The organism is Kitasatospora sp. NPDC088742 (genome assembly GCF_055584905.1).
Map to the genome: position 1 here is coordinate 69,355 of NZ_JBVJLD010000005.1, position 42,002 is coordinate 111,356.

35 protein-coding genes are annotated in these 42,002 nt (G+C 72.5%); 21 read left to right on the forward strand and 14 right to left on the reverse strand.

Annotation, left to right across the window (positions count from 1 at the left end; translation table 11 throughout):
- Positions 1–51: 51 nt before the first annotated feature.
- The 3 genes from ACZ6ZR_RS07070 to ACZ6ZR_RS07080 all read left to right on the forward strand — a co-directional run bounded on the left by ACZ6ZR_RS07070 (position 52) and on the right by ACZ6ZR_RS07080 (position 1,950).
- Entirely contained in the window at positions 52–846 is a 795-nt protein-coding gene (locus ACZ6ZR_RS07070; protein ID WP_465640204.1) for a TIGR03084 family metal-binding protein, read from the forward strand.
- 84 nt (positions 847–930) lie between these two features.
- The gene (locus ACZ6ZR_RS07075) at positions 931–1,383 is read left to right on the forward strand and encodes a hypothetical protein (RefSeq protein WP_465640206.1); all 453 of its coding nucleotides are present in this window, start codon (positions 931–933) and stop codon (positions 1,381–1,383) included.
- 150 nt (positions 1,384–1,533) lie between these two features.
- Positions 1,534–1,950 carry a subtilase-type protease inhibitor gene (locus tag ACZ6ZR_RS07080; RefSeq protein ID WP_465640207.1) on the forward strand — a complete coding sequence of 139 codons (417 nt, stop codon included), beginning with the start codon at positions 1,534–1,536 and terminating at the stop codon, positions 1,948–1,950.
- A gap of 43 nt (positions 1,951–1,993) precedes the next feature.
- On the opposite strand, the gene ACZ6ZR_RS07085 is transcribed toward ACZ6ZR_RS07080, so the two are convergent.
- Entirely contained in the window at positions 1,994–2,494 is a 501-nt protein-coding gene (locus ACZ6ZR_RS07085; RefSeq protein ID WP_465640209.1) for an anthrone oxygenase family protein, read from the reverse strand.
- 124 nt (positions 2,495–2,618) lie between these two features.
- Here ACZ6ZR_RS07085 and ACZ6ZR_RS07090 point away from each other — a divergent pair, with 124 nt between their 5' ends.
- The 9 genes from ACZ6ZR_RS07090 to ACZ6ZR_RS07130 all read left to right on the forward strand — a co-directional run bounded on the left by ACZ6ZR_RS07090 (position 2,619) and on the right by ACZ6ZR_RS07130 (position 17,082).
- Positions 2,619–3,548 carry an AraC family transcriptional regulator gene (locus ACZ6ZR_RS07090; protein ID WP_465640211.1) on the forward strand — a complete coding sequence of 310 codons (930 nt, stop codon included), beginning with the start codon at positions 2,619–2,621 and terminating at the stop codon, positions 3,546–3,548.
- A 95-nt stretch (positions 3,549–3,643) separates the two neighbouring features.
- Positions 3,644–4,351, forward strand: coding sequence for a hypothetical protein (locus ACZ6ZR_RS07095; protein WP_465640213.1), 708 nt, complete (start codon positions 3,644–3,646; stop codon positions 4,349–4,351).
- Position 4,352: 1 nt separating this feature from the next.
- Complete coding sequence (locus ACZ6ZR_RS07100; RefSeq protein ID WP_465640214.1) at positions 4,353–5,996, forward strand: DNA polymerase Y family protein; 1,644 nt, start codon at positions 4,353–4,355, stop codon at positions 5,994–5,996.
- 63 nt (positions 5,997–6,059) lie between these two features.
- Positions 6,060–9,326 (forward strand): error-prone DNA polymerase, encoded by a 3,267-nt coding sequence (locus ACZ6ZR_RS07105; RefSeq protein WP_465640216.1) that lies wholly within the window; start codon positions 6,060–6,062, stop codon positions 9,324–9,326.
- Between the two features lie 335 nt (positions 9,327–9,661).
- Positions 9,662–11,206, forward strand: coding sequence for an arabinofuranosidase catalytic domain-containing protein (locus ACZ6ZR_RS07110; RefSeq protein WP_465640218.1), 1,545 nt, complete (start codon positions 9,662–9,664; stop codon positions 11,204–11,206).
- A gap of 154 nt (positions 11,207–11,360) precedes the next feature.
- Positions 11,361–13,088 (forward strand): RICIN domain-containing protein, encoded by a 1,728-nt coding sequence (locus ACZ6ZR_RS07115; RefSeq protein WP_465640220.1) that lies wholly within the window; start codon positions 11,361–11,363, stop codon positions 13,086–13,088.
- 179 nt (positions 13,089–13,267) lie between these two features.
- Entirely contained in the window at positions 13,268–15,061 is a 1,794-nt protein-coding gene (locus ACZ6ZR_RS07120) for an LPXTG cell wall anchor domain-containing protein (RefSeq protein WP_465640222.1), read from the forward strand.
- 317 nt (positions 15,062–15,378) lie between these two features.
- Positions 15,379–16,830, forward strand: coding sequence for a non-reducing end alpha-L-arabinofuranosidase family hydrolase (locus tag ACZ6ZR_RS07125; RefSeq protein WP_465640224.1), 1,452 nt, complete (start codon positions 15,379–15,381; stop codon positions 16,828–16,830).
- 69 nt (positions 16,831–16,899) lie between these two features.
- A complete protein-coding gene (locus tag ACZ6ZR_RS07130; RefSeq protein WP_465640226.1) occupies positions 16,900–17,082 on the forward strand; it encodes a hypothetical protein in 183 nt (60 codons plus the stop codon).
- 25 nt (positions 17,083–17,107) lie between these two features.
- On the opposite strand, the gene ACZ6ZR_RS07135 is transcribed toward ACZ6ZR_RS07130, so the two are convergent.
- Both ACZ6ZR_RS07135 and ACZ6ZR_RS07140 read right to left on the reverse strand, forming a co-directional pair.
- On the reverse strand, positions 17,108–17,782 hold the full coding sequence (locus tag ACZ6ZR_RS07135; RefSeq protein WP_465640228.1) for a hypothetical protein: 675 nt from the start codon (positions 17,780–17,782) through the stop codon (positions 17,108–17,110).
- Positions 17,783–17,901: 119 nt separating this feature from the next.
- A complete protein-coding gene (locus tag ACZ6ZR_RS07140) occupies positions 17,902–18,279 on the reverse strand; it encodes a hypothetical protein (RefSeq protein ID WP_465640230.1) in 378 nt (125 codons plus the stop codon).
- 190 nt (positions 18,280–18,469) lie between these two features.
- On the opposite strand from ACZ6ZR_RS07140, the gene ACZ6ZR_RS07145 reads away from it, so the two are divergent.
- The gene (locus ACZ6ZR_RS07145; protein ID WP_465640232.1) at positions 18,470–18,988 is read left to right on the forward strand and encodes a DinB family protein; all 519 of its coding nucleotides are present in this window, start codon (positions 18,470–18,472) and stop codon (positions 18,986–18,988) included.
- 10 nt (positions 18,989–18,998) lie between these two features.
- Here the strand turns inward: ACZ6ZR_RS07145 and ACZ6ZR_RS07150 are convergent, their stop codons facing one another.
- On the reverse strand, positions 18,999–19,400 hold the full coding sequence (locus tag ACZ6ZR_RS07150) for an arsenate reductase ArsC (RefSeq protein ID WP_465640234.1): 402 nt from the start codon (positions 19,398–19,400) through the stop codon (positions 18,999–19,001).
- A gap of 18 nt (positions 19,401–19,418) precedes the next feature.
- Here ACZ6ZR_RS07150 and ACZ6ZR_RS07155 point away from each other — a divergent pair, with 18 nt between their 5' ends.
- The 4 genes from ACZ6ZR_RS07155 to ACZ6ZR_RS07170 all read left to right on the forward strand — a co-directional run bounded on the left by ACZ6ZR_RS07155 (position 19,419) and on the right by ACZ6ZR_RS07170 (position 22,627).
- Positions 19,419–19,727, forward strand: a complete 309-nt coding sequence (locus ACZ6ZR_RS07155; RefSeq protein ID WP_465640236.1) for an ArsR/SmtB family transcription factor — start codon at positions 19,419–19,421, stop codon at positions 19,725–19,727.
- A 25-nt stretch (positions 19,728–19,752) separates the two neighbouring features.
- Positions 19,753–20,289 carry a hypothetical protein gene (locus ACZ6ZR_RS07160; protein WP_465640237.1) on the forward strand — a complete coding sequence of 179 codons (537 nt, stop codon included), beginning with the start codon at positions 19,753–19,755 and terminating at the stop codon, positions 20,287–20,289.
- A 66-nt stretch (positions 20,290–20,355) separates the two neighbouring features.
- A complete protein-coding gene (locus tag ACZ6ZR_RS07165; RefSeq protein ID WP_465640239.1) occupies positions 20,356–22,047 on the forward strand; it encodes a DUF885 domain-containing protein in 1,692 nt (563 codons plus the stop codon).
- A gap of 148 nt (positions 22,048–22,195) precedes the next feature.
- Entirely contained in the window at positions 22,196–22,627 is a 432-nt protein-coding gene (locus ACZ6ZR_RS07170; RefSeq protein ID WP_465640241.1) for a hypothetical protein, read from the forward strand.
- On the opposite strand, the gene ACZ6ZR_RS07175 is transcribed toward ACZ6ZR_RS07170, so the two are convergent.
- The 9 genes from ACZ6ZR_RS07175 to ACZ6ZR_RS07215 are packed head-to-tail and all read right to left on the reverse strand — an operon-like array spanning position 22,617 to position 34,139.
- Complete coding sequence (locus ACZ6ZR_RS07175) at positions 22,617–24,263, reverse strand: amylo-alpha-1,6-glucosidase (protein WP_465640243.1); 1,647 nt, start codon at positions 24,261–24,263, stop codon at positions 22,617–22,619. The two genes, ACZ6ZR_RS07170 and ACZ6ZR_RS07175, sit on opposite strands and share 11 nt — an antisense overlap.
- On the reverse strand, positions 24,263–25,090 hold the full coding sequence (locus ACZ6ZR_RS07180) for a carbohydrate ABC transporter permease (RefSeq protein WP_465640245.1): 828 nt from the start codon (positions 25,088–25,090) through the stop codon (positions 24,263–24,265). The genes ACZ6ZR_RS07175 and ACZ6ZR_RS07180 overlap by 1 nt, the downstream gene beginning before the upstream one ends.
- 7 nt (positions 25,091–25,097) lie before the next feature.
- Positions 25,098–26,060, reverse strand: coding sequence for a carbohydrate ABC transporter permease (locus ACZ6ZR_RS07185; RefSeq protein ID WP_465640247.1), 963 nt, complete (start codon positions 26,058–26,060; stop codon positions 25,098–25,100).
- Positions 26,060–27,367 (reverse strand): ABC transporter substrate-binding protein, encoded by a 1,308-nt coding sequence (locus ACZ6ZR_RS07190; protein WP_465640249.1) that lies wholly within the window; start codon positions 27,365–27,367, stop codon positions 26,060–26,062. Before ACZ6ZR_RS07190 ends, ACZ6ZR_RS07185 begins: the two co-directional genes overlap by 1 nt.
- A 47-nt stretch (positions 27,368–27,414) precedes the next feature.
- Entirely contained in the window at positions 27,415–28,164 is a 750-nt protein-coding gene (locus ACZ6ZR_RS07195) for an SDR family NAD(P)-dependent oxidoreductase (RefSeq protein WP_465640251.1), read from the reverse strand.
- On the reverse strand, positions 28,161–29,261 hold the full coding sequence (locus ACZ6ZR_RS07200; RefSeq protein WP_465640253.1) for an ATP-NAD kinase family protein: 1,101 nt from the start codon (positions 29,259–29,261) through the stop codon (positions 28,161–28,163). Before ACZ6ZR_RS07200 ends, ACZ6ZR_RS07195 begins: the two co-directional genes overlap by 4 nt.
- Positions 29,258–30,814, reverse strand: a complete 1,557-nt coding sequence (gcvPB, locus tag ACZ6ZR_RS07205; protein WP_465640255.1) for an aminomethyl-transferring glycine dehydrogenase subunit GcvPB — start codon at positions 30,812–30,814, stop codon at positions 29,258–29,260. Before gcvPB ends, ACZ6ZR_RS07200 begins: the two co-directional genes overlap by 4 nt.
- Positions 30,811–32,172, reverse strand: coding sequence for an aminomethyl-transferring glycine dehydrogenase subunit GcvPA (gene gcvPA / locus ACZ6ZR_RS07210; protein ID WP_465640256.1), 1,362 nt, complete (start codon positions 32,170–32,172; stop codon positions 30,811–30,813). The genes gcvPB and gcvPA overlap by 4 nt, the downstream gene beginning before the upstream one ends.
- An 8-nt stretch (positions 32,173–32,180) precedes the next feature.
- Entirely contained in the window at positions 32,181–34,139 is a 1,959-nt protein-coding gene (locus ACZ6ZR_RS07215; protein WP_465640258.1) for a beta-galactosidase, read from the reverse strand.
- Positions 34,140–34,247: 108 nt separating this feature from the next.
- On the opposite strand from ACZ6ZR_RS07215, the gene ACZ6ZR_RS07220 reads away from it, so the two are divergent.
- The 3 genes from ACZ6ZR_RS07220 to ACZ6ZR_RS07230 all read left to right on the forward strand — a co-directional run bounded on the left by ACZ6ZR_RS07220 (position 34,248) and on the right by ACZ6ZR_RS07230 (position 39,447).
- Positions 34,248–34,892, forward strand: a complete 645-nt coding sequence (locus ACZ6ZR_RS07220; protein WP_465640260.1) for a GntR family transcriptional regulator — start codon at positions 34,248–34,250, stop codon at positions 34,890–34,892.
- A gap of 60 nt (positions 34,893–34,952) precedes the next feature.
- Positions 34,953–36,503, forward strand: a complete 1,551-nt coding sequence (locus ACZ6ZR_RS07225) for a hypothetical protein (RefSeq protein ID WP_465640262.1) — start codon at positions 34,953–34,955, stop codon at positions 36,501–36,503.
- A gap of 175 nt (positions 36,504–36,678) precedes the next feature.
- Positions 36,679–39,447 (forward strand): helix-turn-helix transcriptional regulator, encoded by a 2,769-nt coding sequence (locus ACZ6ZR_RS07230; RefSeq protein WP_465640264.1) that lies wholly within the window; start codon positions 36,679–36,681, stop codon positions 39,445–39,447.
- Positions 39,448–39,512: 65 nt separating this feature from the next.
- Here the strand turns inward: ACZ6ZR_RS07230 and ACZ6ZR_RS07235 are convergent, their stop codons facing one another.
- Positions 39,513–40,073, reverse strand: coding sequence for a dihydrofolate reductase family protein (locus ACZ6ZR_RS07235; protein WP_465640266.1), 561 nt, complete (start codon positions 40,071–40,073; stop codon positions 39,513–39,515).
- 219 nt (positions 40,074–40,292) lie between these two features.
- On the opposite strand from ACZ6ZR_RS07235, the gene ACZ6ZR_RS07240 reads away from it, so the two are divergent.
- Entirely contained in the window at positions 40,293–41,843 is a 1,551-nt protein-coding gene (locus ACZ6ZR_RS07240) for a S8 family peptidase (protein WP_465640268.1), read from the forward strand.
- Positions 41,844–42,002 lie beyond the last annotated feature (159 nt).

Genomic DNA, 42,002 nt, shown 5'->3' on the forward strand with positions numbered 1-42,002 from the left:
TGGCCCACCCGCGCCGCCGCTTCCGCCCGCCGTTGAACCGAGGAGCCCTCCGTGGCCGATGCCACCGCCCTGTTGGACGACCTGCGCGACGAGACCGAGTCGCTGGACGCCCTCGTCGCCCCGCTGGACGCCGCCGGGTTCGCGACCCCGACCCCCGCCGAGGGCTGGACCGTCGCGCACCAGATCTCCCACCTCGCCTGGACCGACCGGTGGTCGCTGCTGGCCTGCCGGGAGGGCGAGGAGTTCCAGGCCCGTTTCACCGACCTGCTGGCCACCGGTGACGACCCGGTGGAGGCCGGGGCCGCCGAGGGCGTCGGCGAGGCGCCCGCCGAACTGCTGTCCCGCTGGCGGGCCGGACGCGCCGACCTGGCCGAAGCCCTGGCGGAGGCCGCCGCCTCGGGGCGCCGACTCCCGTGGTTCGGACCGCCGATGAAGGCCCCCACGATGGCGACCGCCCGGCTGATGGAGACCTGGGCGCACGGCCAGGACGTGGCCGACGCGCTGGGCGTGGTCCGGGAGCCGACCGCCCGGCTGCGGCACGTGGCCCACCTCGGGGTGCGGACCATGGGGTTCGCGTTCGTCCTGCACGGCCTGCCGGCCCCGGAGGCGCCGGTCCGGGTGGAGCTGACCGCGCCGTCCGGCGAGCCGTGGACCTGGGGCCCGGACGGGGCCGCCGACTCGGTGCGCGGGCCCGCGCTGGACTTCTGTCTGCTGGTCACCCAGCGGCGCCACCCCGACGAGCTGGCCCTGCGGGTGGCGGGGCCGGTGGCCGAGGCCTGGCTGCCGATCGCCCAGGCCTTCGCCGGGAGCCCGGGGGCCGGTCGGCCCGCACCGGGCCGGGACTGACCGGGGCCGGCCTGACCTGACCCACCGTCAATTCACCCTGGCGAGCGATTTCATGTTTTACCAATTCATGGTGAAGTCTTTGCCATGAGGAAATACTTCGCACTCGCCGCCGCCACCGCCCTCCTCCTCCCGATCGCCGCCGCCACCCCGCCCGCCACGGCGGCGTCCGCGCCCCGGACGCCGCTCGGCGAGGTGGATTCGTTCTTCGCCGAGTACCGCCTCGCCGCCCTCGGCGAGATCGAGGAGTACCCGGCGGAGATCCGGGCCAAGGCGCTCCCGCCGCCGTTGAACGCGGAGTTGAGCGCCTGGTCCGCCACCCACGGCGGGGCCGACCCGGTCTTCCGGGAGCGGAACATCCCGCGCAGCTGGTCCCTGGACGAGCGCCCGTCGACGGCCGGCCCGCCGGGCGCCCGCACCGTCACGGTCACCGAGACCTGGTACGAAGGCGGCTCCCGCCGGGTCGTCTTCACCGTCCGCCTGCCCGACCTGCGGATCACCGCCATCACCGACCCGCCCACGCCCCCGCCCGGTACCTGACGTCCCGTCATCCAGCCCGGGGCCCGGAACCCGGAATCCGGAGCCCGGAATCCGGAGCCCTCCACCACGGTCGCCCGATCGAGTCCGGCCTCACCCCTGCGGGGGACAGTGGTTTGGCGCGTCCGGGCAGCCGTGGCCAGGCTGGTCGCCATGACCCTTCGCCGCCTGCTCCCCATCGCCCTCGCCCTGGCCGCCGCCTGCTGCTCCGCACCGGCCGTCGTCCCGGCCGAAGCCCGGCCGCTCGCCCCGCAACCTGCCAACTCCACCCTGGTCCTGACGGTCAGTGAGGGCGAGACCGTCTCCCCCACCCCCGACGACCGCACCACGCTGGACTGCTCGGCCCACCCCAGCGGCACCCACCCCGCCCCCGACGCCGCCTGCACGGCACTGACCGCGGCGGGCGGCGATCCGGACCGGCTGCGCGGGGCCGCCGGCACGCTCTGCACCGCGCTCTACTCCCCCGTCGCCGCCACCGCCGAAGGCGTCTGGGAGGGGTCTCCGGTCAAGTGGTCGCGGACCTTCGGCAACCGCTGCCAGCTGCACGCCGCAACCTCCCCCGTCTTCTGATCCCCCTCCTCTCCTCCCCTCCTCTCCCACTCGGCCCTCCCGCTCAGCCCGCGCTGCGGCCGCCCAGCACCAGCGCCGTCACCAGGCAGCCGAACCCGGCCGTGCCCGCCACCGTCCGCACGGTGTTCCACTTCACCCACGCCGTCTCGAACTGCTCCCGCACCGCACCCAGGTCCGGGACGTGGTCGAGCGAACCGGCCGCCGCCAGCTGGTCGTTGAGCGGCACGTTGGCCACGCCCGTGACCACCACCAGCACCGTGTACAGCACCGCCGCCGCCACCAGCCAGGGCAGCTGGCCCCGGTGGCCGGCCCCCAGGTGCAGCGCCACCGCCGCCAGCGCCAACACCAACGCCCCCATGAAGACCGTCAGGAACCACCCGTTCAGGATGGCCACGTTGATCCGTTGCATGGTCTCCACGAAGGTCCGGTCGTCCGCCTTCGCCAGCCCGGGCATCACCGAGCAGGTGTAGGCGAAGAACAGCCCCGCGCTGAGCCCCATCGTCACCGTCGCCGCCAGCAGCACCGCTGTCCTGAACCAAGCCATCGCGCTCTCCCCCGTACTTCCCGCTCCGTCGTTGCCTTCTGACCACCAGTCAACCGCCCACCACCCCGGCCGGACCATGGCCGCCCGGCTCTCCCGCATACGCGCGCGTCTACACTCGGCGCCCATGGACGCACTCGCCGGTCTGCTCTCCGGGCCCCGGGCCCGGGGCGCCTTCCTCCTCCGCTCCGTGCTCACCCCGCCCTGGTCGATCCGGATCCAGGACCGGGCCCCGCTCGCCCTGCTGATCCCCATCACCGGCACCGCCTGGGTGGTCCCCGACCCCGGGCACGGCACCCCCGTCCTCGTCGCACCCGGCGACGTAGCGGTGACGCGCGGCCCCACCCCGTACACCGTCGCCGACTCCCCCGACACCCCGCCCACCGTGCTGGTCCATCCCGACCAGACCTCCACCACCCTCGACGGCAGGCCGCTCTGCGACGAGCTCGACCAGGGCGTCCGCACCTGGGGCGAGACCCCGGACGGTCCCACCGTCCTGGTCTGCGGGACGTACCAGCTGCGCGGCGAGGTCAGCCGCAGCCTGCTCGACACCCTCCCGCCGCTGCTCTCCCTCCCCCTCGACTCACCCCTGACCACCCTGCTCGGCGAGGAGATCGGTCTCGACCGCCCCGGCCAGGACGCCGTCCTGGACCGACTGCTGGACCTGCTCCTGATCACCACCCTGCGCACCTGGTTCGACCGCCCCGACTCCGACGCCCCGCCCTGGTACCGCGCCCACACCGACCCCGTGGTCGGCCAGGCCCTCCGCCTGCTCCACTCCGACCTGGCCCGCCCCTGGACGGTCGCCGAACTGGCCACCACCGTCGGCGTCTCCCGCGCCGCCCTCGCCCGCCGCTTCACCGACCTGGTCGGCGAACCCCCGATGGCCTACCTCACCACCCGCCGCCTCGCCCTGGCCGCCGACCTCCTCCACGACCCCGCCGCCACCCTCACCGCCGTCGCCCACCAGGTCGGCTACTCCACCCCCTTCGCCCTCAGCACCGCCTTCAAGCGCGTCCACGGGATCAGCCCCACCGAACACCGAGCGGCCTCGTGACCTGCAGTGATAGCGCAGTATCGAACGAGTGACCGATTCTGGGAAAGTCGAACCCCGGCTTCCCCTTTTCGTTCGCTTGTTCGACAGTGGGTGGCATGGAGGCATCCCTGGCCGCTCTGGCACCCCGGCTCCAGCTCTCCCGTCCGGGGCAGCTGGTCCCGGTGCTGCCCGCGCTGGAGGGGCTCCTGCCGGAGCGCGGGCTGCGGCCGGGCGCGGTGGTGTCGGTGACCGGCGGCGGCACCGCGCTGCTGCTCGCGCTGGCGGCCGCCGCGTCGACCGGCGGCACCTGGTGCGCGGCGGTCGGCATCGAGGGCCTCGGCCTGCTCGCGGCGGCCGAGCTCGGCGTCGACCTGTCGCGCCTGGTGGTGGTCGAGGAGGCCGGCGACCAGTGGGCCCGGGTCGCAACGGCGCTGGCCGACGGCGTCGGGGTGCTGCTGCTGCGCCCGTCCGGCCGGGTCACGGCCCGGGTGGCGGAGCAGCTGACCACGGTGGCCAGGCGCGGCGGGTGCGCACTGGTGGTGTCCGGGGAGTGGCCGGGCGCCCGGGTCCGGCTGCGGGTGGCCGCCCGCTCCTGGGAGGGCGTCGGCCAGGGCCGCGGCCGTCTGCGGGCCCGTCGCCTGGTGGTGGAGGCCGGTGGCCGCGGGGCCGCGGCACGTGAACAGCGGCACGAACTCTGGCTGCCGGACCGGGAAGGCTCGGTCCGTACCGTCCACCCCGACGGCTCCGGCACCACGCACCACGGCGGCTCCGCCCACCACGGCGTGGCCGGCCCGCCGCCGCACGGCCCGCTGGCGGTGGTCTGAGATGGACCGGACCGCCGACGAGGCCGTTCCCCCTCGGGTGCTGGCCGTCTGGGTGCCGGACTGGCCGGTCGTCGCCGTCCTCGGCGCGGAGCCGGGGCCGGACCGGCTGGTCGTCGTGACCGAGGGCGGCCGGGTGCTGGCCGCCTCCGCCGCCGCCCGGCGCGGCGGGGTGAGGCAGGGTCAGAAGGTGCGCTCGGCCCGGTCGTTGGTGGCCGGCCTGGTGGTGCACGAGCGCCGGGCCGACGCGGAGGCCGGGCTGTTCGAGCCGGTGGCGGACGCGGTGGGGGTGCTGGCCGCCCGGCTGGAGGTGGTGCGCCCCGGGCTGCTGGCGCTGCCGGCCACCGGTGCGGCCCGGTACCACGGCGGTGAGGAGGCGCTGGCGGAGAAGGTGGTCGACGCGGTCGAGGCGGTCGGCCACGAGTGCCGGATCGGGATCGCCGACGGCCTGTTCGCGGCGCAGCTGGCGGCCCGGGCCGGGCGGGTGGTACCGCCCGGGGAGAGCGCCCGGTTCCTCGCGGGCATCCCGGTCTCGGAGTTGGCGGAGGCTTGGACCGACCGGCAATTGGGGGGTGGAGGAAGGAGCGGCAGCGAGGTGCGTGCCCCGGCGTCGCGACGCCGCCCTCCAATTGCCGGCCGGTCCAACCTGACCGATCTGCTGGGGCGGCTCGGCATCCTGACCATCGGTCAGTTCGCGGCCCTGCCGGCCGGTGGTGTCGCGGACCGCTTCGGCCGCAGCGGCCTGGCCGCGCACCGGCTGGCCCGGGGCCTGGAGGCCCGGCCGGTGGTGGCCCGCCCGCCCGGGGTGGAGTTGACGGTGGAGCAGCGCTTCGAGCAGCCGTTCACGCTGGTGGAGCCGTTGGTGTTCGCGGCCCGGACGCTGGCCGAGCGGCTGCACGCCGGGCTGGCCGGAGCGGGTCTGGCCTGCGGGCGGGTCGAGATCGAGGTCGAGTGCGCCGACGGGACGGGCGCGTCCCGGGCCTGGCGGCACGAGGGCCTGCTGTCCGTTGGCGCGGTGGCCGAGCGGGTCCGGTGGCAGTTGCTGGCGTGGCAGCAGCGGCAGTTGTTCGCCGAGGCGTCCGGTGGGGTGGTGGCGCTGCGGCTGGTCCCGGACGGTCTGGTGCGTGATCCGGGACGTCAGCTGTCCTTGGCCGACGGGGATCAGGAGGCCACCGAGCGGGTCGAGCGGGCGGTGGCCCGGGTGCAGGCCATCCTCGGCCACGCCGCGCCGGTCACCGTCGAGCTGAGCGGCGGCCGGGCCCCCGCCGACCGGGTGGTCCGCACCCCCTGGGGCGATGCCCACCAGGAGCGCCGCGCGGACGGGCCCTGGCCGGGCCGGCTGCCCGCGCCGTCCCCGACCGAGGTGCCGCCCGCCCCGGTGCCGGTGCGGCTGCTGGACGCCGAGGGCCGGGAGGTCGAGGTCACCGCCCGAGCGGAGGCCCGCAGTGCCCCGGCCCGTCTGGTGCTGCGCACCGGCGCGGTGGAGGTGACCGGCTGGGCCGGACCGTGGCCGGAGCAGGAGCGCTGGTGGACGCCGGACGAGGCCCGGCGCACCGCCCGGCTGCAGGTCACCCTCGCCGACGGGCGGGCCTTACTGCTCGCCGTCACCGGCGGCCGCTGGCGCCTCGAAGGCGACTACGACGCCTGACCACCGATCAACTCCACTCCACTCCACTCCTCTCCAATCCTCCCGCACGACCGGACACAGCTCATGGGCTTCACCAACCACCCGAAGACTCCCTGGCGCGACCTGGAACGCGCCATGGCCGGCCCCCGGCCGGACGACGACCGCACGGTCATCCCCTTCCCCGGCACGTCACCCCGCCCCGAACCCGCACCGCCACCCCGGCCGAGCGACCGCTCCGGTCCGGGCTGGGCCGAGCTGCACGTCCACACCACCTACAGCTTCCTCGACGGCGCCAGCGATCCGGCCGACCTGGTCGACGAGGCGGCGAGGTTGGGCATCGGAGCACTCGCGGTCACCGACCACGACGGTCTCTACGCCGCACCGGCCTTCGCCGTCGAGGCCCGCCGCACCGGCCTCGCCACCGTCTTCGGGGCGGAGCTGACCCTGGACGCCGCCCTGCCCCCGACCGGCGTCGCCGACCAGGACGGCGAGCACCTGCTGGTACTGGCCCGGGGCGTCGAGGGCTACCGGCGCCTGGCCAAGGTGATCGGCGACGCCCACCTGGCCGGTGGCGCCAAACGCCGCCCCCGCTACGACCGAGCGCGGCTCGCCGAGGCGCACGAGGGCCACTGGGCGGTGCTGACCGGCTGCCGCAAGGGCGCCGTCCGCCGCGCCCTGGAGACCGAGGGGGCGGGCGGCGCCGAGCGCGAACTCCGGCTGCTCGCCGAGCGGTTCGGGCCGGAGAACGTCTTCGTCGAGCTGACCGACCACCACCTGCCCGGCGACGACGAGCGCAACGACGCGCTGGCCACGCTCGCCGCCCGGACCGGCCTGGCCCTGGTGGCCACCACCGCCGCCCACCACGCCTCCCCCGCCCAGGGCCGGCTCGCCCAGGCCTTGGCCGCCCTGCGCCAAGGACGCTCGCTGACCGAAGCCGAGGCGTACCTGGCGGTAGCCGGCACCGCCCACCTGCGCTCACCGGCCGAGATGGCCCGCCGCCTGGCCCCCTGGCCCGGTGTCCAGCGGGCCACCGTGGACCTCGCCCACGAACTCGCCTTCGACTTCAAGGACCTCAAGCCGCAGATGCCCGGCTTCCCCGTCCCGGACGGCCACACCGAGAGCAGCTGGCTGCGCCACCTCACCCTCGAGGCCGCCGCCGACCGCTTCGACCCCGGCAACGCCAAGGCCCACCAGCAGGTCGCCCACGAGCTGGACGTGATCGGGAAGTTGGAGCTGGCCGGGTACTTCCTGATCGTCCACGACATCGTGGCCTTCGCCCACCGCGCCGACATCTGGTGCCAGGGCCGCGGCTCGGCCGCCAACTCCGCCGTCTGCTACGCCCTCGGGATCACCTCGGTCGACCCGATCCACTACGGCCTGCTGTTCGAACGCTTCCTCTCCCCCGAGCGGGACGGCCCGCCCGACATCGACCTGGACATCGAGCACCGCCGCCGCGAGGAGGTCATCCAGTACGTCTACGACACCTACGGCCGCGACCACGCCGCCCAGGTCGCCAACGTGATCAGCTACCAGCCCCGCCTGGCCGTCCGCGACGCCGCCCGCGCCCTCGGTTACGCCACCGGCGACCTCGACCGCTTCGCCGGTGCCACCGGCTGGTACGAGATGCCGCCGGCCGACGCCGGAGTACCGGACGACGTGCGGGAGTTGGCGGCCGGTCTGCGCGGCCTGCCGCGCCACCTCGGCATCCACTCCGGCGGCATGGTGCTCACCCATGCCCCGATCTCCGAGACCTGCCCCACCGAGTGGGCCACCATGCCCGGCCGCTCGGTGCTCCAGTGGGACAAGGACGGCTGCGCGGAGGCCGGGCTGGTCAAGATCGACCTTCTGGGCCTCGGCATGCTCTCCGCCCTGCACGACGCCTGCGACCTGATCGAACGTCACCACGGCCTCCACTACGACCTGGCCACCATCCCGCCCGACGACAAGGCCGTCTACGCGATGCTCGCCCGGGCGGACACCGTCGGCGTCTTCCAGGTCGAGTCCCGCGCCCAGGCCGGGGCGCTGCCCCGGATGCGGCCCCGCAAGTTCTACGACCTCGTCGTCCAGGTCGCCCTGATCCGGCCCGGTCCGATCCAGGGCGGCTCCGTCCACCCATACATCCGCCGCCGCAACGGCCACGAGCCGGCCACCATCCCCCACCCGTCGATGAAGAAGGCACTCACCAAGACCCTCGGCGTGCCGCTCTTCCAGGAGCAGATGATGCAACTGGCCATCGACTGCGCCGGGTTCACCCCCACCGAGGCCGACCGGCTCCGCCAGGCGATGGGCTCCAAACGCTCCCACCAACGGGTCGCCGAGCTGCGCGAGCGCCTGCTCACCGGGATGAAACAGCGCGGAATCCCACGCGAGGTCGCCGAGGACGTCTACACCAAGATCGACGCCTTCTCCGGCTACGGCTTCCCCGAGTCCCACGCCGCGTCCTTCGCCCTGCTCGTCTACGCCAGCGCCTGGCTCAAGCTCAAGTACCCCGAGGCCTTCACCTGCGCCCTGCTGGCCAACCAGCCGATGGGCTTCTACTCACCCCTGAGCCTGATCGCCGACGCCCGCCGCCACGGCGTCACCGTGCTGCCCACCGACGTCAACCACTCCCAGCCCGGCCCCACCCTGGAGACCGTCCCCGATGCCGAACGCCCCGCGATCCGACTCGGCCTGGCCACCGTCCGGGGCCTCGGCGAGGAGCACGCCGCCGCCGTCACCGCCGGGCAGCCGTACACCGATCTGGAGGACTTCGCCCGCCGCACCGCCCTGCCCGCCCCCGCCCTCGAAGCCCTCGCCACCGCCGGCGCCTTCGCAAGCCTGGGGGTGACCCGCCGTCAGGCCCTCTGGTCCGCCGGGCTGCTGGCCCGTACCACCGAGGGCATGCTCCCGGGCGCCGCCCCCGCCCTCACCGCCCCGGCCGCCGTCCCGGAGATGACCGCGGTCGAGGAGACCATCGCCGACCTCTGGGCCACCGGCACCTCCGCCACCACCCACCCCGTCCAGCACGCCCGTCCCCACCTCGACCGCTGCGGCGCCCTGACCGCCACCGCCTTCAAGGACGGTGCGGTCCACGGCACTTCGGTGAGCGTCGGCGGCCTGGTCACCCACCGCCAACGCCCACCCACCGCCGGCGGCGTCCTCTTCGTCTCCCTGGAGGACGAGACCGGCCTGGTCAACGTCGTCGTCCAACCCCACGTCTGGGAGCACCAGCGCAAGACCGCCCTCGGCTGCGCCGGCCTCCTCGTCCACGGCACCGCCGAACGCCGCGACGGCGCCGTCAACCTCGTCGCCACCCGCCTCACCCCGCTCGTCCTCTCCGTCACCGGCCTCCGCAGCCGCGACTTCCGCTGACGGGGCGGACCCCATCAGCTACTGACCGGACACGCTGTACGCCACCTTCGCAGCCTTGATCAACGGTTGGCGAAAGGCTGCGGTCGGCTTGACGACCGTCGAGTCTCGGCAAGGCCGGCGTCCCGTAAGCGACATCTTCCGAAAACCTTCGCGTTACATCTTGACGCGGCTGATGTTATCGCTCACAGTCGTGGTGCGTTCAGCCGCGCCGCCAGTTAACTGCTCAACACCTATACCCCAACATATTCCCGCACGGCTCACTCTCAGAATTGTTAACGCTAACAATTGACTTCCCGGGGAGTTGCCGTCGATCCCAAGGATGGAAGGAAGACGCTATGTCGGTCTGGTTAGCGCGCGCCGCGAGGTGGCGCCGTCGATGGCGGTCGGGGGCGGCCGCCGCGGCAGCCATAGCGATTGTGGGCGGGTTGCTCACGGTGGTCACGACGCCGGCGTCGGCCGCCACGGTGGACACCACCGCCTGGTACGTACTGGTGAACCACAACAGCGGCAAGGCCCTCGACGTCTACAACTCCTCCCCCAACGACGGCGCCAACGTCGTCCAGTGGACCCGCACCAACGCCGTCAACCAGCAGTTCCAGTTCGTGGACTCCGGCGGCGGCTACTACCGGCTCAAGGCGCGGCACTCGGGCAAGATGATCGACGTGTCCGGCTGGTCGACAGCGGACGGTGCCGCCATCCACCAGTGGGTCGACCACGGCGGCGCCAACCAGCAGTTCCGGCTGGCCGACTCCGACGGCGGCTACGTCCGGCTGATCAACCGCAACAGCAACAAGGCGGTCGAGGTCCAGAACGCGGCCACCAACGACGGCGCCGGCGTCGTGCAGTACAGCGACTGGGGCGGCACCAACCAGCAGTGGCAACTCGTCAAGGTGGACGGGGGCACCGGCTCCGGCCCGTGCGACATCTACAGCGCAGGTGGTACTCCCTGCGTTGCGGCGCACAGCACGACGCGCGCCCTCTACAGCGCCTACAACGGAGACCTGTACCAGGTCCGACGCTCGGACAACGCAACCCGCAACATCGGCGTACTGACCCCTGGCGGCGTCGCCAACGCGGCGGCCCAGGACTCCTTCTGCGCGAACACCACGTGCGTCATCACGGTGCTGTTCGACCAGTCCGGTCATGGCAACGACCTGTGGTACCAGGGTTCCAGCGTGGTACCGGGCTCACCCCAGACCCGCCCGGCCGTAGCGACCACCGAATCGCTGACGGTCGGCGGCAGCAAGGCCTACTCGCTGCACATCAACCCCGGGACCACCTACTGGCGCGACGGACACCTGACGGGTATCCCGACGGGCAGCGCACCCGAGGGCATGTACATGGTCACCAGCGGTACGCATGTCAACAGCGGCTGCTGCTTCGACTACGGCAACAGCGAAACCACCCGCAAGGCCGACGGGCCGGGTGCCATGGACGCCATCTACTTCGGGACGAGCTGCTGGTTCGACGGCTGCTCCGGCACCGGACCCTGGGTGCAGGCCGACCTCGAATGGGGCCTGTTCCCAGGTGGCAGCAGCAAGTGGAACCCGAACCAGCAGGCGTTCACCAGCAAGTTCGTCACGGCGACACTCAAGAACAACGGGACGTCGCGATTCGCGATCAAGGGCAGCAACGCCCAGGCCGGAAGCCTGAACACCCTATGGGACGGCGCGCTTCCCAACGAGCCCAACGTGTACAGCCCGATGAAGAAGCAGGGCGCCATCGTCCTGGGCAGTGGCGGCGACTGCTGCTCACCCGAGGTAGGCAACATCAACGACAGCGCGGGCACGTTCTACGAGGGTGCCATGGTCGCGGGCTACCCGTCGGACGCGACCGAGAATGCGGTCCAGGCGAACATCGCCGCCGCCGGCTACCGATGAGCCGGACCCTGCCCAGGTTGAACCACGCGGACAAGGGACTCAGACAGTGATATTCACACTTCAGCGGTGGTCGAAGCGCGTCCTCGCCTTGACGGTGAGCCTTCTATGTATGACGGCGTTTCTTCCGACCGCGGCCCGGGCAGACAACCCGATCGTGCAACACATTTACACCGCCGACCCGGCACCGCTGGTCTACAACGGCCGGGTCTACCTGTACACCGGACACGATGAGGACAACTCGACGACTTTCAGGATGCGCGATTGGCGGGTGTGGTCCTCGTCGGACATGGTGAACTGGACCGACCACGGCTCGCCGATGAGCCTGGCGACCTTCAGCTGGGCCGGCTCGGACGCCTGGGCGGGACAGACCGTCTACCGCAGCGGCAAGTTCTACTGGTACGTGCCGGTGCGAATGGCCAACGGCTCGCAGGCCATCGGAGTCGGGGTCTCGGACAGCCCCACCGGGCCGTTCCGTGACGCGATCGGCGGTCCACTGATCCAGAACTCCGAAATCGATCCGACCGTCTTCATCGACGACGACGGGCAGGCCTACCTGTACTACGGAAACCCGAGGCTGTGGTACGTGCGGCTCAACGCCGACATGATCTCGTACTCCGGCAGCCCGACGCAGATACCGCTGACCACGGCGGGGTTCGGCACCCGCACGGGAGATGCGAACCGGCCCACCCTGTACGAGGAAGGCCCCTGGTTCTACAAGCGAAACGCCCTGTACTACATGGTGTTCGCGGCGAAGTGCTGCTCCGAGTTCATCGCCTACTCCACCTCGCCCGGCCCGACCGGACCGTGGACGTACCGCGGCACCATCATGCCCTCGCAGGGCACCAGCTTCACCAACCACGTCGGCATCGTCGACTTCAACGGCGGCTCGTACTTCTTCTACCACAACGGCGCTCTGCCGGGTGGTGGTGGCTTCACCCGGTCGGTCGCGGTGGAGAAGTTCAGCTACAACGCCGACGGCACCATCCCGACGATCAACATGACGACGGCCGGGGTGCCGCAGGCCGGCACGCTCAATCCTTATGTCCGCCAGGAAGCCGAGACCATCGCCTGGGGCAGCGGCATCGAGACCGAACCCTCTAGCGAGGGCGGAATGAACATCGGCTGGATCGACAACGGCGACTACACCAAGGTCAAGGGCGTGGCATTCGGCAGCGGTGCTGCCTCGTTCACCGCCAGGGTGGCCTCGGGCGCCGGCGGCGGCCGGGTCGAGCTGCACCTGGACAGCACCACCGGGCCGACGGTCGGCACGTGCACCGTGCCGGGCACCGGTGGCTGGCAGACCTGGAGTTCGGTCTCGTGCCCCGTCACCGGCGCGACCGGGACCCACGACCTGTACCTGCGCTTCGCCGGTGGCACCGGGTCCCTGTTCAACATGAACTGGTGGCAGTTCACCTCCAACCAGAACCAGCCCGCCTTCTCGTCCACCGCCGTCGCCCAGCACAGCGGGCACTGCCTGGACGACACCGACCTGAGCACCGCCGACGGCACCCAGTACCGGCAGTACACCTGCGGCACCGGTGAGGAGCAGCGGTTCGACTTCCGCCCGGTGCAAGGGGTGGCGGACACCTACACCTTGGCGAACCGCTACAGCGGCAAGTGCCTCGACGTCAGCGCCGCCTCCACCGCCGACGGCGCGGCGGTCAACCAGTGGACCTGCCACGGCGGCACGAACCAGCAGTTCACGCTGCGGCCGGTCGCCGGGAACGACTACCAGCTCGTCGCCGTGCACAGCGGCAAGTGCGTGGACGTCAGCGGGATCTCGACCGCCGCCGGAGCCCTGGTCCACCAGTGGACGTGCGACTCCGCCAGTGCCCTGGCCACCAAGAAGAACCAGGTCTGGCGCCTGACCGGCAGGAGCTGAACCACCACAGGGTCGGGCCCGGGCCGGCAACCCGGCGCCCGACCCTGTCTACGGCGAAAAACTATTGAGACGGACGGCAACCTTTCCGCTCCGAGTGGCAACCAAGGGGTGTACCGACGAGGGCGAGCCGTGGTCAGCGGCGCTACGCCACCTGTGTCAACACCCGATCGGAGCCCCACATGTCACCAGACGACCCGCGATCCGCCGAGCAGCCGACGCCTCGGGAGCGCACGCCGCGCCGTAGCCGGATGCTCCGGCAGCTGGCCGGAGGGGCGGTGGCGGTGCTCGCCGCCTCGGCCGGTGTCGGCGCCCTGGCGCCCAGCGCGGGCGCCGCGCCGACCGTCGGTATCAGTGTGGATGCCGGCACCTCCTTGGGCGCGGTGCCCAGCAGCGGTGCCGGCCTCAATCTGGGCTTCGGCGACGAGCACATGGGGGACGCCAATGTGACCTCGCTGATGAAGGCTGCGGGAGTTCGGCAGCTGCGCTATCCCGGCGGTTCCGGCGCGGACGACTACCACTGGAAGACCCACACCGCCGGCGACGGCAAGGGCTGGATCCCCTCCAACACCGACTTCGACCACTTCATGGACATCGCGAAGAAGGTCGGCGCCCAGCCGATCCTGACCGCGAACTACGGTTCCGGCACCGTCCAGGAGGCCGCCGACTGGGTCAAGTACTCCAACGTCGACAAGGGTTACGGCGTCAAGTACTGGGAGATCGGCAACGAGGTCTACGGCAACGGGCACTACGGCGACGGCAAGGGCTGGGAGCGTGACGATCACGCCGACAAGAGCCCGAGGGAGTACGGGAAGAACCTGGTCGCCTACTCGAAGGCGATGAAGGCCGTGGACCCGACGGTGAAGATCGGAGCGGTGCTCACCACCCCCGGCGGCTGGCCGGACAAGGAGAAGGCTCCCGGTGACACCGCCGACTGGAACAACACGGTGCTCTCCATCGCGGGAAGTTCGATCGACTTCGTCATCGTCCACTGGTATCCGGGCGGCACCACCACGGCCGACCTGCTGAACACCCCCTCCCGGATCGCCGGTACCACGTCCGAGCTGCGCTCGCTGATCGCCAAGTACACGGGCTCGCGCGCCGCCTCGGTGGAGATCGCGGTCACCGAGACCGACGGCGTCGGCTCGCCCGCGCTGACCAGCCAGGCCGCGGCCCTGTTCGCGCCGGACACCTACATGACCTGGTTCGAGCAGGGTGCCACCCACGTGGACTGGTGGAACCTGCACAACGGCACGGACCAAGCACCCACCACCGTCCACGGCCAGACCGACTACCAGGACGGGGGCATTCTCTCCGCCGGAACCTGCGCCGGGGGGAAGTGCCAACCGCCGCGCGACACCACCTTCCCCACCTACTGGGGCATCCGCTCGCTGACCGCACTCGCGCAGCCCGGCGACACCATGGTCAAGTCGTCCTCGGGCGACTCGTCGGTCACTGTGCACGCAGTGCGGAACAGCAACGGCGGTCTGAACGTCATGCTGACCAACAAGAGCCCTGAGAACGCGGCGCAGGTATCGCTCTCGTACGCCGGATTCACCCCAGCCGCAGGGGCGGTCACGACCGTTTCGTATGCCAAGGAAGGCACCGCCCTGACGACGGCGGAGCGGGGCACGGCGGTCGCACAGACGCTGCCGCCGTACTCGATCACGACTCTTCAGCTGAAGCCCGCGTCGAAGACTGCCGGCGCTGACAAGCCGTCACCCGTCCCGACGCCCACCGCCGCCAGGCCGGTTGTCTCCGCCTCCGGCACGACCGGCACCCGTGCGCAGGCGGAGAAGGGCGTACCCGTCGGCCTCCCGAGCCCGAGCCCGAGCAGCACGTCCGCCGGCGGCCTGGCTTCCACCGGGATGAGCGACGCCGTCACGTACAGCGCCGTCGGTGGCCTGCTGGCCATCGCTGTCGGAACCGTCCTGGTACTTCGCGGGCGTCGCCGCAAGGCTTTGCACGGGAAGTGAGACCGCCGCGTGAGCGACTGACGGCCCGGCAGCAACGCCACCCACCCGTGGCGGACGCGCCGGGCCGTCGACCAGGGCGTGACAGTACGGCGCGGTCAGGGCTACCCACCGACAGGACGGGGATTCTGATGACGCCTCAGCAACCGACAGGTTGCGACGGGTACTTGACGGTCTCTGCCGCCGCCTCGGACGTGCCGTGCCCGGTCCGCACGCACCGACATGGACCGACCCCTGCCCAAGCCGCCCCTAGGAGGATGCAGATGAACGCTCTCGGTACAGCTCCGCGAAGCTCGGCACAGCGAGGATGGCGGCCTCGGATGGCCGCCCTGCTCTCGATGGTCTTCGTGGCCGGCTTCCTGGCCATGGTGAACCCGTCGTCCGCCTCGGCGGCTTCGGTCGACACCGGCAAGTGGTACGTGCTGGTCAACCGCAACAGCGGCAAGGCGCTGGACGACTACAACTTCGCCACCGCCGACGGTTCGCCCGTCGTCCAGTGGAACCGCAACAACAACGAAGCCCAGCAGTGGCGCTTCCTGGACTCCGGCAGCGGCTACTACCGCCTGCAGAACCGGAACTCCGGCAAGGTCCTGGACGACTACAACTGGTCCTCCGCCGACGGCACCGACATCGTCCAGTGGAGCGACCTCAACGCGACCAACCAGCAGTTCCGTCTCGCCGACTCCGCCGACGGCTACGTCCGCCTCCTGAACCGCCACAGCAGCAAGGCTGTTGAGGTCCAGAGTGCCTCCACCGCCGACGGCGGCAAGATCGTCCAGTACGCCGACTGGGGCGGCAGCAACCAGCAGTGGCAACTCGTCCCCGTCGCCAACGTCTCCACCGGCACGTGCGCTCTTCCGTCGACCAACCGCTGGACCTCGACCGGCCCGTTGGCGCAGCCGAAGTCGGGGTGGGCCTCGCTCAAGGACTTCACCAGCGTTGTCTACAACGGCAAGCACATCGTCTATGCCACGACGCACAACACCCTCGCCGGTAACGACGGGCGCTGGGGACTGACGAGCTTCAGCCCCTTCACGAACTGGTCCGACATGGCCACCGCCACCCAGAACACGATCCCCTTCGACGGCATCGCGCCGACGCTGTTCTACTTCGCCCCGAAGAACATCTGGGTGCTCGCCTACAACGGGGGTTGGCCGGATGCCTTCTCCTACCGCACCTCGAGCGACCCCACCAACCCCAACGGCTGGTCCGCGCAGCAGACGCTGTTCACGGGCACCCTCCCGAAGGGCGGCCCCCTCGACGTGACCCTCATCGGCGACGACCAGAACATGTACATGTTCTTCGCCAACGATGAGGGCGACATCTACCGGTCCAGCATGCCCATCGGCAACTTCCCGAGCAGCTTCGGCTCGTCCTCCACGAAGGTCATGAGCGACACGGCGCTCAACCTGTTCGAGGCGCCGGAGGTCTACAAGCTCCAGGGCCAGAACCAGTACCTCATGATCGTCGAGGCCCAGAACTACACCGGGTACGGCCGCTACTTCCGCTCGTTCACGGCCACCAGCCTCAACGGCACCTGGACACCGCAGGCCGACACCGTGACCAACCCCTTCGCCGGCAAGGCCAACAGCGGCGCCACCTGGACCAACGACATCAGCCACGGCGATCTGGTCCGCACCAACCCCGACCAGACCAAGACCATCGACCCCTGCAACCTGCAGTTCCTCTACCAGGGGCGCGACCCCGGCACCGACGGCGGGGACTACGGCCTCCTGCCGTACCGGCCGGGCGTGCTGACCCTGCAGCGCTAGCCGGTGGCGTGACACCGGGCCGGCTCCGGTGTTCCTGAGGTTCACGGGCAACGACGTACGCCGGACCGGGTGAGCGTCACAGTGAGCGGTCAGGAACGGGTGGAGTTGGAGCGGCGGGCTCGGTGCAAGACCGAGCCCGCCGTGCACGTGGAGAACCGCCGAGCGCCGCGACGGCGCCGTCACCTCGTCGCCACCCGCCCCATCCCGCTGGTCCTCTCCGTCACCGGCCTCCGCAGCCGCGACTTCCGCTGAAGTGAGGACCGGGCCCCGGGGTGCGTCAGTGGTCCTCGACCACGAACCCGTCCGCCCAGCGGAGCGCGTCGACGGAGTACTCGTGGACGGAGAAGCCCTCCGGGCTCTCCTCGAAGCCCGGCCGGGTGCGGAGTTCGGTGATCCTCGCCAGGGCACGCTCCCGGCTCGAGTAGAGACCCAGGATCTTGAAGGTCTCCTCCGCGTCGTCCCAGAACAGCGGCTCGCCGTCCTGCTCGGGCTCCGGGAGGGTGTCCGCGTCCGCGGGGTCGTAGATGTGACGGTGCACCAGCAGGTGGACGACCTCGCTCATCGGGCACCGCCTTCCTGAGAGTCCTGGAGGCCCGGGAGCCGGTGGAGGCCCGGGAGGCCGTGGAGGCCCGGGAGGCTCTGAGCGTCCGCCAGGTCTTCCGCGCCGGTGGTGAAGTAGCCGTCCGTCCGTCCACTGGTCGTGGTCCACGCCGAGGACGGAGATCTCGAAGCAGTCGGCGTCCTCGGCGAAGCCCGGAAGGAGCCGGGACGCGGCGAGCCGGGCCTCGGCCCCCTCCCGCGAGGAGAAGATCCCGAGCAGCCGCCACTCCTGGGCGTCGTCGTGCAGCTCGCCGTCCGGATCGCGGTGAACGACGCTGCCGTCCGGCTCCTCGGCCAGGTGCCGGGCGTGCAGGAGGCCGTACAGCACGGCCTCGTCCAGGTCGGCGTCCATGCTGTCGGCACTCCCCACTGCGCGAAGCCGAGGCGGCCCGAGATGTCCCCGGCTGCGGTGCCGCAGGACGGGAAGGGCTGCGGGGGCCGGGATCCGACCGCGCAGCAGCCGTGATCATCCTAGCCAGTGGTGCGGGCGGCCGGCCGCAGGGCCACCGACTGGTCGCCACCGCCGGTGCGCTCACTGAGCGCAGGCGGACCAGTCCGCCGCCCGCGGAACGCCTGTGCGTCGTCGTCCCAGGTGAGGACCGGATCCCCCGTGTCCCAGGGCGTGTTGTAGGTCGTGGTGAGGCTCGGCCGGATCGCCGCGCGGTCGTCCGTCAGGTCGTCAGGACCGGAGCCGACCGGGATCGCCAGGTCGATGTACCGCCATTCCACGTCCTCCTGATGGATGTTGGAGACGATCACGTACACCGTCCCCACGGACGGCCTTCCCTCGGAGGACGCCTGGAGCGACGTCGGGTCGGTGAGGATCTCGTAGTGCAACAGAGACGGCACGGCGGGGTCTCCCTACCTGGGCGGCGCGCACACGGCGCGGATGCCAACGGTGCGGATGCCAACGGTCCCTTCGACAGTGGGCACGCACCCCCCGCCCCGGCCCCGCGATCCCGCCGGGCTGGCCCGAACCGCACCCCCCTCTGGCCGATCACCGCTCCTCCGTGCGGAGCCGGAGTGGCAGACTCGGCGCATGAGCGATCACCTGCCCGAGCCGGACAACCAACTCTCCGACCCCACCGAGCTGTTGCTCGGATACCTGGACTATTACCGGTCCGCCGTCGACGCCAAGTTCACCGGCCTGCCGGACGCCGAGCTCCGCACCAGCCGACTGCCCTCCGGCTGGAGCGCGCTGGAACTGCTCAAGCACCTGGCGCACATGGAGCAGCGCTGGATCCGCTGGGCCTTCCAGGGCGAGCAACTCCCCGCCCCCTGGGGCGACCGGGGCCCGGACGACCGCTGGCAGGTCGGCCCCGAGGAGACCGTCGAGCAGCTGCTGGCCGCGCTGCACGCGAGCGGCGCTTACACCCGCAAGGTGGTCACGGGCACCCCGCTGGCCACCCACGCCACCCCCGGCGGCCGTTTCCCGGACGACGGAACGCCGCTGCCCACCCTGAGCTGGATCCTCTTCCACGTCCTCCAGGAGTACGCCCGCCACGCCGGTCATCTGGACATCGTCCGCGAGCTGACGGACGGCCGCACCGGCGAGTGATGACGGAGTCTCAGACCCCGTTCGAGGCGCCGTCGTCCGAGGTTTCGTCCGAGTCGACGTCCGGATCGGTACCGTCGATCTCGGCGATCAACCCCTCGACCAGGGCCCTGATCCCGTCCCGGATCGGACGGACGGCCTCGACGCCCTGCCCGGCCGGGTAGTCGAGCTGCCAGTCAAGGTAGTGCTTGCCGGGGAAGTACGGGCAGGCGTCGCCGCAGCCCATGGTGATCACGTAGTCGGAGGCCTGGACGGCCTCGGTGGTGAGCACCGTGGGCTGCCGGCCGGAGATGTCGATGCCGAGCTCGGCCATCGCCGAGACGGCGGCCGGGTTGACCCGGTCCCCGGGGGCCGAGCCGGCCGAGCGGACCTCGATCCGGTCACCGGCGAGGTGGCGGAGGAATCCGGCGGCCATCTGGGAGCGCCCGGCGTTGTGGCGACCGAGCAGGACCAGGTCCTGCGAGCGCTGGCCGATCCGCTCCGGCTGCGGATCGTCTCCCTACTCTCCCGCGAAGCCCTGTGCACCACGCACCTGGTGGAGGAGACCGGCGCCCGGCAGACCAACCTCTCCAACCACCTGACGATCCTGCGCGAGGCCGGGCTGGTGGACACCGAGCCGTGCGGCCGCTTCACCTACTACGCGCTTCGCCCCGAGGCCCTGACCGGCCTGGCCGCGGAGTTCGCCGCCCTGGCCTCCGCCGCCCGGCTCACCGCCGAGGCCGGCTTCAAGCGCTCCTGCTGAGCCACCCCGCACAAGGAAGCACGACGTGACGACCACCATCACCACCGACACCGACACCGCAAGACCCGTCGGAGCACCCGCCACCCCCCTGCCGCAGCGCGTGGCGGCCGAACTGCTCGGCACCGCCGCCCTGGTGGCCGTCGTCGTCGGCTCCGGCTTCCAGGCCACCCAGCTCACCCAGGACGTCGGCCTGCAACTGCTCGCCAACTCCCTGGCCACCGTCTTCGGCCTCGCCGTCCTGATCCTGCTGCTCGGCGAGGTCGTCGCCACCGCCGGCCTGGTCCTGCTGATCTTCGGCCCGGCCCGCAAGGACCAGCTCCGCTACGCCCCCGCCGCCGTGGCCTGCTACATCGGCGCCGCCTACTGGTTCACCTCCTCCACCTCCTCCACCTCCTCCACCTCCTTCGCCAACCCCGCCGTCACCGTCGGCCGCGCCTTCACCGACTCCTTCGCGGGCATCGCCCCGTCCTCCGTCCTCGGCTTCCTCGCCGCCCAACTGGCCGGTGTGGCCGTCGGGTTGGGGCTGGTCGCGCTGGTCTTCGGCCGCCGCCGGCGCGGCTGAGCACGCCCCCCGGCCCAACCTGCGGAAGCTCCGGACGCCCGCACCGGGGTGAGCGAGGATGGCGGGATGGCAGACGAAACGATCACCGCACGCGCCATCGCCGACCACCACCTCGACCAGGTGGCCGCCCAGGATCCGCTGGTGGCCGCCTGGTTGGGGCTCCACCCCGGGGACGACCGGCAGCCGGACCTCTCGCCGGAGGGGTTCGAGGAACGGGCCGACACCGCCCGCCGCACCCTCGCCGTCCTCGACACGGCCCAAGCCCCCACCACCTCCGCCGACCGGAACTGCGCCCGCCTGCTCCGGGACCGCCTCACCGCCGAACTGGCCCTGCACGAGAGCGGCGAGAACTACCGTCAGCTGCGCAACATCGGTGCCCACGTCCACCAGGTGCGCGACGTCTTCACCTTCATGCCCACCACCACCGAGGAGGACTGGGCCCTGGTGGCGGGGCGGCTGCGTAACGTCCCCGGAGCGCTGGACGGCTACCGCGCCACCCTGAGCGAGGGCACCGCCCGGGGCCTGCTCGCCGCGCCCCGGCAGGCGGACTCGGTGGTGGAGCAACTCGGCGCCTGGACCGGGGAGTCCACCGGGAGCGCCGGCTGGTTCGCCGAGTTCGTGGCTCCCGGGCCGGAGCGGCTGGGCAAGGAGCTGACGGAGGCGGCCCGCGAGGCCACCGCCGCCGTCGCCGGGTTCCGCGACTGGCTGCGCGACAGCTACGCACCGGCCACCCTGGGCACCCCGGACGCCGTCGGCCGCGAGCGCTACCGCCTGGCGGTCCGTCACCACACGGGGGCCGACCTCGACCTGGACGAGGCGTACGCCTGGGCCTGGGAGGAGTTCCACCGGACGGCAGCCGAGATGCGCGTCGAGGCCGGGCGGGTGCTGCCCGGGGCGGGATCCGGGCCGGCCGGGGTGCTGGAGGCGGTGGACCACCTGCACCGGCACGGCCACGCCGTGGAGGGCGAGGAGGCGATCCGGGACTGGCTCCAGCAGGTGATGGAGCAGGCGGTCACCGCGCTGGACGGGACGCACTTCGACATCTCCGGCCCGCTGCGCCGGGTGGAGTCCCACCTCGCCCCGGCCGGCAGCGCCGCGGCCCCGTTCTACTCCGCGCCCAGCCTGGACTTCAGCCGCCCCGGGCGGACCTACCTGCCGACCCTGGGCCGGACGGTCTTCCCGACCTGGCACCTCGTCACCACCTGGTACCACGAGGGCGTCCCGGGCCACCACCTCCAGCTGGCCCGGTGGACCGAGCTGTCCGGCGAGCTGAGCCGCTACCAGACCACCTACGGCCGGGTGAGCGCCAACATCGAGGGCTGGGCGCTGTACGCGGAGCGCCTGATGGACGAGCTCGGCTTCTTCGCCGACCCGGCGCACCGGCTCGGCTTCCTGGACGAGCAGATGCTGCGCGTCATCCGGGTGATCATCGACATCGGCATGCACCTGGGCCTCACCATCCCCGCCGACGCGGGCTTCCACCCCGGCGAGCGCTGGACGCCGGAGCTGGCGACCGCGTTCATCGCCACCTACAGCGGCACCTCGGCCGGGAAGCGGGACAGCGAGATCGTCCGCTACCTCGGCTGGCCCGGCCAGGCCATCGGCTACAAGCTCGGCGAGCGGGTCTGGCTGCGGGGGCGGGAGGAGGCCCGCCGCCGGCAGGGCGCCGCGTTCGACCTCAAGGCCTGGCACACCGCGGTGCTCTCCCTGGGCTCGCTCGGCCTGGACGACCTCGCGGAGCAGCTCGGCACCCTCTGACCCCGGCTCCCACCATCCTGACCTGCGGCGCAGTCCGGACCGCCCCCGCCGGGTGGCGGTCCGGGCCAGGACCGAGGGGTGACGTAGTCTGCTGGGCCGGGTGCGAAAGTATGACCGCAGCCACCGCAAGAAGCAGCCAGGAGACGTCATGACCGAGCCGGACCTGCCCCAGGTCGCCGCCAGCCTGCCGGAGGCCGTACGCATCGCCTCGGCCGGGACACCGGCCGGTGCCGTGACGGTGCGGCTGCCCGCCGGGCTGCCGCAGGTCGCGCTGGCCCAGCCGGAGCTGGACCGCCTGCTGACCGTCCTGGTCGAGCAGGCGCTGCGCCGCAATCCTCCGTGGGCCAAGACCTCGGTGACGGCCTACCGGACGGGTGCGGGCGAGACCGAGGTGCGGATCTCCGACCGGGGCCCGGCCGTGCCGGACGAGGCGATGTACTGGGCCTTCGCCCAGGGCCACCTCCGGGACGCCGGCTGGGCGGCCCTGCGCGAGACCCCCGGCCTGCGCTTCGCGGTGGAGAACACCGGCGCCGGCCGCACGGTGGTCCTCACCCTCCCCCTGGTGGCGGTCACCGTCTGAGCTCTCCGGGCGTCACCCCGCCGGCCGCGAGGTCCACGAACAGCGCGGCCGACCAGCCGAAGCCGCTGGTGGCGCGCGGGGCCCGGGCACCGGTCAGCGGGTTCCAGTACTCGTAGAGGCCGCCCGCGTCCCGGACCATCGCGAGCGTGCGGCGCCGCAGCTCCGCCGCCGTCGCGGCGAAGCCGGAGCGCTCCAGGCCTTCGGCCAGCAGGTAGTTGACGTTCAGCCAGACCGGGCCGCGCCACATCGCGTCCGGGTCGAAGGCCGGGTCGTCGAAGGCCACCGTGGGGACGGGGTGGCGGCCCCAGAACGAGGGCGAGCGCAGGGTCCGCTCGAGCTCGGCCGCCACCTCCTTCGGGAGGCGCCCGGTGAAGAGCGGCATCAGGTCGAGTGCGGTGCGCACCCGCACCGGGGCCCCGTCCGACAGCGTGCGGAAGCTCTTGCCGTCCCAGCGCCTGACGAGCATCAACTCCTGGTGCGCAGCGGCCCGTTCGCGCCAGCGGGCGGCCTCCTCCGGCAGGTCGATCTCGTCGGCGATGTCGGCGAGGCGGTCGGCCTGGTGGATCAGGTAGGAGTTGAGGTCCGGGGGCTCGGCGCGCGGGCCGTAGTCCCAGACCGGGCTGTCGTCCAGGCCGGAGGAGTAGGGGTGGAGGTACTCGGGCAGGCCGTCGCCGTCCGGGTCCGAGGCGGTGAACCACCACTCGTGGGCGCGGACCAGCTCGGGGTAGACCTCGGCGAGGAACTCCCGGTCCGGGTCGGCCTGGTGGACCTTCCAGACCGCCCAGGCGGTGAGCGGGGGCTTGGTGACCGGGACCGGAGCCGCCGGCAGCCCGGCGGACATCCCGGTGCCGTTGGCCTGGCCGACGTGCTCGCTCAGCCGGGCCAGGTCGGAGCGGGGCAGGTCGGTGGTCTCCGCGATCACACCGAAGTCGTGCACCACGTCAGGGAGTTGGCCGTTGGGCAGCTGATGGTCGAGGAGCAGCAGGATCTGCTCGCGGGCCAGCGCCGGCGAGGCGTGCCGCAGGGCGACGGCATGGAAGAGCGCGTCCCAGTTCCAGACCCCCAGGTAGCCGTACTTGGAGGGGACGAGCCCCTCCCGGCCGCCGATCGGGAGCAGGTTGACGGCCAGCGTCCACCAGGCCATCCGGGCCCGCTCCGCCAACTCCCCCGGCACCGCCGGCATCAGCGCGAACCACGAGGCCCACCGCGCCTCGGCGGCCGCCCGCACCGCACCCGCGGTCCACTCCCCCTCGGCGCCGACCAGGACGTGACACCCGGTCAGCTCCACCTCCCGCGCCGTGCCGCCCGGCAGCCGCCAGGAGGCACTCCCGCCCGCCCCCGCCCCCGCCAGCACCAGCGTCGACGGATCGGCGAACAGCAGCTCGGCCCCGCCCTCGAACCGCACCGCCACCGGGTCCGCCGAGACCACGGGCAGCGCCCGCCCCTCGGCGTCCCGCACCACCAGCCGGGACAGCTCCACCGCCGACGGGGCCTCGTACTCGGCCCGGACCACCCGCAGCCCGCCCGCGTCCCCGTCCCCACCCCCGCCCCCGTCCCCGCCCTCGTCCGCGAGCACCAGCAGCCGCGATCCCCGCTCGGTGAACGGCCGTTCCAGCAAGTCGAGTCGGACGTACATCAGCGGCCCCCGAGACCGGAGTCGGCCATGCTGTTGAGGATCTTGCGCTGCCCGATCAGGAAGGCGATCAGCATCGGCAGCACCGTCATCGCCGACAGCGCGGCGGTCAGACCGTAGTCCAGCCCGCCCTTGGCGGAGTTGAAGGAGTCCAACAGCAGTGGGACGGTGAAGAGTTCGGGGCTGTTGAGGAAGATCAGCGGGAAGAAGTAGCTGTTCCAGCTGCCCAGGAAGACGATGATGCCCAGCGTCCACAGCCCGGGGCGGATGTTCGGCAGGATGATCCGCCAGAAGATGGTCCAGCGGCCCGCCCCGTCGATCCGGGCGGCGTCCTCCAGCTCGACCGGGACGGCCCGGATGAACTGCCGCAGCAGGAAGACCGCGAAGGGGTTGGCGATCGCCGGGAGGATCAACGCCAGGTGGGAGTCGATCAGATGGAGCTTGGCCAGCATGATGTAGAGCGGCACCACGATCACCTGGGAGGGCACCATCTGGGTGGCCAGGAAGAGCCCGAAGAGCGGGCCCGAGCCGCGGAACGGGATGCGGGCGAAGGCGTAGGCCGCCATGGCGCCGGTGAGCAGGGTGGCCACCACGGTGACGGCCGCGATGTACATGCTGTTCCAGTAGGCCTGCCCGAGCGGGACGGCCCGCAGGACGTCGGCGTAGTTCTCCGGACGCCACGGGTCGGGCAGCCAGGCCAGTGGTTCGTTGATCATCTGCTGCACCCCCTTGAAGGAGGTGAGCAGCATCCAGACGAACGGGAAGATCATCAGCAGGCCGCCGAGGGAGAGGCCCACGTGCAGCAGCACTTGCTTGCGGAGGGTCGTCATCGCGGCCTCACGACTCGTAGTGGACGAAGCGCTTCTGCGCCTTGAACTGGACGGCCGTGACCAGCAGCGTCAGCACCAGCAGGAGCAGCGCCGCCGCGCTGGAGAGCCCGAAGTGGAACTCCCGGAAGCCCTGTTGGTAGACCTTGTAGACGATGGTCTGGGCGCCCTCGTTGTGGTCCGGGTTGACCAGCACGTAGATCAGGTCGAAGGCCTGGAAGGAGCTGATCACCGAGACCACCACCGTGAAGAAGACGGTCGGCGAGAGCAGCGGCAGGGTGATCGAGCGCAGGGTCTGCCAGGCGCCGGCGCCGTCGATCCGGGCGGCCTCCAGCAGGTTGGCGGGGATGGTGGCGAGCCCGGCCAGGAAGATCACCACGTTCAGGCCCAGCGAGGACCAGACGGTCACCACCGCGATGGCGGGGACCACCCAGACCGGGTCCTCCAGCCAGTTCGGCGGGGTGACCCCGAACAGCCGGTGCACCGTGCCGTTCAGGATGCCGTCGGTGCCGCTGCCCAGGATGATCTGCCAGAGCACCGAGACGGCGACCGAACTGGTCACCACCGGAAGGAAGTAGACGACCCGGTAGACCGTCCGGCCGCGCACCCCGTGCAGGGCGAGCGCCAGCCCGAGCGCCGCCACCAGCCCGCCCGGCACGGTGATCAGGCCGATCTTGACGGTGTTCCAGACCGCCTTGCCGAAGTACGGATCGGTCAGCAGCGCACCGTAGTTGTCGAAGCCGACCCAATCGGCGTCGCCCAGTCCGTTCCAGTCCAGGAAGGAGAGCACCACGGCGAAGCCGAGCGGGCCGACCAGGAAGACCAGCAGGCCCAGGAGTTGGGGGCCCAGGAAGAGCAGGGCCCACCGGCGGTCCCGCCGCCGCCAGAGCGGCTCGCGCCCGCTCCGGGCGTCGGCGGGACGACGGGACCGGCGGGCGCGCTCGCGCGCGGGTGCCTCGGCGACGGCACTCACTACTGCTTGCCCTTCATCCCGTCGACCAGGGTCTGCAGCTGGGCCATCCCCTCGTCCAGGCCCACCTTGCCCTCCCAGATCTTCATCAGGTGGTCGTTGATGGCCTTGGTCAGGCCCGGAACGGCCACCTCCTCCGGGTAGTTGGCGAAGCCGTTGTCCCGGGCGTCCAGGAAGGTCTTCACGTGGGCGGGGTAGTTCCCCTCCGTCACCAGCTCGTCCGCCCCCTTCACCGAGGGCACCGCCGAGCCGCCCTTGAGGCGCAGCGCCTGGCCCTCCTTGGAGACGAACTCGGTGAGGAAGGTGAACGCCTCCTTCGGGTGCGCGCTGTCCTTGTTGACCGCCAGGTAGGAGGCGGCCACCGCGCTCGGGATCGGCTTCCCGTCCACCGAGGGGAACGGCACGATGTCGTAGCCCGCCAGGTCGCCGCCCTTCTTGATGCTCTCCGCCACCCAGCGCCCGCCCGCGTAGAAGCCGGCCTTGTGCTTGACGAACTGGGTGCCCGGGCCGTTGCCCTCCGGGAGCAGGTCGGCCGAGGCGAAGGTCTTGTCCTTGTAGCCGTCGGCCAGCACCTTGAAGGCCTGACGGGCCTTCGGGTCGCTCGGCGCGACGAACTTGCCGCCGTCCCAGACCTTGCCGCCGAAGCCGTTCACCAGGCTGTAGGTGGAGCCGTACCAGTTCCAGAAGATGGAGCCGTACTTGTCCGCCGCCTTGAGCTTGGCGTTCATGTCGAGGTAGGTGGCCATGGTCCACTTCCCGGCCTGGGCGAGGGCCGCCGGGTCCTCGGTGATGCCGGCCTCGGCGAGCGCCTTCTTGTCGTACCAGAGCACCTCGGGGTTGGTGTCGTTGGGCACGCCGTAGGTGACGCCGCCCTTCTTCGCCCCGCCGTAGATGCCCTCGAAGAAGTCGGCGGGCCTGCTCCTGCTGTCCGGCCCGGCCAACTGCTGGTCCAGCGGGGCGAGTACACCGTCCGCGACGAGCTTGCCGATGAAGTCGTCGCCGACGTAGAAGACGTCAGGGGCGGTCTTCGAGGTGAGCTGGGTGAGCAGCTTGGGGTTGTAGTCCTCGTAGGAGGCGACCGGCTCGAACTTGAGGGTGATGTTCGGGTGCTTCTTGGTGAAGTCGTCGGTGAAGGCCTTGAACACGTCCAGGTCCTCGGCCGAACCCCAGGTGGACCAGCGGACGGTGACCTTGCCGTCCTTGGCGTCGGAGGATCCCAGGGCGCCCGAGCCGCCGGAGCCGCTGCACGCGGACACGGTGAGCGCGGTGGCGACGGCGAGCAGTGCGGTTCTTCTACTGAACACGGACATCGGTGCTCCCGATCGTGGGGGGGTGTTGACGGTGGGTGGAGCGAGGTTCAGGCGAGGCCGCCGCCGTCCACCAGAAGGGCGGAGCCGGTCATGTAGCTGCTGGCGTCGCTCGCCAGGAAGAGCACCGCGCTGGCGATCTCCTCCGGTGTCCCGGCCCGGCCCATCGGGCGGTCGTGCGCGTCCTTCTCGAACACCGCCCACTCCTCCTGGAGTTGGCGGGCCTCCTCGCGGAGCATCGGGGTCTCGGTGTCGCCGGGGTTGACCGAGTTGACCCGGATGCCGGCCGCCGCGTGGTCGATCGCCAGGGCGCGGGTCATGTTGACCACGGCGGCCTTGGAGGCGCAGTAGACCAGGGCCTGGGCGCCGCCCTTCATGCCCCAGCCGGAGCCGGTGTTGACGATCGAGCCGCCCTCCTTCATGGCCGGAATGGCGAAGCGGCACATCAGGTAGACCGAGCGGACGTTGACCGCCATCACCAGGTCCCAGTCATCCACCCCGATCTCCAGCGCGGTCTGCCGGCGGGTGATCCCGGCGTTGTTGAAGAGCACGTGCAGCCCTCCGTAGGTCTCCACCGCGATGGTGACGACCCGTCGGCAGTCGGTCTCCGAGGAGACGTCGGCCCGCACCGCGGTGGCCCGGCCGCCGTCCGCCTCGATCTCCCGGACCACCGCCGTGGCGTCCGCCAGGTCGGCGATCACCACGGCGGCGCCCTCGGCGGCGAACAGCTTGGCGGTGGCACGCCCGATGCCGGAGGCTCCGCCGGTGACGATGGCGACCTTGTTCTGCAGGGTGTTCATAGATCCTCACTTGCTGACTGGATGCGGTACACCACGGATTCGCGGTGGCCGGTGACCACTCGGGCCGGGCCGCTGAGCGCGGCGTCGGCCAGCGGGTCTCCGCTGTCGACGAGCAGCGGGCGGCCGCCGAGTGCGGCGAGCTTCTGCTGGGTGGCGAGCACGGTGATCCCGGCCAGCCGCTCCAGCACCCGTGGGCTGAACTGCTGGTTGCCCCGTCCGATCACGAAGCCCTGCCCCCCGATGACGGAGAGCACCGCGCACGTGACCTGTGACATGGCATGGGTGAGCAGGGTCTGCTCGGTGACGTCCAGGGCGAGCAGCTCCCCGTCCCGGACCAGGTCCACGCCCAAGGGCGTGAGTTCCAGGCCGAGTTGGCGCCCGACCGCCAGGGTGGTGGCGCCCGGCCCGAGGGCGTACGAGACCCCCGGCGCCATCTCGGCCACCACCGCGCGGGCCACCGACTCCACCGAGCCGGGCGGCGCGGCGGCGGAGCCGGTCTTGCGGCCGCTGAGCCGGGCCCGGGCGGCGGGCACCCGGAGCGTCCCGTACAGCCGGGCCCCGACCCGGCCGGCCCGGTGGGCCTCCTCGTCCAGGTCGACCACCTCGGCCTCCAGCGTCCGCCCGTCGTACCCGGCCGCCGTCACCCCGGCGGCGAAAGGGCTGACGGCGAAGCAGCCGGAGTACACCTTCACCCCGGCCGGGACGCCGAGCACCGCACCGGCCGGCCCGGCGTCCAGCACGTCCCTCGCGGTGCCGTCCCCGCCCGCGAAGAGCAGCAGGTCCACCCCGCCCAGAGCCGCCACGGCCCGGCGGGTGTCCGCCGCCGTGGTCGTCAACTCAGCTGATCCGTACCGGACTTCATGGCGCACTCCGGCGGCCCGGGCACTCTCCTCCCCCATCGCGCCCGCCGCCGTCCTGACCAGCAGGCCCGGCCGCCTGGCGTGCAACGCCCGCAGCGCGGCCGCCGCCCGCTCCGCGGCCCGGGGCACCGCCCCCAGGGCCAGCGCCCTGGCCTGCACCCCGGCGCCGTCGCTGCCCTTGAGCGCGACCGCGCCGCCGAGCCCGGCCACCGGGTTGACCACCAGGCCGACGATCACCGCCGGTGCTTCCGCAGGTAGGCGCGCCAGGTGGGGGCCCACTGCGCCGGGTCGTCCAGGCAGCTGCCGTCGATCCTGTGCACGGTCTGGTTGTAGGGCGCCCCCTTGACGAACTCCGGCTCGGTGTGCGCCTCTTCGGCCACGTGGGCGAGCACGGCGGCGTACTCGTCCAGGTCCTCCCGGGAGTACGACTCGGTGGGCTCCAGGGTGAACGGCTCGGGCACCACGTAGGGGTGGTGGCTGGTCCAGTAGTGCAGCCCGAAGTCGGCGGCCCGGACGCCGATCTCCTCGGAGTGCACGCCGGTCTGCTCCGACAGCTCCTGCCAGGAGTACCGGACCTGCTCGACCCGGCGCCGCTCGGGCCACGGGACGGAGGCCCCGGGGATCTGCTTCACCTTGTGCAGCAGGTAGTTGTTGTTCAGCACCGCGGTCTCGGCCACCTCGCGCAGGCCCTCGGCGCCGAGCGCCATCACCCAGGCGTAGGCCCGCACCACGTTGGGCGTCACCCCCAGGAACGGCCGGATCTTGCCGACGCTGCTGTCCGGGGTGACGAGCCGGTACTCCTCGCCGACCCGGTCCACCACCGGGCCCGGCAGGAAGGGCACCAGCGCCTCGGAGACCCCGCAGGCGCCGGCCGCCGGGCCGCCGCAGGCGTGCGGGGTGGAGAAGGTCTTGTGCAGGTTGAAGTGGCAGAGGTCGAAGCCGGCCTCCCGGGCCCGGGTGATGCCCAGGACGCCGTTGGCGTTGGCCTGGTCGTAGCAGGCCAACCCGCCTGCCGCGTGCACGAGTTCGACGAACTCGCGGATCCTCGGGTTGAAGATCCCGGTGTCCTCCGGGTTGGTGATCAGCAGCGCGGCGGTGCGCGGGCCGACGGCGGCGCGCAGCGCCTCGATGTCCGGGTAGCCGTCGGCGTCCGGCATCAGGGTGATCACCTCGTACCCGGCCACCTTGGCGCAGGCCGCGTTCGAGGGGTGCGAGAACATGGTGGTGATCACCTGGTCCCGCTGCCCGCCCTCGCCCCGGGAGGCGTGGTAGGCGCGGATCATCGCGATGTTGGCGTAGATCGCCGCCGATCCGGCCCCGGGCTGGAGCGAGACCCGGCTCATGCCGGAGACCTCCTTGAGGATCTGCTCCAGCCGCCAGTACACCTCCAGCACGCCCTGCACCGTGGACTCCGGCTGGAGCGGGTGGAGTTCGGCCACCTTCGGGTCCCGCACGAAGGTGTCGTTCACCTTCGGGCTGTACTTCATGGTGCAGGTGCCCTGGCCGACGTCGATGGTGAAGTCGGCGCCCAGGGTCTCCTGGGAGAGCCGGAACCAGTGCCGGACCACCTGGTTCTGCGAGAGCTCCGGCAGTGCGGGCGGGGTCTCGCGTCGTACGCCGTCCGGGAGTTCGACCAGCGGGGCGCCGGGGGCCGGGACGCCGATGCCGCGCCGGCCGGGCCGGGACAGCTCGAAGACGATCTCCTCGTCCCAGCGCGCCTGGTGGAAGCGGCGCAGTGCGGGCTTGGGCGCCACCGGAAGGGAGGCGAAGGACTCTCCGTGCGAGCTCACCGGGTACCTCCGAGGGTGGCCAGGGCGCCCTTCACGGCCGCCGCGAGGGTGTCGATGTCGGCGATGTCGTGCCGTTCGGTGACGCAGACCAGCAGTTCGCGCTCCCCGAGCCGGACCCCGCCGAGGATGCCCTGCTCCAGCAGGGCCGCCAGCAGCGCGTCGGCGTCCGGCACCTCGATCGCGAACTCCCGGAAGTGGATGGCCTCCTGGTGCCGCACCACCGCCCCCGCACCGGCCAGCGCGGTCATCGCGTACCGGGTGCGGGCCAGCACCGTCTCGCCGAGCTCGCGCATCCCCTGCGGGCCCATCAGCGCCAGGTAGACCCCGGCGGTGATGCCCCACAGGGCGGCGGCGGTGCCGACCCACTCCTTGCCCTCCTCGCGCAGCGCGAAGGAGGTGCGGTCGTAGAAGACGTCGCCGAAGCCGTACTCGCCCTCCACCGCCGTCGGCGCGATGCCGAACAGGCGGGACGGGTACTCGGCCACCAGCCGCTCCTCGTCCCGGCTGGCGATGAAGCCGGCCTGGCCGCCGCCGTACTGCTGGTGCATGCCCAGCGACTGGATGTCCCCGCAGACCAGGTCGGCGCCGTAGCTCGCGGGCGGGGCGAGCACGCCGAGCGAGACCGGATCGGTGCCGACCACCAGCAGCGCGCCCACCGCATGGGCCTGCTCGGCGAGTTGACGACCCTTGGTCTCCACCACGCCGTAGACGTTCGGGGTCTCCAGGTAGAGCGCGGCGAAGCTCTCGTCCAGGGTGATCTCGCCGAGCTCGCCGGAGTCGGCGACCGGGGCGAGCACCACCTCCAGGTCGGGCGCCAGGTAGTCGCGGATCTTGGCCAGCTTGTCGGCGGCCACCGCCCCGCTGACCAGTACCCGGCCCCGCCCGGTGTAGCGCGCGGCCATCCGCAGCGCCGTCCCGGCGGCCTGGTAGCCGTCGTAGGTGGGGACGTTGACCACGTCCATCTCCAGCAGCTCGGCCATCAGCGAGACGTACTCGAAGAGCGCCTGGAAGCGGCCGTGGTCCTCGTAGGGCTCGCCCGCGTAGGCGGTGAGGAACTCGCCGCGGCCGTTCACCTCGTCGCAGACCGCCGGGACGTGGTGCGGGTAGCAGCCGTGGCCGAGGAAGCTCAGGAGCTCGGTGGTGTCGGAGTTGCGGGCCAGCAGGCCGCGTACGTGCCGCGCCAGGCCCTGCTCGTCGGCGAACGGCTCGGGCAGGTCGAGCGGGCGGCCGAGCCGCAGGTCGGCGGGGATGTCGCCGTAGAACTCGGCCACGTCCGCGGCGCCGATCTCGGCGAGCATCGCCGCGCGGGCCTCGGGCCCGGCGTTGGGTATGTAGGGGTGACTCAAGGGGTGGCTCATCTCGCTCCTCAAGAGTGGTCGAGCACTACGGCGTCGTGCGCCGCGATGGTGACGGTGCCGGACAGCTGACGCCCGGTCAGCAGGTCCGTACCGTCCTCGGGCAGGGTCACGGTGGCCGGCCCGGCCCCGTGGTTGAGCAGGAACAGGTAGCGGCCCCGGCGGCAGAGCTCGACGCCGTCGGGCAGCTCGGTGCCGCTCACCCCGGCGGCTTCGAGCACCGCGTCGAGGAAGGGCGCCGGATCCTCCGGCAGGCAGCTCAGGTAGGTGGCGGTGCCGTGCCGGGTGACGGCCGGTCGGCCGTCCAGCGGGCCGCCCCGGTAGCGGGCCAGCACCTCGGCGCCCTCGGTCTCCAGCCACTCGGTCCAGGTCCGGGCGGTGAGCTCCTCGCCGCCCGCCGTCTCGACGCGCTGGGCCTCGCCGTCCGGCAGCGGCCAGAACTCCTCCACCCGCACCCCGAGCAGCCCCCGCAGCGGCCCGGGTGCCCCGCCCTCGTGCACCTGGTCGGCGGCGTCCACCACCCCGCTGAACGGGCCGACCACCAACTGGCCCTGAAATGCTGCCAGGTTGGCCGCCTGCTCCGCGGTGCAGAGGTAGAGGTTGGGCGCGATGACCACCCGGTAGCCGCTCAGGTCCCGCCCGGGCGGGGTGAGGTCCACCGCGATGCCGCGGGCGTGCAGCGGCGCGTACCAGGAGAGCAGCAGCTGATGCAGCCTCAGCCGGTTCGAGGGCAGCGACTCGGGGGCCTCCAGGCCCCACCAGCTCTCCCAGTCCAGCACCAGCGCGACCTCGGCCCGGGTCTCGGTGCCCGCCACCTCGGCGAGGCGCCGGACGTCCGCGCCGAGCGCGACCGTCTCCCGCCACTGGCGGGTGGCGGTGCCGCCGTGCGGGAGCATCGCCGAGTGGAACTTCTCCGGGCCGTACTTCGCCTGACGCCACTGGAAGAACATCACCCCGTCCGAGCCGTGCGCCAGCGCCTGGAGGCTGTGCAGCCGCATCACGCCCGGCGCCTTCGGCACGTTCACCTCGCGCCAACTCACCGCGCCGGGCGCCGACTCCAGCAGCAGCCAGGGCTGCCGCTTGAGCGAGCGCATCAGGTCGTAGCTGAGCGCCACCTTGACGTGCGCCCTCGGGTCGGCCGGGTCCGGGTAGGCGTCGTCGGTGACCAGGTCCTCGGCGGCGGCCCACTTCCAGTAGTCGAGGTCGCGCAGGACGCTCATGAAGTTGGTGGTCACCGGAACGTCGGGGGTGACCTCCTTGAGCACCGCGCGCTCGGCCTCGAAGCAGGCCAGCAGCGCGTCGCTGGAGAACCGCCGCCAGTCCAGCAGCTGGGCCGGGTTGACCGGGCCGGGGGCCTTGCGGGGCGGCTCCAGCTGCCCCCAGTCGGTGTAGTGCTGGCCCCAACAGGACGTGCCCCAGGCCGCGTTGAGCCCGTCCAGGGTGGTGTAGCGCTCGCGCAGCCAGCGCCGGAAGTCGCGGGCGGACTCCTCGCAGAAGCACTCGGTGGTGTGGTCGGCGTACTCGTTCCCGACGTGCCACATCACCAGGGCGGGGTGGTCCCGGTACCGCTCGGCCACGGCCCGGGCCAGCCGGACGGTGGCCGCCCGGAAGACCGGCGAGGAGGGGCAGTACCCCTGCCGGGAGCCGAATTCCAGCCGGGTGCCGGCCGCGTCCTGCGGCCGCACCTCCGGGTGGAGCCGGACCAGCCAGGGCGGCGGGGTGGCGGTGGCGGTGGCCAGGTCGGCCGCGATGCCGTGCTCGTGCAGCAGGTCCAGCACCCGGTCCAGCCAGCCGAACTCGTAGACACCGGGCGCCGGTTCGAGCCTCGACCAGGAGAAGACCGCGACGGTGGCCACGTTCACCCCGGCCTCGGCCATCAGCCGGACGTCCTCCGCCCAGACCTCCTCGGGCCACTGCTCGGGGTTGTAGTCGCCCCCGTAGAGCAGCCCCGGCACACGCGTCAGACCCATGGACTCCGACTCCCCCTCCGGCCATCCGAATTTTGTATTCAGAATACTTAGTTCAGTACTCTGCATTCGGTCAAGAGCTATGCTGAGATCCGACCGATAGGGGGCCCGATGGCGATCGAACGCCGTCCGCTGCGCGAGCAGATCCGCGACGAGCTGATGGACCGTCTGACCCGCGGCGAGTTCGCTGCCGGCACCGACGTCAACGAGGCGGTCCTGGCAGCCGAGTTGGGCGTCAGCCGGACTCCGCTCCGCGAGGCGCTGATCACCCTCACGGGCGAGGGCGTGCTGGAGAGCAACCAGGGCCGCGGCTTCCGCTTCGCCCCGGTCAGCCGCCGCGAGTTCCGCGAACTGGTCGCCATAGTCGCCGCGTTGGAGTCCCTCGCTCTGGAGTCCTCCGATCCCGGGCACCTGGCCGCCACCGCCCCGCGCCTGCTGGAGCTGGCCCAGGGCTTCCCCGACCCGCTGGCCGAGCACGCCGTGGTCGACCGCCTCGACGACGAGTGGCACGGCCTCCTCCTCGGCGGCTGCCCCAACGGCCGCCTGCTCGACCTGCTCTCCCGGGTCAAGGCCGGCATGCGCCGCTACGAGAACCTCGTCATCCCCGAGGACCAACTCGTCGCCCGCCAGTCCGAGGAACACTGCGAGATCGCCCGCCGCCTCCTCGAAGGCGACCTCCCCGGCGCCACCGCCGCCCTCCGCGCCAACTGGGTCAACGGCATGGAGCGCATGCTCGCCCACATCCCGGAGGACTGACCGCCCCTTCCCCCGGGCATGACGATGGGCGACCATGACACGCACGGGGGAGGTCAAGTCGTGGGCTGCATAGTCGTGGTGTGGTTCTTCCTGCTCGTACTCGCCTTCAATTCGGGGGATGTCAGCGCCGAGGTCGGCTTCATCCTGATCGGGCTGGTCGCGATGCTGCTCGCGGTCTGGCGGAGGAGGGCACCCAACCGCGCGGCCGCCCGGCTGACCCGCCGACAGGCCGATCTGGCGACCGCCATGGCGGGCTGGCACCGGCCGCCCCACGCCCGGCCGGAGCGGGACACCGGCCGGCACCGACCGGTTCCGGCCACCGTGCCGAGCGGTCCCGGCACGCACGTCGGCGTCCGTCCGGCCACTCTGCACGACGGGCGGACCGTGATGCTGCCGGACGCCGGGCAGGGTCTGCGGCTGCTCCAGGAGACGGCCTCCGGTCTCACCCGGACGATCGTCGACGAGGCCCGGCTGCTCGCCCAGCAGCTCGCGGCCTCACCGGCCGGTGTCTGCACCGTCGCCCCGTTCCGACGAAGGGGTGGCCAACTCGGCTGGCGGGAGCCGGAGTCGGGCTCACGGCTCACTCCGGAAGCCGCCGATCTCGTCCACCGGACACGGGCCTGGGCCGACGCCCGATGCACCGTCCTGTCTCCGCTCCACCCGGCGGCCGGCGTGCTCGCCAGTGTCCACCGGACGGCCCTGCTGGTGGTGACCGCTCTGGCGGAGCCACTGCCGGACATCGCGTTCGCCGGTCCGAGGGAGCTCCCGGTGCACCCGACACTGGACTGGGCCGCCCTGGTCCGGCACCTCAGGGACGCCCTGCTCGAAGCATCGGGTGTCCTCGACGCACATCCGTCGACCCGACCGGCGGAGCTGCTCCGGCCGCCCCGGGACGCCCGCTTCCATCCCCACGTCTCCCCGTCGGCGACCGACGAGCGGTTGGCCGAGTTCCTGGTCGAGAGCACCGGCAGGCTGCCCGAACTCGGCACGCCGGGTCCGGCGTCGGCGTTCTCGGACGTGATCGCCGGCGGCGACCTGCTGGCCGGCTTTCTGACCACGGAGATCCGGCAGCGCTTTGAGCGGTCGACCCTCGGCGCCCCCGCCGTCGCGGCCTGGCCCGAGGACGTGGTCACCGACGACGTCCTCCGACGTCTCCATCTCGCCTACTCAGCCCTGGCGTTGACCTATCTGACGGAGGTATCGAACCGCATGCAGGAGTACACCGACCGTTCCGGCATGAGCGAGCCGCGCCCGCCGGTCACCTTCACCGGCCACGTCGGCCAGGTGAACATCGCCGACACCATCCAGATCATCGGCGCCAACATCGCGGCCATCATGGAGCGCGGCGACGACCGCTCGGTGGCCGCCATCGACGCCCTCAACGCGGCGATCCAGCAGGAGGACTCGCTCTCGGAGGTGCAGCGCGCGGAGCTGCTGGACAACCTCGCCGACGTCTCCGAGGCCGCCGCCAACCCCGGCGAGCGGCGCCTGCGCTCCCGGGCCCGCCTCGCCCTGGAGGCCATCGGCCGCGCCGGGGCGGCGATCGGCACCACCTCCCCGATCGCGCAGGCCGTCACCGACTGGCAGCACGTCTACACCTCGCTGTTCTGAACGGACCACTCAGGAAGCTCCGGCGGTCCACGGAGTTTTCCCGCCCGGCACCCACCGCTCCCGGTGCCGGGCTAGGGTGGGCGCCCACCGCTCCCCAGCGGTACGGCAGTACGAGCGGTTGTGAGCGCTCACAGGGACTGCCGGCGGTCCGAGTTGTCCGACCCGGGAGGAAGCCGTGCGTCCAGCCAGATCCGCCGGAGCGGCGGCGCCGCTCGTCGGGCGCGAGGCCCTGCTCGCCGACCTGTCCGCCGCCCTGGCCGGGCCCGCCGGGTTGGTGGTGCTCACCGGACCGGCCGGGGCCGGAAGGAGCGCGGTGGTGGGCGAGTTGGCCCGGCTGCCACTGCCGGGCGGGCGGCCGCTGCTGACCGGCCGGTGCGGCGGGGGCGGGCACCGCTTCCCGCTCGGCGCGGTGGTGGACGCGCTCGCCCCGGGGACCACCCTGCTGGCCGCCACCACCCTGCCGCCCGTCACCGGCGCGCTGCACGCCCTGCTCCCGGAGCTCTCCGGACAGCTGCCACCGCCGCCGCCCTCCGCCGAACTCCACCTGGTGTTCCGGGGATTGGCGGCCCTGCTGGCCGAGCTGCAACCGGTCCTGGTGCTGGAGGACCTGCACGCCGCCGACCCCCTGACGGTCCGTTTCCTCCGGTACCTGGTGGCCCGGCCCCCCGCCGTCACCCGCCTGGTGCTGACCAGCCGCCGCTCCACCGCCGCCTGCCTGACCCTGGCCGGTCTGCTCGCCGAAGCCCGCTGCCCCACCACCGAGCTGGCCGTCGAACCGCTGACCCTCGACCAACTCGCCCTGCTTCCCGGCCACACCGCCTCGCCCGCGCTCCTCGCCGAGGTACTGCGCCGCACCACCGGCCTGCCCGGCCTGGCCGCCGCCCTGCTGGCCGCCGCACCGGCCGTGCTCCCCGAGCCCCCGCCGCTGCCCCCGGCCGCCCGCCGCGAGCTGCTCGGGCGGTTCTCCGAACTCACGGACACCGCACGGCTGTTGACCCAGGCGGCAGCCACCCTGGAGAGCCCCGTCACCGCTCCCACGCTGGCCGCCGTGGCCGGCACCGGCCTCGCCGACGCGGCCGCCGCGCTGCCGCTCGCCACCGAGGCCGGGCTGCTCGCCGAGCACCCCGACGGCACCTTCGCCCCCGCCCACCCGCTCGCCCGGACCGCCGCCGCCGAGCTCACCGGGCCGGAGCAGCGCCGCCGGCTCCACCTGCGCGCGGCCCGCCGCCTGCGCTCCGGCCCCGACCGCGCCCCGCTGGCCGAACTCGCCCGCCACCACCGGCTGGCCGCCTCGCCGCACTGGCCCCAGTACGCCGAGACGGCGGCCGACGAGGCGGCCCGGGCCGGGCGCGCGGCGGAGGCGGTCGAGCTGCTCGACGCGGCGGCCCGCGCCACCACCGGAGTGCGGCGCGCCCGCCTGGCCCTCAAGCTCAGCCGGGCCGCGCTCACCGGGCGGCCCGACCCCGGGACGGTGCCGTTCCTCCAGGAGGTGCTGGCCGGGGAGCCGATGCCCACCGCCCTGCGGGGCGAACTCCGGCTCAACACCGGCATGTTGCTGCGCAACCAGGCGGGCGCCGGGGTGGCCGGGCGGGAGGTGATCGCCGAGGCGATCGCCGACCTGACCGACCAGCCGGAGCTGGCCGCCCGGGCGATGTCCACCCTGTCGATCCCCTCGGTGAGCGGCTGGCCCTTCCAGCGGCACCTCCGATGGCTCGCCCGCTCCCAGGAGTTGGCCGCCGAGATCGGCAACGCGGACACCCTGATGGCGGTCCAGGCGAACCGGGTGAGCACCCTGCTGTTCATCGGAGACCCCACCGCCTGGGACGCCGTCCGCGAACTGCCCACCGAGCCCGCCTCCCCCGCCCAGCTCCAGCACCTCACCCGGGCCCACGCCAACCTCGCCCACGCCTGCGTGATGCTCGGCTTCCCGCACGCCGCGGCCCGGTTCCTGGCCCGGGTCGAGGAGTTGAGCATCGGCATGGACAGCCCCTACTACTGCGGCCTCGCCGCCACCGCCCGGCTCCTGCTCGACTGGACCGGCGGACGCTGGGACCAACTGGACACCCGGGCCGCAGCCGCGGCCGCCGACTACGCCGACATCCCCGACCTGGAGGCCGAGGCCACCCTGGTACGCGGCCTGCACGCCCTGGTCACCGGCCGCACCGGCACCGCCCGCCGGTACCTGACGCAGGCTCAGCGCACCGTCCGGCAGGACACCGGCATGATCACCGCTGCCTCGGCCGGCGCGCTGGCCCGGATCGACCTCGCCGCCGGCCAGCCCGCCCGGGCCTGGGGCCACACCTGCCCCGCCCTCGACGCGCTGCGCCGGATCGGCGCCTGGGTCTGGGCCGCCGAGGTCGTCCCGGCCGCCGTCCAGTCCCTCACCGAGCTCGGCGACCATCCCGCCGCCGCAGCCCTCACCGCCGAGTTCGCCGCCGGCCTCGCCTCCCGCGACGCCCCCGCCGGTCTCGCGGCCCTCGCCACCTGCCGCGCCCTGCTCTCCCCCCACCCCTCGCCGTGGCTCGAGGCCGAGCTGGCCTGGACCGCCGCCGACCGCCCCTACGAACAGGCCCGGGCCCAACTCGCCCGCGGCCGCGCCGCCCTGGCCACCTCCCAGGACGGCACCCCCGACCTGCTCGCCGCCCTCGACCGCTTCACCACCCTCGGCGCCGGCTGGGACATCACCCTCACCCGCACCCTGCTCCGCGACCACGGCATCACCCCACCCACCCGAGGCGGCCGCCGCCCCTACGGCGCCACCCTCTCCCCCCGCGAACGCGAGATCGCCGAACTCGCCGCCACCGGCCTGCGCAACGCCGAGATCGCCGAACGCCTCGTCCTCTCCCACCGCACCGTCGAACACCACATCGCCAACGCCATGCGCAAACTCGCCGTCCCCTCCCGCACCGCCCTGGCCCCCGCCCTCACCCCGGAAACCACCTGACACCGCCTCGAACGGCACCTCGGCCGCAGCCTTCCCGCACGGGCGGTCCTGACGCACGGGCGGGGCTACCGCACCACCCGGTACGCCATGTAGACCACCTTCGACGCGAAGCGCCGGACCTCCACCAGGTCGAGGTCCACGTGCCGCTCCGCCTGGGGGAAGAACGGGACGCCGCCGCCGACCAGGACCGGGCAGACCCGGGCGCGGTACTCGTCGATCAGGTCGAGGGCGGCCGCCTCGGCCGCGAGCGTCGCGCCGCCGATGGCGATGTCCCCGTCCCCCGGTTCGGCGCGCAGCCGGGCGATCTCCTCCGCGAGGCCGGCGCCCGCCAGGCGGGTGGCGGTGCCGCGGACCTCGGTCAGGGTGCGGGAGAAGACCACCTTGGGGAGCGGGCACCACACGTCCACCCACTCCCGCTCCAACGGGTCGCTCGCGTTGGCCGGGTCCTCCCAGTAGAGCATCGTCTCGTACAGCCGACGGCCCATCAGGTGCACGTCCACGCCCCGCACCTCCTCGATGCAGAAGCGGAACACCTCCTCGTCCGGGTCCCCCCAGTCGAAGCGGCCGTCCGGTCCGATGACGTAGCCGTCCAGCGAGACGCCCATCGAGTAGGTCACCTTGCGCATCAGAAGTCCTCCTCCGCAACGGACTTCGACAGTACGGCCGCCCGCCCACCGCAGCCCCGAACGCCACTCGCACCACGGACGGTTTTCTGGGTGCCGCAGGGCCCTTCTCTGGGTGCCGTCGCCCCTGGCTGCGGTGCGCCGCCCGGCCCGATGCTCTTCTCCAGCGGCCGACGATGCCCGCCACCTACTCTCCCTCCCCCGGCTCCTGGAGACCTCCACATGAAGCTCCGAAGCACAGCCACCGCCGCCGCGGTCCTGCTCGCCGCCCTCGCGGTCCCCGCCCTGGCCGCCGCACCGGCCACCGCCGCCGAGGGCACCGTGGTCGGCACCGACCGCGCCGACGTGATCGAGGGTTCGTTCCTGGTGACCTTCGCCGACGGCCTCTCGGCCTCCGAAGTCGCGGCCAAGGCACAGCAGTTGGCGGGCCGTCACGGCGGCAGCCCGAGCCAGGTCTACACCGCCGCCCTGCACGGCTTCGCGGTCCGCCTCTCCGCCGTCGAGGCCCGCCGGCTGGCCGCCGAGCCGGGCGTGCGCCGGGTCGAGGCGGACGGCTGGGCGTCTGCCACCGCCACCCAGCCCAACCCGCCCTCCTGGGGTCTGGACCGGATCGACCAGGCCAACCTCCCGCTCGACAAGGCGTACACCTACGCCACCACCGCCTCCAACGTCACCGCGTACATCCTCGACACCGGTATCCGGTTCAGCCACCAGGAGTTCGGCGGACGGGCCGTCAGCGGCTACGACTTCGTGGACAACGACACCGACGCCTCCGACTGCCACGGCCACGGCACCCACGTCTCGGGCACCGTCGGCGGCTCCACCTACGGGGTGGCCAAGGGCGTCAAGCTGGTGGCCGTCCGGGTGCTCAACTGCCAGGCCACGGCGCCCTGGTCCACCATCATCAAGGGCATCGACTGGGTCACCGCCAACGCCGTGAAGCCCGCCGTGGCGAACATGAGCCTCGGCGGCAACTTCGACCAGACCGTGAACGACGCGGTCACCCGGTCGATAGCCTCGGGCGTCACCTACGCCCTCGCGGCCGGCAACAACAACAGCGACGCCTGCAGCTACTCCCCCGCCTCCACCCCCACGGCGATCACCCTCGGCGCCACCGACAACACCGACGCCCGCGCCACGTACTCCAACTACGGCAGCTGCCTGGACCTGTTCGGACCGGGCACGAACATCACCTCGGCCGGCTACCAGGGCGACAACTGGAACGCCACCATGAGCGGCACCTCGATGGCCTCCCCGCACGCCGCCGGTGCGGCGGCCCTGCTGCTCTCCGCCAACCCGGCCTGGACCCCGCAGCAGGTCCGGGACAAGCTGGTCGCCGACGCCACCCTCAACAAGGTGACCAACCCCGGCACCAACTCCGCGAACCGGCTGCTCAAGGTCGGCGGTGGCACCACCACCCCGCCCACCGGCCCGAAGTTCGAGAACACCGCCGACTACCAGATCGCCGACAACACCACCGTCGACTCCCCGGTCTCCGTCACCGGCGTCAGCGGCAACGCCCCGACCGGCCTCACCGTCGCCGTGGACATCCGCCACACCTACCGCGGTGACCTCAAGCTGGAGCTGATCGCCCCGGACGGCAGCTCCTACCTGCTCAAGGACTACAGCTCCACCGACAGCGCGTCCGACGTGCTGGGCAGCTACGTCGTCAACGCCTCCTCCGAGGCCGCCAACGGCACCTGGAAGCTCCGGACCACCGACAACGCGGCGAAGGACACCGGCTACGTCAACAGCTGGTCGCTCCAGTTCTGACCGACGCCTTCCGACCGACGCCCCGGCGAGTACGGCGGGGGGGGGCCCCCCCCCCCGGGGGGGGCCCCCCCCCCGGCGGGGGGGGGGGGGGGGGGCGGGGGGCGGGCCGGGGGGGGGGGGCGGGCCCCCCCCCCCGCCCCCCCGCCGCCCCCGGCGACC

Coding starts and splice junctions, on each gene's coding strand:
- ACZ6ZR_RS07215 (WP_465640258.1), bottom strand. CDS start 34,139: ATGGGTCTGACGCGTGTGCCGGGGCTGCTCTACGGGGGCGACTACAAC.
- gcvPA (WP_465640256.1), bottom strand. CDS start 32,172: ATGAGCCACCCCTTGAGTCACCCCTACATACCCAACGCCGGGCCCGAG.
- ACZ6ZR_RS07240 (WP_465640268.1), top strand. CDS start 40,293: ATGAAGCTCCGAAGCACAGCCACCGCCGCCGCGGTCCTGCTCGCCGCC.
- ACZ6ZR_RS07120 (WP_465640222.1), top strand. CDS start 13,268: ATGTCACCAGACGACCCGCGATCCGCCGAGCAGCCGACGCCTCGGGAG.
- ACZ6ZR_RS07095 (WP_465640213.1), top strand. CDS start 3,644: ATGGAGGCATCCCTGGCCGCTCTGGCACCCCGGCTCCAGCTCTCCCGT.
- ACZ6ZR_RS07105 (WP_465640216.1), top strand. CDS start 6,060: ATGGGCTTCACCAACCACCCGAAGACTCCCTGGCGCGACCTGGAACGC.
- ACZ6ZR_RS07145 (WP_465640232.1), top strand. CDS start 18,470: ATGAGCGATCACCTGCCCGAGCCGGACAACCAACTCTCCGACCCCACC.
- ACZ6ZR_RS07220 (WP_465640260.1), top strand. CDS start 34,248: ATGGCGATCGAACGCCGTCCGCTGCGCGAGCAGATCCGCGACGAGCTG.
- ACZ6ZR_RS07125 (WP_465640224.1), top strand. CDS start 15,379: ATGGCCGCCCTGCTCTCGATGGTCTTCGTGGCCGGCTTCCTGGCCATG.
- ACZ6ZR_RS07175 (WP_465640243.1), bottom strand. CDS start 24,263: ATGTACGTCCGACTCGACTTGCTGGAACGGCCGTTCACCGAGCGGGGA.
- ACZ6ZR_RS07180 (WP_465640245.1), bottom strand. CDS start 25,090: ATGACGACCCTCCGCAAGCAAGTGCTGCTGCACGTGGGCCTCTCCCTC.
- ACZ6ZR_RS07195 (WP_465640251.1), bottom strand. CDS start 28,164: ATGAACACCCTGCAGAACAAGGTCGCCATCGTCACCGGCGGAGCCTCC.
- ACZ6ZR_RS07190 (WP_465640249.1), bottom strand. CDS start 27,367: ATGTCCGTGTTCAGTAGAAGAACCGCACTGCTCGCCGTCGCCACCGCG.
- ACZ6ZR_RS07150 (WP_465640234.1), bottom strand. CDS start 19,400: ATGGCCGCCGGATTCCTCCGCCACCTCGCCGGTGACCGGATCGAGGTC.
- ACZ6ZR_RS07080 (WP_465640207.1), top strand. CDS start 1,534: ATGACCCTTCGCCGCCTGCTCCCCATCGCCCTCGCCCTGGCCGCCGCC.
- ACZ6ZR_RS07100 (WP_465640214.1), top strand. CDS start 4,353: ATGGACCGGACCGCCGACGAGGCCGTTCCCCCTCGGGTGCTGGCCGTC.
- ACZ6ZR_RS07235 (WP_465640266.1), bottom strand. CDS start 40,073: ATGCGCAAGGTGACCTACTCGATGGGCGTCTCGCTGGACGGCTACGTC.
- ACZ6ZR_RS07170 (WP_465640241.1), top strand. CDS start 22,196: ATGACCGAGCCGGACCTGCCCCAGGTCGCCGCCAGCCTGCCGGAGGCC.
- ACZ6ZR_RS07085 (WP_465640209.1), bottom strand. CDS start 2,494: ATGGCTTGGTTCAGGACAGCGGTGCTGCTGGCGGCGACGGTGACGATG.
- ACZ6ZR_RS07110 (WP_465640218.1), top strand. CDS start 9,662: ATGTCGGTCTGGTTAGCGCGCGCCGCGAGGTGGCGCCGTCGATGGCGG.
- ACZ6ZR_RS07075 (WP_465640206.1), top strand. CDS start 931: ATGAGGAAATACTTCGCACTCGCCGCCGCCACCGCCCTCCTCCTCCCG.
- ACZ6ZR_RS07165 (WP_465640239.1), top strand. CDS start 20,356: ATGGCAGACGAAACGATCACCGCACGCGCCATCGCCGACCACCACCTC.
- ACZ6ZR_RS07090 (WP_465640211.1), top strand. CDS start 2,619: ATGGACGCACTCGCCGGTCTGCTCTCCGGGCCCCGGGCCCGGGGCGCC.
- ACZ6ZR_RS07135 (WP_465640228.1), bottom strand. CDS start 17,782: ATGGACGCCGACCTGGACGAGGCCGTGCTGTACGGCCTCCTGCACGCC.